Genomic DNA, 56070 nt, shown 5'->3' with positions numbered 1-56070 from the left:
ACCGACAAGACGAACGTGCACTCGATCGCCATCCAGGTCCCGCTGCACATGGTGCGCAAGGACGGCAAGAAGAAGGTCCGCGGCCGTGACGCCGGCGCCGTGATCGGCGTGTGGACGTCGGCCAGCCGTCGCCAGGTGCAGGTGCGCAAGGGCAAGGGCGACGACGACGTGTACGTCGGCCCGCAGACCCAGGTGTCCCGGCTGGGCAACCCGCTGTTCAACGAGGTCATCGTGCCGATGGCGCAGAAGGACCTGTGGAACAGCCTGCCGCCCAGCGAGGACAAGCGGTTCGCCGAGTTCGTCGCCACCCCGGAGCTCGGCGCGCTGCTGCCGGTGCTCTACCCGGGTGTCTTCGACAAGCTGGCCGCGCTGAACAAGGCCGGCGATCCGCGTGCCGACCTGCTCGCCATCCTGCTCACCGGCATCCCCGACGGGCTGATCGACGAGTTCCAGAACAACACCGGCGAGACCCAGGCCGACATGCTCCGCCTGAACACGGCCATCCCGCCGTCGAAGGAGGAGAACCCGTTCGGCCTCCTCGGCGCCGACCTGGCCGGTTTCCCGAACGGCCGGCGGATCGCCGACGACGTGGTCTCGATCTCGCTGCGCGCCATCGCCGGTGTGACGGTGCCGCTGGTCAACGCCGACTTCAAGCCGGACGACGCGGCCGCGCTGGTCGAGCAGGGACTGTCGATCAAGAACGTCAGCTCCGACCTGCTGAAGAAGTTCCCGTACCTGCCCACGCCGCTCGACGGGTTCAACAACCCGCCGGCCCCCGACGCCAAGAAGGAGTAGTCGCGTGTCGGTCGGAGCGCATCACCACCACACCCTGGCCCCCAGCGGTCAGGGCACGGTGGTGCTGAACATCGGCGCCGACATCGGCGCCATGGTCATCCACACGCCGGGCAGCCTGCACGGGCACGAGATCGAGGTGAGCCCGGTCGCCGACCCGGGCAGCCGGACGCACGCCGCGGTCCGCGCCCGGTACGTGCGCGGAGGGGTGCTGTGGAGTGTCGTCATCGACGGCCTGGCCGCGGGCCGGTACGCGATCTGGCAGGACCCGGTCACCGTGCTCGCCGAAGTCGATGTGACCGGGGGCGCCGTGACCGAGTATGAATGGCCCGTGCCCGTTGCTGCCTGAGAGTCACGACAGGACTACAGTCGGCGGATGGTGACGAGGGCTTCGAACCCGGACGCGGGAATCCCGGTTCGATCCTCGCTGCGCACCACCGACCTCGACGAGGCCGGGAGGTTCTGCCGGCGCCTGTTCTACGAGAGCGTGCGGGTCCGTCCCCTGGACGACACCCGCACGCTCGACTTCGTCGCCGAGGGACTGGGCCTGGGCGCGGTGACCATCGGCGAGCTCCGCTACGGCGCGGACGTCTTCGTCACCACGTCCGACCTCGAGGACGCCTACCACGTCCTCGCGCCGCTGACCGGCGCGGTCCAGTCCCGGCAGCTCGGACACGTGGTCGCCGCCGACGCGTCCCGCGCCGTGGTCCTCCAGCCGGTCGGCGACGTCGAGCTGCGCATGAGCGCCGACTGCCGGCTGCTCAGCGTCAAGGTCGACCGGGCCGCGCTGGAACGTGAGGTGGACGCCGCCCTGGACCGTCAGGTGTCGTCCCCGATGCCGCTGGCCGCCAGCTTCCCCACCGGCAGCGGGCGCGGGCGCAGCTGGGCCGGCCTGGTCCGCCAGCTGCTGGCCGACATGCGCGGCCACAACCCGCTCGTCAACCGGCCGCAGATCGCCAAGCAGTGGCGTGACCTGCTGATCAGCGGCCTGGCGCTGACGGTCGAGCACCCCTTCTCGCACGAGCCGGCGGCCCGGCGGCCGCGCACGGTGAAACGTGCCCTGGACGCGATGCACGCCCAGCCCGGCCGCTCCTTCACGGCCGGCGAACTGGCGGGGATCGCCGGGGTGGGGGTGCGCGTGCTGCAGGACGCGTTCAAGCAGCACATCGGGATGTCCCCGATGACGTACCTGCGCCGGCTGCGCCTCGACAGGGTCCATCAGGCGCTGACCCACGGCGACCCCTGGCGCACCAGCGTCGGGGATGTGGCGGCCCGGTTCGGGTTCACCCATCTCGGCCGTTTCGCGGGGGACTATCGGCGGCGCTTCGGCGAGACCCCCTCACAGACGCTGCGGGATCGCCGCTAGATCGTGCCTCCTCGCTGTCCTCGCCTTCCTCGCTCTCCTTGCGGGACACGTAACACAGTGGTTACGCTTTCGCGGTGGACGAGGTGGCGGCGGCGATCGCCGATCCGGTGCGGCGGGACATCCTGGTGATGCTGCGCGAGCAGCGGCTGACCGCCGGGGAGATCGCCGACCGGTTCACGATCAGCCGGCCCGCCGTCAGCCGCCACCTGCGGGTGCTCCGGGAGAGCGGCCTGGTCAGCGACGCGCTGGTCGGTCGTCAGCGCTTCTACTCGCTGGAGGCCGCCCGCTTCGCCGGCCTGGTGGCGTGGCTCGGGCAGTTCGCCCGCGCCGACCACTGGGAGCGTCGCCTCGACGCACTCGAGACCGAGGTCTACCGCACGCGCCGCGAGCGCCGCACGACCTCGCCGACCACCGATCAGTCAGTCGTCGATCACCAGGAGAAGACCGCATGACCAACCCACCCAACGGCGGGCTCTTCCCCACCGCAGACGGCCGCGACCTCATCGTCAGCCGCACGTTCCGCGCGCCCATCGAGGACGTGTGGGCCAGCCTGACCGAATCCGACCGCACCGCCCGCTGGTTCGGAGCGTGGGAAGGCGACCCCGCCCCAGGCCGGATGATCAAGCTCCAGATGGCCTACGAGGAACAGGCGCCGTGGTTCGACGTCCGGATCGACGCCTGCGACCCACCGCGCCGCCTGGCCCTGTCGACGACGGGGGAGGGGGACGGCGGCTGGAAACTCGAGCTGCGGCTGTCCAACGCCGGCGGCCGGACCGAGCTCCAGCTGGTGCACCACCTCGACAGCACCGACCAGGTCGGCGAGATGGGCCCCGGCTGGGAGTACTACCTGGACATGCTGGTGGCGTCGCGCGACGACCTGCCCAGCCCCAGCTTCGACGACTACTACCCGGCGATGAAGGCCTACTACGACTCACTGACGGAAGTCGGGCACTGACGCCGGAGCCGTCGACCGGCCGCGCCCTTCTCCCTCGAGGTCGATCTCGGCCAGGTCTGATCCCGGTTAGGCTTCGCGGCGATGAGGAAGCGACGGATCTTACTTATCGCCGCCGCGGTCGTCGTGGTGCTGGCGATCGGGTTGGCGGTGCGCCTGAATCTCCCCGGCGATGCGGCTCCGGGCCCGTGGATGGGCCGGCCGTTCCTGTCCATCGCCCATCAGGGTGGGGAGGATGAGGCGCCGTCCAGCACGATGTACGCGTTCCGGCGCGCGGTCGATGTCGGCGCCGACATGCTCGAGATGGATGTGCATGCGACCGCCGACGACGTGCTGGTGGTCATGCACGACGCGGAGGTCGACCGCACCACCGACGGCACCGGGCCGATCCGGGACAAGACGTTCGCCGAGGTGCAGAGGCTGGACGCGGCGTCGCACTCCGAGCTGCGAGGTGTGCGGACCGGGGATCGGCCGCCGCCGCCGGGATACACGGCCGACGACTTCCGGGTGCCGTCGCTGGAGGAAGTGCTGACCCGGTTCCCGCGGACCCCGTTCACCGTGGAGATCAAGGGCTCGTCGGACGACGACGGCGAGTCGTTCCTGCGGAACGCGCGGCTGCTCGCCGGGCTTCTGCATCGCCTGAACCGCACCCAGGACATCATCGTGGCCTCGTTCGAGGATGAGGCCATCGCCGAGTTCCACAGGCTGGCGCCGGCCGTCGGGGTGGCGCCGGGCTTCGGCGAGGTGCTGCGCTACCTGACCCTGCGCATGCGCCCGATCGAGGGGACGGTCGCGCTGCAGATCCCGGTCGGCTTCCAGGGCGTCAGGATCGCGACGCCGGGCTTCATAGCCAGGGCACACAGCGACGGGTACGCCGTGCACGTCTGGTTCAGCGGCAGCGGATCCGAGGACGAGGCGACCTACAACTCACTGATCGACGCCTGCGCCGACGGCCTGATGTCGTCGAAGCCGACCGTCCTGGAACGCGTCCTCGATCAGCGGCGGGTGGCCCGCCCCGGCACCCCGGGCACCGACCCTTGCCCGGCCGCCTCGGACTGACCGTTCAGCTGACACCCGGCGCTGCCGGCCCCTCATGGACGATCCTGCTCGGCTCGCAAGCGGCGGACTTTCTCTTCCGCGGAGCGGCGGGCGGCACGAAGCTGTCGCTCATATCTGAGGCGTGCGCCGGCTTCGAAGACTGTCGTTCGAATCGAAGTGGTGCTGCCCGCCTCGCACCGGGTGACGGCCGAGTTGACGAGAACGGGCAGCCGCCGGCCGTCAGCGCACATGATGTCGAAGGCGACCTCACGGACAACGCCTTTGGTCCTCAGCTCCATGCAGTAGTGCGTCTCGTGAAAGAACTGACCGGCGCGGCTGAGCAGGTCCCGGAATCGGCGTTTCCCGATCAGTGCGTCACGGGAATGGCCGGTGAGTTCGAGAAAGGTCCGGTTGACGTGTTCGATGGTGCCGTCGGGCAGGGTCGTCAACAGTCCGCACGGAGCGTCTTCGTAGTGATCGTCGGGCAACCGGCCGGGAGAGGCGGCAGAATCCGGCTGAGCCTGGACCGGGGGCTTCTCCTGCCCACCGCGACCGCTGCGAACAAGCGAGTCGTGTATCGCCATCCATTGTTCGACATGGTCCGGAGGTAGCGCGCTCGCAATCAAGAACGTTCGTGTGCTGGCCGCGCTCGGCAGATTGTCGCTCCGACCGGACGTCAGCATGTCGCTGAGCGTTGCCTTGGCCAGCGAAATGCCGCGGCACCCGGCCTCGCGTATGAAGGCTGCCTGAGAACCCGCCTCGGTCCATCGGAAGATCTGTCGCAGTGCCGACCGGAAATCCGCGACCGTGGCAACGCTGCGGCACTCCGGGGCCGGGCCACGAGTGCCGGGGTCCGAGCGCGGTGGTCTTGCCCCCCGATAGCCGATGACGTCGGCGACCTGACACCAGCGGCTCAGCCACCCGGCGATATCGGCTTCGGGCACTCCGCACCCGAGCAGGTAGGCGCAGGTGGCGTGCCACGTGGGGAAGGTCCGCCCACCGTGTGCGGCGGACAGCGTCGGTGGGCTGACATACCTGTCCCGGGCCATGGCCTGGAGGTTGGGGCTGCCCGCACGAACCCAGAGATCACGGAGGGAACGAGCGAAGTCGCTGACCGAAGCGGCGGCCCCGGGACGGACCGGTCTGGTGGCCATCGTCCTCAACCACGCGTGACGCGGCCGACCGCAGCGACGAGTCCTGCCACGCTGCACAGGGCGACCGTCGGGTCGGCGCCCCGGTCGACCAGCATCACCACGGTGATCAGGACGATTGTCAAGGGCAGGGATCGGTCATGGTACGGCGATCTGTGCCCGCAGGTTTCCTCGATCATTGCCACGGCGTCTCCCTTGAGAGCGTCTAGGTTTCGATACGGCTGATCCCCGTGCGACGGCGGAATCGTTCGCCGGTCGTGCGAGTGGAGCCCGTGGCAAGTTAACGAGAACGACGAGTACGTCCGCAACATCCCGGCCTTCAAGGTTGTTACGGGTTGACTGTCGATCATTCGGACGACTTTCGAACGGCGGCCCCGAGTTTCTCAGCGGCGGCCGGAAAGCCCTCGAATGTGCAGGTCGGCGGGATTCTTGTGCCGCCGGACGATCTTTGAACGCCCCACCGTTCACCGAAAGGATCCGGTGCGGTGCGGTGCGGAGCGTCCGGCCTCACCCGTCGGTGGCAGTTCGACTGCTCTCGCACGCCCGCAAACCGCAAACCGTTCGTTCAGCGTATGCGGCAAAGGGCCGTCGAAATCGACGAACAGCAACGAGTGCGCTGTCTCGGAAGTCGACGGCCCGGCACGCCCGGACGGGTTCGAAGGCGGGGCCTCGAACCACGAGGGCAGCGGCTAGAGCTCGACCTGCTGGCCCTTGCCGATGACGACCACGCCGTTGTCGGAGACGGTGTAGAACTTGCGGTCGCGGTCCAGGTCGACGCCGATCTGGGCGCCCTCGGGGACGATCACGTTCTTGTCCAGGATCGCGTTCTTGATGACCGCGCGGCGGCCCACCTGGACGCCCTCCATCAGGACCGAGCCCTCGACGTGCGCCCAGGAGTTGATCCTGACGTTCGGGGAGACGATCGAGCGGTCGACCAGGGAACCGGAGACCACCACGCCGGGGGAGATCATCGATTCGACGGCGCGACCCTGGCGGTCGTCGTACCCGTGAACGAATTTCGCCGGCGGCCACGAGCCGTAGTTGGTGTAGATCGGCCACTCGTGGTTGTAGAGGTTGAAGATCGGGAGGGTGGCGATCAGGTCCATGTGGGCTTCGTAGAACGAGTCCAGCGTCCCCACGTCGCGCCAGTAGCCGCGGTCGCGGTCGGTGCTGCCGGGGATGTCGTTGTCCCGGAAGTCGTAGACGTTCGCCTCGCCCTTCTCCACCAGCATCGGGATGATGTTGCCACCCATGTCGTGCTTGCTGTCGGGGTTCTGCGCGTCCCGCGTGACCGCCTCGCACAACGCCCGCGTGGTGAACACGTAGTTGCCCATCGACGCGAAGATCTCGTCCGGCGCGTCGGGCAGGCCGTCGACCTCGGCCGGCTTCTCCCGGAACGCCTTGATCCGCCGCGGGCTGGCCGGGTCGACGTCGATGACGCCGAACTGGTCGGACATCGATTTCGGCTGCCGGATGCCGGCCACGGTGACCGCCGCGCCGGACTGGATGTGCTGGTCGACCATCTGCTTCGGATCCATCCGATAGATGTGGTCGGCGCCGAAGACGATGACGTAGTCCGGGTTCTCGTCGTTGATCAGGTTGAGGCTCTGGTAGATGGCGTCGGCCGAGCCGGCGAACCAGCGCGGGCCGAGCCGCTGCTGGGCGGGCACGGGCGTGACGTAGTTGCCGAGCAGCGTCGACATCCGCCAGGTCTTGGAAATGTGCCGGTCGAGGGAGTGCGACTTGTACTGGGTCAGCACCACCATCTTGAGGAACCCGCCGTTGGCCAGGTTGGAGAGCACGAAGTCGATCATGCGGTAGATGCCGCCGAACGGGACGCCGGGCTTGGCCCGGTCCGTGGTGAGGGGCATCAGGCGCTTGCCTTCGCCACCTGCCAGAACGATCGCGAGCACCTTGACAGCCATGGTGGGAACGCTACTTTTTGCGCTGCGCGAGCGCCAGCCGAAGCGACTAAGTTGAGGTCGTGACCTCCCAGAATCTGCGAGTGGACCTGATCAGCCGCGAGTACCCGCCGGAGGTCTACGGCGGGGCCGGCGTCCACCTCGAATACCTGGCCCGGGACCTGCGGCCGCTGGCTGACGTGCGCGTGCACTGCTTCGGCGGCAAGCGGGACGAGCCCGGCGTGACCGCGTACCCGGAACCGGCCGAACTGGCCGGCGCCAACGCCGCGCTGCGCACCATGGGCGTCGACCTGGCCATCGCCGCCGGGTGCGAGGGCGCCGACGTCGTGCACAGCCACACCTGGTACGCCAACTTCGCCGGCCACACCGCTAAGCTCCTGCACGGCGTCCCGCACGTGGTCACCACGCACAGCCTCGAGCCGCTGCGCCCGTGGAAGGCGGAACAGCTCGGCGGCGGGTACGCGCTGTCCTCGTTCTGCGAGCGGGTGGCGATCGAGAACGCGGACGCCGTCATCGCGGTCTCGGCCGGCATGAAACGGGACGTCCTCACGGCGTACCCCTCGGTTGACGAATCGAAGATCCGGGTCGTCTACAACGGCATCGACACGGAGCTGTACCGCCCGGACCACGGCACCGACGTGATCGAGCGGCTGGGCATCGACCCGAGCCGGCCCAGCGTGGTGTTCGTCGGCCGGATCACCCGGCAGAAAGGCCTGCCCTACCTGCTGCGCGCCTGCCACGACCTGCCCGCCGAGACGCAGATCGTGCTGCTGGCCGGCGCGCCGGACACACCCGAGATCGCCGCCGAGGTGGAGGGCCTGGCCATCCAGCTGCGCAACGCACGCGACGAGCGGGGCGTGATCTGGGTGCAGGAGATGCTGCCCAAGCACGAGGTCATCCAGGTGCTCACGCACGCGACGGTGTTCGTCTGCCCGTCGATCTACGAGCCGATGGGCATCGTCAACCTGGAGGCGATGGCCTGCGAGACCGCGGTGGTGGCGACCGCGACCGGCGGCATCCCCGAGGTGGTGGCCGACGGCGAGACCGGCGTGCTGGTCCCGATCGATCAGGTCAGCGACGGCACGGGCACGCCGATCGACCCGGACCGTTTCGTGAACGACCTGGCCGCGGCGCTGACGGCGGTCATCGAGGACCCGGCCCGCGCCAAGGAGATGGGCCTGGCCGGGCGGCGGCGCGCGGTGGAGAAGTTCTCCTGGGCGACCATCGCCGAGGACACGATGGCGGTCTACCGCAGTTTGCTCTGACCAATGATGTCGTGCGCGACCGCCCGGCCACTGAGCCAGGCGGTCTGCACGCGCGGCTTGCCGAAGGCGTCGCCGCAGACGTAGAGGTCGCCCTGGCGGTGGAAGAGCTCGTCGCCGCCGGGCAGCGGTTGCGCGAAGGTCCAGCGGTGCACGCGCACGGATTCGGCGGGCGGCAGATCGAGGAGCTTGCGCACGGCCGTCTCCAGCTCACCCGCGGCCGCGAGCGGATCGCCCAGCCGTGGCCGCGCGAAGTCCCCGGTCGAGTGCGCGACCAGCACCGGCGCCCCGTCGCCGCGGCGGTCCCCGTCGTCACAGACGGTGGCCAGCACCGGGTGCTCGTTGACGAACATGCCGTGGAAGTCCGGCCAGACCCGCTCACGGAAGGTGAGCACGGCGGTTAGGACAGGAGACCATTCCTGGAGTACGCCCACAGCGGCGATCCGCTCGGCCTGCGGCGCCGGCATGGCCAGCACCACGGCATCGGCCTCGGGCAGCGCCCGCACCTCGTGCTCCAGGGTGACGTCCAGTTCCCGGGCGAGGTCCTCGGCGAGGCTGCGCAGCCCGCCCGGCGCCGACCAGCGCACCGGCCCGGTCGTGGTTTCCCGTCGGCCGGCCGTGTCGACACTGAACGTCTCGGTCCACGGGTGCGCGAGTCCCGCCACCCGCCAGCTGTCCAGCCGCCCCTGGAAGGAGGGGGCGTCCGCGGTGACGTAGGCGGCGCCGACGTCCGCGTACCGGTCATCGAATCTCTTGCTCGCCAACCTGCCGCCGACGACCCTGCCGCGCTCCACCACCTGGGCCGGAATCCCCGCGTCCACGAGCTCTCTCGCGCAGGCCAGACCCGCTATGCCCGCCCCCACAACGATCACCGTCACGTCCGGGACTCTACGGCCTCTTCGGGGCCGTTCGTCCCGGCAAGGCACACTGGGCCCCATGCGTCTGCGCCGACCGCCATTGAAGATCACCGCGATCGTCGTGGTTGCGGTGATCGCGATGGCCGCGATCGCGGTGGGTCTGATCAGAGCCGCCACGTACGACCCACCCTCGGCTCCGTTCGTCGAACCGGCCGCGGTCGGACCCGCCACCGGCGTCACCGGCCGTTGCGCCGGGGTGCCGGTGCAGGCGACCCGGGAGCTGCGCGGCATGTGGCTCACCACGGTGACGAACATCGACTGGCCCAGCCGGCCCGGCCTGCCCGAGGCGCAGGTGAAGAAGGAGTACCTGGACTGGCTGGCGCTGGCCCAGGCGCAGAACCACAACGCGATCTTCGTGCACGTCCGGCCCAGCGGCGACGCGTTCTGGCAGTCGGCGTACGCGCCCTGGTCCGAGTGGCTGACCGGCAGACGGGACGGCAAGAGCCCCGGCTGGGATCCGATGGCCTTCATGATCGACGAGGCGCACCAACGCAACCTGGAATTCCACGCCTGGTTCAACCCGTACCGCGGAACCCAGCCCGGCCCGAAGGGCCCCGGCGCCGACTTCGCCAAGCTGGCGCCCAACCACCCGCTCATCAAGCACCGCGAGTGGGCGCTCTCCTATCCCAGGGGCGAGCGGGCCCGCCTCTACTTCGACCCGGGGATCCCCGAGGCGCGGCGCTTCGTCGAGGACTCGATGCTGGAGGCGGTCAAGAAGTACGACGTCGACGGCGTCCACTTCGACGACTTCTTCTACCCGTACCCCGAGGCCGGCCAGGACTTCCCCGACAACGCCAGCTTCGCCAAGTACGGTGCCGGCCGCAGCCGGGCGGCCTGGCGGCGCGACAACGTGAACACCCTGGTCCGGGAGATGGACGAGCGGATCAAGCAGCTCAAGCCGTGGGTGAAGTTCGGCATCAGCCCGTTCGGCATCTGGCGCAACGCCCGCACCGACCCGCTGGGCTCCGACTCCAAGGGCCTGGAGAGCAACGACGAGATCTACGCCGACACGCGCACCTGGGTGCTCAAGGGCTGGGTCGACTACATCGTGCCGCAGCTGTACTGGGCGATCGGCTTCGACAAGGCCGCGTACGAGAAGATGCTGCCCTGGTGGTCGAAGCTGGTGAAGGGCACGGACGTGCAGCTCTACATCGGCCAGGGTGACTACCGCGTCGGCGAGAAGGGCCCGTGGAGCGACCCCGCCCAGATCGACCGGCAGCTGGCCCTCAACGACCGGTACGCCGTGCAGGGCAGCGTCCACTTCAGCGCGAAACAGCTCCGGGCGGACCGGCTGGGCTCGGTGTCCCGTTACCGGAAGGCCCACTACGCGACGCCGGCGCTCATCCCGCCGATGCGCCAGTTGCCCACCGACCCGCCGTCCGCGCCTCGGCTGGTGGCCGCCCGCAAGGCGCCGCCGGGTGGCTCGCTGGCCCTGGACTGGCAGCCCGGGGAGAAGAAGCCGGTGTCATGGGCCCTCTACCGTGTGGCCGGCGCCAACGCTCCGCTGGTGGCGACCGGCCGGTCGACGACACCGCCGGTCGCTCCCGGGCCGGGCACGTACTGCTTGAGTGGCTTCGACCGCTCGGGCAACGAGTCCCCGGTCAGCTCACCTCTGACGATCCGCCCTTAGCCCAGCCGATCGCGGGGGCGATGTGGTTGGTGATGGTCTCCAGGATGCGGGCGTTGTAGGCGACGCCGAGCTGGTTCGGGACCGTGAACAGGATGCTGTCGGCGGCCCGGACGGCCTCGTCGGCGGCCAGTTCCTCGGCGATGCGGTCGGGGGCGCCGACGTACGTGCGGCCGAAGCGTGACCGGACCCCCTCGAGCAGGCCGACCTGGTCGTCGTGGGCCTGGGCGCCGAAGTAGACCTCGTCGATCTCCTCGGTGATCGGCAGGACGCTGCGGGAGACCGACACCCGGGGCGTACGCGTGTGCCCGGCCTCCTGCCACGCCTGGCGGTAGAGGGCGATCTGCTCGGCCTGGAGCTGGTCGAAGGGCACCCCGGTGTCCTCGGTCAGCAGCGTGGAGCTCTGCAGGTTCATGCCCTGCGCGGCGGCCCACAAGCCGGTGGCACGGGTGCCCGAACCCCACCAGATGCGGTCGCGCAGACCCGGCGACTGCGGCTGGACGGCCAGGCCGCCGCTGACTCCGGTGCGGGCCGGGTCGGTGCGGGCCACCGCCGTCCCCGAGATCGCCTCCAGGAAGATCTCCGTCTTCGAGCGCGCCAGCTCGGCCGCGGTCGTGCCCTCCGGCGGGACGTAGCCGAACAGCTCGGCGCCGCGCAGCACCGTCTCGGGGGATCCGCGGCTCACCCCGAGCTGCAGACGGCCGCCGCTGATCAGGTCGGCGGCGGCGGCCTCCTCGGCCATGTAGAACGGGTTCTCGTACCGCATGTCGATCACGCCGGTGCCGATCTCGATCCGGCGGGTGCGGGCGCCGATCGCGGACAGCAGCGGAAACGGCGACGCCAGCTGGCGCTCGAAGTGGTGGACCCGCACGAACGCGCCGTCCACGCCGAGCTCGTCGGCCGCCTCGGCCAGCTCGATGGTCTGCAGCAGCGCGTCCGCGGCGCTGCGGGTCTCGGAGCCGGCCGCGTTGCGCCAGTGGCCGAAGGACAGGAAACCGATCTTCTTCACGTTTTCTGGGAACGCCGGCTCAGCCCGCGACCTTCCCGTCCGCCACCTCGAGATGCCGGGTGGTGTGGACCGCCTCGAGCATGCGCCGGTCGTGGGTGACCAGCAGGAGCGTGCCGGTGAACGACGACAGCGCCTGCTCCAGCTGCTCGATCGCGGCCAGGTCGAGGTGGTTCGTGGGTTCGTCGAGGACCAGCAGGTTGACACCGCGGGCCTGCAGCAGCGCCAGGGCGGCGCGGGTGCGTTCGCCGGGGGAGAGGGTGGCGGCCGGACGGCGGACGTGGTCGGCGCGCAGGCTGAACTTGGCGAGCAGCGTCCGGACGTCGGCGTCGTTGAACTCCGGCACCGCCGCGCCGAACGCCCTGGTCAGCGGCTCGTCACCGAGGAACAGGCCGCGCGCCTGATCGACCTCGCCGACCACCACGCCGGGGCCCAGGTGGGACTCGCCCGCGTCCAGGGGCAGGCGGCCGAGCAGGGCGGCCAGCAGGGTGGTCTTGCCGGAGCCGTTCGCGCCGGTGATCGCGACCCGGTCGGCCCAGTCGATCTGCAGCGTCACGGGGCCGAGCGTGAAGTCGCCGCGGCGCACCACCGCGTCGCGCATGCCCGCCACCACCGCGCCGGACCGCGGCGCCGCGGCGATCGTCATCCGCAGCTCCCACTCCTTGCGCGGTTCCTCGACCGTGTCCAGGCGCTCGATCATCTTCTCGGTCTGGCGCGCCTTGGCCGCCTGTTTCTCGCTGGTCTCACCCCGGTGGGCCTTCACGTGCTTGTCCGCGTCGGTGGCCTTGCGCCGCGCGTTGCGGACGCCCTTCTCCATCCAGGCCCGCTGCGTCCGGGCGCGTTCGAGCAGGTCTTCCTTCTTGTCCGAGTACTCCTCGAACTCCTCGCGGGCGTGCCGCCGGGCCCGCTCGCGCTCCTCCAGGTAGGCGCCGTAGCCACCGCCGAACAGCCGCACCTGCTGCTGCGCCAGGTCGAGCTCGAGCACCTCGGTGACCGTCCGGGCCAGGAACTCGCGGTCGTGGCTGACCAGGGCCACCCCGGCGCGCAGGCCGGTGACGAACTCCTCCAGGCGGCGCAGCCCGTCCAGGTCGAGGTCGTTGGTGGGCTCGTCGAGCAGCACCACGTCGTAGCGGCTGAGCAGCAGCGACGCCATGCCGGCCCGGGCCGCCTGACCGCCGGAGAGGGCCGTCATCGGGTGCTCGGTGGGCAGGGCCAGGCCCACCTCGGCCAGGACGGCCCCGGCACGCTCGTCCAGGTCGGCGCCGCCCAGGTCGAGCCAGCGCTCGAGCGCCGCGGCGTACGCGTCGTCCGACCCCGGTCGCCCGGCGGCGAGCGCCTCGGCGGACGCGTCCATCGCCTCCTGAGCGGGCCCCACGCCGGTCCGCCGCTGCAGGAAGTCGCTCAGCGTCTCACCGGCCCGCCGCTCCCGCTCCTGAGGCAGATAGCCGACCGTGGCGGTGGGCGGGCTCACCGTGACCGTGCCGCCGTCGGGCGGGACCAGGCCGGCCAGCGTCCGCAGCAGCGTGGTCTTGCCGGCGCCGTTGACGCCGACCAGGCCGATCACGTCACCGGGGGCGACGACCAGGTCGAGGTCGGCGAAGAGGGTCTTGTCGCCGTGCCCGGCGGCGAGGTTTCGGGCGATCATCGTGGCGCTCATGTCGGTGTCGATGTTAGTGAGCCGCGCGACCGAATTGCCTTGCCCGGGTCCTGAAACACGACCGCAGTACAGGTCGTTGTGCGCACCATCCCGGAGTAGCTTCGGTCGGGTGACAGACGCGCCAACTCCGATCACCCCCGAAACACCTACCGATCTTCCGCGCACCCTGGGCGAGCTGCGGGCCTCCGGCCACGAGTTCCGCACGGTCAAGGAGGAGCTGCGCGACAACCTGCTCCAGCGGCTGCGCTCCGGCGCGAAACGTTTCCCCGGCATCGTCGGCTACGACGACACGGTGCTCCCCGAGGTCGAGCGGGCGCTGCTGGCCGGGCACGACATGGTCCTGCTCGGCGAGCGCGGCCAGGGCAAGACTCGCCTGATCCGGGGCCTGATCGACCTGCTCGACGAGTGGACCCCGGTCATCGAGGGCTCCGAGCTGCGCGAACACCCGTACCTTCCGCTCACCCCCGGCTCCCGGCGGCTGCACGCCGAGATGGGCGACCTGCTGCCGGTGGGCTGGCTGCACCGCTCCGAGCGGTACGGCGAGAAGCTCGCCACCCCCGACACCAGCGTCGGCGACCTGATCGGCGACGTCGACCCGATCAAGGTGGCCGAGGGCCGTGCCCTGGGCGACCCGGAGACCATCCACTTCGGGCTGGTCCCGCGCACCAACCGCGGCATCTTCGCGGTCAACGAGCTGCCCGACCTGGCCGAGCGCATCCAGGTGTCGCTGCTCAACGTGCTGGAGGAGCGCGACATCCAGGTCCGCGGCTACCAGCTGCGGCTGCCGCTCGACCTGCTCCTGGTGGCCAGTGCCAACCCGGAGGACTACACCAACCGCGGCCGCATCATCACGCCGCTCAAGGACCGCTTCGGCGCCGAGATCCGCACCCACTACCCGCTCGAGGTGGAGCTGGAGACGCAGCTGATCCGGCAGGAGGCGGCGCTGGCCGCGTCCGTGCCGGAGCACCTGATCGAGACACTCGCCCGCTACACCCGCGGGGTCCGCGAGTCGCCGGCGGTGGACTCCCGCTCCGGCGTCTCCGCCCGGTTCGCGATCGCCGCGGCCGAGACGGTCGCCGCCAGCGCGCTGCGCCGGGCCGGCCTGCGTAACGAGAGCGAGGCGGTGGCCCGCGTCTGCGACACCGTGTCGGTCACGTCCACGCTGCGCGGCAAGGTCGAGTTCGACAGCGGCGAGGAGGGCCGGGAGACCGAGGTGCTCGCGCACCTGCTCCGGGTGGCCACCGCCGAGACCTTCCGGGCCCGGCTGGCCGGGCTCGACCTCTCCGGCTTCACCGACCTGGTGACCGAGGGCGCGATCATCGAGACCGGCGACCTGGTCTCGGCCGAGGAACTGCTGGCCCAGATCGGCACCGTGCCCGGCCTGGCCAAGGTCCTCGACCGCCTCGGGCTGGGCGACGCGCCCACCCCCGGGCAGGCCGCGTCCGGGGTCGAGTTCGTGCTCGAGGGCCTGCACCTGACCCGGCGGCTGGCGAAGGAGTTCACCGACGACGGCCGCACCCTCTACGGGAGCTAGCTCATGACGGGGAACAGATTCCGGTACGGGGCGTGGCGGGACGGGCCGGACCCCCTCGCCGCGCCGTACGACGTGCGCGGGGCCGTCGACGAGGTGGGCGAGCGGGTGCTGGCCGGCGAGAGCCTCCGCGACGCGCTGCGCGAGCTGTTGCGGCAGGGCCCGCGCGACGGCCGAGGGCTCGACGACCTGTACGCGCGGGCACGGCGGATGCGTCGCGACGCGCTGCGCCGGGGCAACCTGGACGGCGCGGTCACCCGGGCGCAGCAGCTGCTCGACCAGGCGCTCGCGGCCGAGCGGGAGGAACTGGCCCGGCGCGAGGACGACGACAACGCCCGGTTCGCCGAGGCGATGCTGGACAACCTGCCCCGGTCCACGGCGCAGGCGGTGCAGGAACTGTCCGAGTACCAGTGGGCCAGCGACGAGGCCCGGCAGTCGTACCAGCAGATCCTCGACGGGCTCCGGCGCGAGGTCGTCGAGCAGCGGTTCGCCGGGATGAAACAGGCTCTGCAGGGCAACGACCCGGCCGCCGAGGCCCGGATGTCGGCGATGCTCAACGACCTCAACGACCTGCTCGCCCGGCACAGCCGCGGCGAGGACACCGAGGACGCGTTCCAGCAGTTCATGGAGAGACACGGCGACTTCTTCCCGGAGCAGCCGGCGAACATGGACGAGCTGGTCGACTCGCTGGCCCGGCGGGCGGCGGCGGCCGAGCGGCTGATGCGTTCGCTCAGCCCGCAGCAGCGCGAGGAGCTAGCCCAGCTCATGGAGCAGGCGCTCGGCGACGGCCCGCTGCGCGGCCAGCTCGGCGAGCTGACCGACAACCTCCGCGCGCTGCGACCCGGCCTCAACTGGGGGCGCGGCGAGCGGATGCGGGGCGGCGAGGACCTGGGGTACGGCGACGCGACCGCCGCCCTCGGTGAGCTGGCCGACCTGGACGACCTGCTGGAGCAACTGGGCCAGCAGCATCCCGGCGCCACCCTCGACGACATCGACGTGCAGGCGGTGGAGCGGCAGCTCGGCCGGTCCGCCGCGGACGACGTGCGGCGGCTGCGTGAGCTCGAGCGTGAGCTGCGCCGGCAGGGCTGGGTGACCCGGGACGACGAGGGGCTGACGCTCTCGGCCAAGGCGCTGCGCCGGCTGGGCCGGACGGCGCTGGCCAAGGTCTTCTCCGACCTGACCGCCAAGCAGCGCGGCGAGCACGACCTGCGTGACGCCGGGGCGGCGGGCGACCTGACCGGGTCGTCGCGACGGTGGATCTTCGGCGACGAGCAGCCGCTCGACGTGGTGCGCACGATCGGCAACGCGGTGCGCCGGCGATCCTCCCGCGGGGGCACGGCCACGCTGCCGGTGCGGCTGCAGCCCGAGGACTTCGAGGTGGCGGAGACCGAGCGCCGGGCGTCGGCGGTGGTGGCGCTCTGCGTCGACCTGTCGTACTCGATGTTCGCCGACGGCCGCTGGGGCCCGATGAAACAGACGGCGCTGGCGTTGTCGCATCTGGTGGCGACCCAGTTCCCGCAGGACTCGCTGCAGATCATCGGCTTCGGGCGGTACGCGCAGACGCTGTCGCAGGCCGAGCTGGCCGGGATCGAGCCGGACATGGTGCAGGGCACCAACCTGCAGCACGCGCTCAAGCTGGCCAACCGGCACCTGCGGCGGCATCCCGGGTCGGAGCCGGTCGTGCTGGTGGTCACCGACGGCGAGCCGACCGCCCATCTGGACGACGACGGCGAGGCGTACTTCATGTGGCCGACGCTGCCCGAGACGGTGCAGGCCACGGTGCGGGAGGTCGACCAGCTGACCCGGTACGGCGCGACGCTGAACCTGTTCATGCTGGGCGAGGACGAGGGGCTGCGCCGTTTTGTGGACGCGGTCGCCAAGCGCAGCGGCGGGCGGGTGTTCAGCCCGGACGTCGAGGATCTGGGCCGGTACGTGGTGGACGACTATGTGCGGTCCCGCAGAGGGCGGCGATGATCGGTTGCGTAGGCCTGCGATCGTTGGCCCGTCGCGCGGGAGTCGGGGTTCATCGGTGAACTAGCCTCCTAGGAAGGCCATGGCTGAGGCGATTGCCTTCGATGCCGCTGGGGGCGGCGGACGGGCCATGCGCGGCAGGCTGGTTATAGTGGCTCGGCGAGTGACCGGTGCGGACATGATCCGGCCGGACCGGGCGGGGGCTCGGGTCCGGTGATGCCCGGTCCGGAGCGTTGGGGGAGAGGGAGTCGCGATGTCGCAGCAGCCTGCGCGCGCGCCCATCATCGCGTCGCGGCGCATCTGGACGGTTCCGAACGTCATCAGCTTCATCCGGCTGCTCGGCGTGCCGGTCTTCCTCTACCTGCTGCTCGGGCCGCACCACGACGTCGCCGCGGTGATCGTGCTCACGGCGGGCGGCACCACGGACTGGGTGGACGGGTGGGCGGCCCGCCGCCTCAACCAGGTCAGCCGGCTCGGTGAGCTGCTCGACCCGTTCGCCGACCGGCTCTACATCCTGGCCACCCTGATCGGCTTCACGTTGCGTGAGGTCGTGCCGTTGTGGCTGACCGTGGCGCTGCTGCTGCGCGAGGTGGTGCTCGGCGTCGGGCTGCTGGTGCTGCGCCGCTACGGGTACGGGCCGCCGGCCGTCCACTACGTCGGCAAGACCGGCACGTTCGTGCTGCTCGCGGCGTTCCCGATCGTGCTGCTGAGCCAGGCGCTGCCGGACTCCGAGTACTGGCTCGGGCCGACCGGATGGGGGCTCATGTGGTGGGCGCTCGCGCTCTACTGGGCGGCCGCCGTCTTCTACTGGGTCCAGACGATCTCCCTGGTCCGCGCCGAGCGCGCCGGCGGCGGCAGCGACGGTTCCGTGCCGTCCGGCCCGGCTACGCGGTCCGCACCGGCCACGGAGTCCGCCCCGGCCACGGCAGGGCTGCCCGCGGCAGACGCCGCCGGCTCCGCGGCGGCCAACAACGACGGCGCAGGGGCCAGACACGGCGTTGCGGCGGCCGGGAGTGAGGGCGCGGCGGCCGGGATCGATGGCGCTGGGATCGATGGCGCTGGGAGCGGTGGCGCGGCTGGGACCGGCGGCGAGGTTGTCGGGAACGGTGAGGGCGTGCCGGCCGGGGACGGCGACGGCGCGGCCGGGACCAAGGGCGCGCGGCCGGACGGGCCCGCGACGGTTGCCGGATGACGGCCGCCGGGGGCGGGGAACGGCGGACCTTCACGCCGGACTTTCTGACCGAGTTGTTCCGGAATCCACTCGACCCCGGCTATGCGGACGCCGCGGCGCGTAGGGCGAACGGCGAGGTGCCGTCGGAGGGCGCGCGCAAGACCTACCGCGTGATCATGGCGGTCACGCTGGTCGCGCTCGGTGTGCTGCTGGTGATGGCGTACCGGCAGACCGTCGAGGACGAGCCGGCCCGCACGCGAGCCCACGACACCCTGGTCAACCAGGTGCAGGACCGCCGCTCGGACACCGGTGAGCTGCAGGAACGGGCCGACTCGCTGCGTGCCGAGGTGGCCCAGCTGCGGGAGAAGGAGCTCGGCGGCGCGGCGGTCGCGCGGCTGCGTGACCTGGAGGCGGCGACGGGGCTGGCGCCGGTGCGGGGCAGCGGCGCCCGGGTGACGCTCGCCGACGGGCCGACCACGATCAACCCGGTGACCGGCGAGCGCCGGACCGAGGCGCAGGTCAAGGACTCCGACCTGCAGCTGGCGTCGAACGCGCTGTGGGCGGCGGGCGCGGAGGCCATCGCGATCAACGGGGAGCGGCTGACCGCGACGTCCACGATCCGGCAGGCGGGCGAGGCGATCCTGGTCGACTTCCGGCCGGTGACCTCGCCCTACGAGGTGGTCGCGCTCGGCCCGGACGATCTTGCCACCGACTTCCGTCAGGGCTATGCGGGGCGGTTCTTCCAGGAGCTGGTCAACCGGTACGGGATGTCCTTCGACTCGGCCGAGGTCGACGACGTCACGCTGGAGGCGGCCACCGAGCTCAAGCTGCGGGTGGCGAAACCGGCCACCCCGCCGCCCGCGCCCTCCGATCCTTCCTACCTGTCACCCTCCCCGTCGGAAGGCGGCCGATGATCGCCGTACTCGCCCTGATCGCCGGTGTCGTCCTCGGCATCGTGTTCCACCCGACCGTGCCTCCCGGCCTGCAGCCGTACCTGCCGATCGCGGTGGTGGCGGCGCTGGACGCGGTGTTCGGCGGGGTGCGCGCCCAGCTGGACGGGATCTTCGACGACAAGCAGTTCGTCGTGTCCTTCGTCTCGAACGTGCTGGTCGCCGGCCTGATCGTCTATCTCGGCGATCAGCTGGGCGTGGGTGGGCAGCTCTCCACCGGCGTGGTGGTGGTCCTGGGCGTCCGGATCTTCGGCAACGTGGCCGCCATCCGCCGGCACCTCTTCCGGGCCTAGGTGTCATGACCGAGCGCGACGACACCCCCGAAGCCAAGCCCGTGCCGGGTACGCCGGCCGGCGACATGCCGCTGGCCGGCCGGATGCCCGCCCTGCCCGGCGAGCAGCGCGCGTCGATCCGCCCGGATCCGTCCGCGACGCCGGACGGCACCCGGGAGCGGCCGGAAGGCGGCACCGGGGAGCGGCCGGAAGGCGGCACCGGGGAGTCACCTGCCGGGGGCGGAAAAGATGATCTTGCTAACAAGTCGACGGTCTCGCTGAAGCGGTCCGAGATCGTCCCGGACCCTGACCCGGACCTGGATCTGGACCCGGACCTGGAGTCCGACCCGGACAACGAGCCGACCAGGCCACTGCGCCGGCCGATGGTCGACAACGGCGGTCAGACCCAGCGCCTCGTGCCGCCCGCGGCGGCCGAGGACGAGCCGGCCGTCGTCACGCCGCCGGCCGTCGTCACGCCGCCGGCCGGGGACAAGACCGTTGAGCTCGGGGCGGACGCGGCGAAGGAGCGACCCGGCGACAAAGCGGAGGCCGCCCCGGCGACGGCGGGTGCCGAGCCGGTCGCGGACCAGGCCGGGCGGGACGTGGCCCTGTCACCTGAACCGGTGAACACCGTCGAACGCGCCGGCCACGCCGGGAACGGGGACGCTGTGCCCGTACCCGGAGAGGGAAGGACCACCGGGGAGCCGGAGCCGACCGGCAGCGCGGTGGTGACCAGGCTGCGGGGGAAGTTGACCTCGGGGTCGGCGTTGATCGCGGTGCTGCTGGCGCTGTTCGGGTTCACCCTGGTGGTCCAGCTGCGCAGCAACAACACCGATGAGGGGCTGGCGTCCGCGCGGCAGGAGGACCTGGTGCGGATCCTCTCCGACCTGGAGGCGCGGGACACCCGGCTGCAGGCCGAGATCGCCACGCTGGAGAACTCGCAGCGGCAGCTGACCTCGGGTGTGGCGGGGCGGCAGGCGGCGCTGGCCGAGGCGGACAAGCGCGCCGAGGAGCTCGGGCTGCTCGCGGGCACGCTGGCGGGGCGCGGGCCGGGGCTGCGGATCGAGATGGTCGGCGTGAAGGCCTCCGGCGTGCTGAACGCGGTGCAGGAGCTGCGCGGCGCCGGTGGTGAGGTCATGCAGATTCAGGGGAGCGGCGGGCAACCGGTGCGGATCGTGGCGTCCACCTTCTTCGTGGACGCGCAGGAGGGCGGCATCAGCGTCGACGGGGTGCGGGTGGCCGGGCCGTTCGTCCTGTTCGTGATCGGGCCGTCGGCGACGATGGAGACGGCGCTCAACATCCCGGGTGGGGTGGTCGCGTCCGTGGAGGGTGACGGCGGTAGCGTGAACGTCGAACGCCGCGAGGTGGTCGAGGTGACCGCCAAGCACAAGACGACGACCTTGCAGTACGCACGACCGGTCTCCTGACCGGGATCCTTTTCTGGTGTCACTACGGAGGAATGCGTGATTCCTGAGGACCTGCGCTATACGTCCGAGCACGAGTGGGTGGCCTCGGACGGCAGCGGGCCGGTGCGGGTGGGCATCACCCACTTCGCGCAGGACGCGCTGGGCGACATCGTCTATGTGCAGCTGCCCGACGAGGGCACCGAGGTCCAGGCCGGTGATTCGATCGGCGAGATCGAGTCGACCAAGAGCGTGTCCGAGCTCTACGCGCCGCTCGCCGGGACGATCGTGGCCCGCAACGCGACGCTGGCCGACGAGCCGGAGCTGATCAATGCGGAGCCGTACGCGGCGGGCTGGCTGGTGGAGATCGCCCCGGCCGATCCGGCATCGGTGGACGCGTTACTGGACGCGGCCGGATACCGCGCTCTGACCGAGAGCTGAGTCTCCCGCGCGTCCGGTTGTCCGTCGTTGCAGGGCTGACTAGGCTCGCGTGGCACGTGTAGAACTTGTTATCTCTTCGAAACCTATAGTCGTGCGTCCGGCGTCCCGGACAGCGGCAGGGGGAGCCGCGTCCCGGTCACCTCGTGTCGCCGCCGGGCGCGACCCGCGACAGATCCGTGAGGTGGTCCATGACGCGCCCAGACGACGAGTTTCCCCCACTCGACGTCACGTCCACGCTCAACCTCGGTGCGCTCGACGAGGTGCTCGATGGGCCCGAGACCGACGTGGTTCCGAGCCGGATGTCCGGTTCGCTGCCGCCCGGCATGGCCCTGCTGGTCGTGCGCCGGGGGCCGAACGCGGGAGCTCGCTTCCTGCTGGACCACGACGTGACGACCAGCGGACGGCACCCGGACAGTGACATCTTCCTGGACGACGTGACGGTCTCGCGCCGGCACGCCGAGTTCCACCGGGACCAGGGGACCTTCACGGTGCGTGACGTGGGGTCGTTGAACGGGACGTACGTGAACCGGGAACGAGTCGAGGCCGCGACGCTGAGCAACGGCGACGAGGTGCAGATCGGCAAGTTCCGTCTCGTGTTCATCGCCGGGCCCCGGCCGGAGGGCGAGGGCGGCCAGGCGTGAGCTCGGCGGGGGCAGCAGCGCGAGACCCGGGTGCGATGCGCCCGGGCCGGGATGTCGCGCTGATGAGTATCGGTGAGGTGCTCGCTCAGCTCCGCACCGAGTTCCCCGACACGACGATCTCCAAGCTGCGGTTCCTCGAGGCGGAAGGCCTCGTCGACCCGCAGCGCACGCCGTCCGGCTACCGGAAGTACTCGCAGGAGGACGTCAACCGGCTGCGGTTCGTGCTGACCGCGCAGCGGGATCAGTACCTTCCGCTGCGGGTGATCCGTGAGCAGCTGGACAACCAGGAGGAGCTGGAACCTCCGCAGCGGCCCGCTCTGGTCGCGGTCGGGGCTTCCGGTTCGACCCGTGCCTCCGATCCCGCGGATACCCGAGTCCCGCGGGCCGAGTTGATGGAGCGCACCGGGGTGAGCGATGAGACGCTCACCGAGCTGGAGCGTGCCGGGCTGGTGACGGCCCGGCCGCCCGGCTGGTACGACGGCGACCAGGTGGTGATCGTCGAGGCGGTGGCTGGGCTCGCCCGCCACGGGCTGGAACTGCGCCACCTGCGCGCTTTCCGGGCCGGCGCCGATCGTGAGGTGGGTCTCTTCACCCAGCTCCTGGCGCCGCTCGTCCGGCAGCACGACCCCGCCGCCCGGGCCAGGGCCGCGGAGACCGCTCGCGAGTTGCAGGCGCTCTCGCAGCGGCTGCACGCCGCCCTCGTGCGGGCCGGATTGCGGAACGAACTTGGGCGCTGAACCCGGGCGGGCAAGCGGGATGGCACGGACATCGTGCGTGTACCGTGCAGGAGTAGGGCAGCCGTGGAACATGAGCGGCGACGATGACATCGACACACGGAGGCGGCGGTGCGCGAGCTGAGCGTGGTCGGGGTTCGGGTGGAGCTGCCCAGCAACCAGCCGATCGTCCTGCTCAGGGAGGTCGACGGGGATCGGTACCTGCCGATCTGGATCGGCGCGGTGGAGGCGACCGCCATCGCGTACGAGCAGCAGGGCGTGAAACCGGCCCGGCCGTTGACCCATGATCTGTTGCGGGACATCCTCGCGGCCCTTCAGCAGCCGCTCAAGGCGGTGGAGATCACCGAGTTGAAGGACAACGTGTTCTACGCCGACCTGTTGATCGGCGACAGTCTGCGGGTGTCCGCGCGGCCGAGTGACTCGATCGCCCTGGCGTTGCGGGTGGGTGCGCCGATCCGGTGCGCCGACGAGGTGCTGACCGAGGCCGGCATCGTGATCCCGGACGAGCAGGAGGACGAGGTCGAGAAGTTCCGTGAGTTCCTCGACCAGGTGCGCCCGGAGGACTTCGCCGGATAATCCGGTATGTATCAGGGCAAAGGCCCCGGTCGTCCGTACGCGGCGTGTCGCGGTATTACCTCCCTGTTTCCCGCTCGGCTGAGATATAGGCTCAGGTGGTCTCGGTAAGCGGCAGCGGGGAGGTAGTCGCATGAACGATCAGCCTCTTGCGGGCGAAGTCGCATCGGTCGGCGAGGACGGTTCCGTCGGCTATCGAGGGGTGACCGCGTGCCACGCGGTCGGCATCAGCTACCGCCAGCTCGACTACTGGGCGCGGACCACGCTGGTGATCCCGAGCATCCGGGACGCGTCGGGCTCCGGCACGCAGCGCCTCTACTCGTTCCGTGACCTGGTGGTCCTCAAGGTGGTCAAGCGCCTGCTGGACGCCGGTGTCTCGTTGCAGAACATCCGGAAGGCGATCGAGACGCTGCGCTCGCGCGGCGTCGAGGACCTGGCCGGCATCACGCTGATCTCGGACGGGACCACGGTCTACGAGTGCCGCTCGCCGGAGGAGGTCGTCGACCTGCTGCAGGGCGGCCAGGGCGTGTTCGGCATCGCGATCGGCGGCGCCTTCAAGGAGATCCAGGGCTCGCTGACCAACCTGCCCGCCGAGCCGGCGCAGCCTCAGCCGGTGGGCACGGACGCGCCGGCCGAGCCGACCGAGGGCGACGAACTCGCAGCCCGGAGGGCACGCCGCCGGGCGGGTTAGCAAGTAGGGTCGCCGGGTGACGCACATCGCCGACAACCACGATGTCATCCAGGTTCGCGGGGCGCGGGAGAACAACCTGCGCGACGTCTCGCTCGACCTTCCGAAACGCCGCCTGACCGTCTTCACCGGGGTCTCCGGCTCCGGCAAGTCCTCGCTGGTCTTCGGCACGATCGCCGCCGAGTCGCAGCGGATGATCAACGAGACCTATTCGGCGTTCCTGCAGTCGTTCATGGGCAGCCCGAGCCGCCCCGACGTGGACGCGCTGCACAACCTGAGCGCCGCGATCGTCGTCGACCAGGAGCGGATGGGCGCCAACGCCCGCAGCACGCTCGGGACCGCGACGGACGCGTACACCCTGCTCCGCATCCTGTTCAGCCGGATCGGCGTGCCCAGCGCCGGCAGCGCGATGGCCTACTCGTTCAACGCCGAGGGCATGTGCCCGGCGTGCGAGGGCCTCGGCAAGGTGTCCAGCATCGACGTGGACGGCATGGTCGACCGGACCAGGTCGATCAACGAGGGCGCGATCACGGCGCCGAACTTCAGCGTCGACGGCTGGTATGTGAAGGGTTTCGCCGAGTCCGGCTTCTTCGACCCGGACAAGCCGCTGACCGACTTCACCGAGCAGGAGTGGCAGGACTTCCTGCACCGCCCGGCGACCAAGATCAAGGTCAACGGCATCAACACGTCGTACGAGGGCCTGGTCGTCAAGATCCAGCGGATGTACCTGTCCAAGGACCGGGAGGCCGCCCAGCCGCACATCAAGGCGTTCATCGACCGCATCGCGACGTTCGCGCAGTGCGGCGAGTGCAAGGGCAGCCGCCTCCGGCCGGACGTGCTGGAGTCGCGGATCGACGGCCGGAACATCGCCGAGTGCTCCGCGATGCAGGTCAGCGACCTGGCCACGTTCCTCGCCGAGATCCGTGAGCCGTCGGTCGGGCCGGTGCTGACGACGCTGCGGCACACACTGGACTCGCTGGTCGAGATCGGCCTCGGCTATCTGTCGCTGGACCGGGAGTCCGGCACGCTCTCCGGCGGCGAGGCGCAGCGCGTCAAAATGGTCCGGCATCTGGGATCCGCGCTGACCGATGTCACGTACGTCTTCGACGAGCCGACGATCGGCCTGCACCCGCACGACATCCGCCGGATGAACAACCTGCTGCAACGGTTGCGCGACAAGGGGAACACGGTCCTGGTCGTCGAGCACAAGCCGGAGACCATCGCGATCGCCGACCACGTCGTCGACCTCGGCCCGGGCGCGGGTCCGGCCGGGGGACAGATCCAATTCGAGGGTACGGTCGACGAGCTGCGCGCCTCGGACACGCTGACCGGCCGGCACCTCGACCATCGCGTCGCTCTGCGTCCGGCTTTCCGGGAGCCGACCGGGCAGCTCACGATCACCGGCGCGACGTTGCACAACCTCAAGGACGTCTCGGTCGACGTGCCGCTCGGCGTGCTGACCGTCGTCACCGGGGTGGCCGGGTCGGGCAAGAGCTCGCTGATCCACGGCTCACTGGCCAAGCGTGAGGGTGTCGTGGTGGTCGACCAGTCGGCGATCCGCGGGTCGCGGCGGAGCAACCCGGCCACGTACACCGGCCTGCTGGACCCGATCCGGGCCGCCTTCGCCAAGGCCAACGGGGTGAAGCCCGCCCTGTTCAGCGCCAACTCCGAGGGGGCCTGCCCGAACTGCAAGGGCATCGGCCTGGTCTACATGGACCTGGCGATGATGGCCGGTGTCGCGTCGGTGTGCGAGAAGTGCGAGGGCAAGCGGTTCACGCCGCAGGTCCTGGAGTACCGGCTGCGCGGCAGGAACATCTTCGAGGTGCTGAGCATGCCGGTGACCGAGGCGCGCGACTTCTTCACCGAGAAGGCCGCGCGGGCCGTGCTGGACCGGCTGTCCGATGTGGGTCTCGGCTACCTCAGCCTCGGCCAGCCGCTCACCACGCTGTCCGGCGGCGAGCGGCAACGCCTCAAACTCGCCATCCGGATGGCCGAGGCGGCCGCCACCTACATCCTCGACGAGCCGACCACCGGCCTGCACCTGGCCGACGTCGATCAGTTGCTGGCGCTGCTCGACCGGCTGGTCGACGCCGGCAACACGGTGATCGTCATCGAACATCACCAGGCGGTGATGGCGCACGCCGATTGGATCATCGACCTCGGTCCCGGCGCGGGTGCCGACGGCGGCCGGGTGGTCTTCACCGGAACACCGTCGGACCTGGTCAGCGTCTCGGAAACGCTCACTGCCAAGCACCTCCGGGAGTACGTCGGCAAGTGATGTCGCCCGACACGCGGGACGGAATGTGACTGCGGGTATCGACGTGTGCGATCCTTCCCCGGTCTTTTCCCACCCCCTTGGTCGGCCCGGAGGTCCCCGTGTCGTTCGTCTACTCCATCCTTGCGTTTCTGATCGGCCTCCTCGTCGGGTGGCTGGTCTGGGGGAGGCGTGGCGCGAGTGCCTCGGCACCTGTCACGCCAACGCCCGAACCCGCCTCACCCGCGCCCGTTCCTTCGCCCGTGGTGACCGAGCCGGCCACGCCCGCGGCGGACGACGCGGTCTCGCCGGTGGCGGTCGCGGTGACCGAGCCGGTCGTCGAGTCGTCGCCGAAGCCGCACCTCGCCGAGGACCCGGAGCCGGCCTCCGAGCCGCTCGCCGCCGGAGAGCCCGCGCCCGTTGCTGAGCCCGAGCCCGTTGCTGAGCCCGAGCCCGTTGCCGAGCCCGAGCCCGTTGCCGAGCGCGAGCCCGTTGCTGAGCCCGAGCCCGTTGCCGAGCGCGAGCCCGTTGCCGAGCGCGAGCCGGTCGCTGAGCCCGAGCCCGTTGCTGAGCCCATCGCTGAGCCTGAGCCGGTCGCCGAGCCCGTCGCCGCCGAGCCGGTTGTCGCCGAGCCCGAGATCGCCGCGCCGGTGGTCGAGGAGCCGGTTGTCGCGGTGCCCGCCCAGCGGGTCGGCCCGGTCGACGACCTCAAGCGCCTCGAGGGCATCGGCCCCAAGATGGCCGCCGCCCTGAACGCCGCCGGCATCACCACCTACGCCGACCTCGCGGTCGCCGACGACGCCACCCTGCGATCCGCGATGGCCGCCGCCAAGATGCGCCGCCCGTCCACCGCGGGCACCTGGCCGCGGCAGGCGCAGCTGCTCGCCGACGGCGACGTCGACGGCTTCAACGCTCTCGCCCGTACGCTCAAGGGCCGTTCCTGAGGTTGGCGGGATCTTCGAGTTGGATGTCCGAAAATCGCTCGGAGATGGACGGGTCCGGCTCCTAGATTCGACGCATGTCTGATCGACAACGGGCGGCGGCCCTGGCCGCCGCCGCGGTGACCGTCCTCTTCTGGGCCTCCGCGTTCGTCTCCATCCGCAGCGCCGGCAGCGCCTACTCACCGGGCGCGCTGGCGCTGGGCCGGTTGGGCACCGCGGCGTTGCTGCTGAGCGTGTTCGCGCTCGTCAGACGGGTCGGCTGGCCGGCGCGCGGGGCCTGGCCGGGCATCCTCATCTCGGGGCTGCTCTGGTTCGGCGGCTACATGGTGTTCCTGAACTGGGGCGAGCGCCTGGTCGACGCGGGCACCGCCGCGCTGGTGGTCAACCTGGGCCCGATCCTGATCGCGGTGCTCAGCACCCGGCTGCTGCGCGAGGCGACGCCCCGGTCGCTGTGGATCGGCATGGGTGTGTCGTTCGCCGGCACGGTGGTGGTCGGGCTGTCGATGTCCGGCGGCGGGAGTTCCTCGCTGCTCGGGGTGCTGCTGTGCCTGCTGGCGGCGATCACCTACGCGATCGGGGTGGTGGCACAGAAGCCGGCCCTGCGGCACGGCAGCGCCCTGCAGATCACCACCTACTCCACATTGGTCGCCACCGTCGCGTTGCTGCCGTTCGCCGGGCTGCTGATCACCGAGGTGGCCGACGCGCCGGTGTCCGCCACGCTGAACATGCTCTACCTGGGCGTCGGCCCGACCGCGATCGCGTTCACCACCTGGGCGTACGCGCTGGCACGCACCACCGCGGGCAAGCTCGGCGCGACCACGTACGTCGTGCCGGCTCTGGTCGTGTTCATGTCCTGGCTGTTCCTGGACGAGGTGCCGGGCTGGCTCACGCTGGCCGGCGGCGCCCTGTGCCTGGCAGGGGTGGCGGTGTCCCGCCGCCGCGACGCGGCGGCGCCGCCTAGCCCGGGGGCGGCGGCGCCTAGCCCGGGGGCGGCGGCGCCTAGCCCGGGGGCGGCGCCTAGCCCCGACGCGGCGTCAGGACACCGCCCGGAGGAGGCGTCGCCTCGCCCGGACGCGGCGTTGCCTGGTACTCCAACGGCACTTCGTGATCTATCCGGTGGCTAGCCTTCGCCGATGGGTGGGGGTCGGCGGGTTGTGGCTTGCGCTTTGCCGTGTCGGAGGGAGGCTCGGAGGGCCCGGGCGGCGTCGGCGACCGTGCTATTCGTGACCGCCCGCGGCCGGTCCGAGACGGATTGCCGAGATCAGGAAGAACACCCCACCGAGGACCGCGTATCCCGCGAGGTTGGTCAGCGACGCGTCGTCCCGGCCGGCCGAGGCGATGAAGGATGCGCCGGCCAGGACCGAGATGCCGCCGCTGAGGATCATCGGCCACTGCCCGCCGAGCCGGCGGCGTCGCAGGGCAACCACCAGTTGCACCGCCCCGGCCAGCACAGCCCACGCACCCCACACCCGTAACACCGCCGGAATGCCCGACGCTGCCGCGACAGCCAGCCCGACCGCCGCCAGCGCACTCAACACCATGTTCAGCACCAGCTCCCGGGTCCGCGACGACCGGGCGTCCACGACCGCCGCACCCACGTCGAACAGCGGATAGAGCACCAGCAGCACACCTGCGGCAACACTCAGGTCGGAACCGGTCAGGGCCAGCAAGCCGGCCCAGACGACAGCGAAGCCGAAGCGTACGAAATAGAGCCGGCGCAGCGCGGGTGCGGCACCCGACGTCCGGGTTGCTGCGGCGGGGGTCACGGGGTTCCCCGATCGGCCCGCTCGATCAGGCGGGTGACGGCGTCCGGATGGCTGACCATCGCGGCGTGCGAGGAGTTCACCTCAACGATGTGCGCACCGGCCCGTTCGGCCATGAAGCGCTCCAGGTCAGGGGCGAGAGCCCGGTCGCGGGACGACGGACGAAACATGTTTTCCTCCACGGAGAGAACGAGGTCGCGGGAGGAAGTCTGGATCTGCCCGGGCGGGGGCACGTACTTCGAACGAAGTAGTTTCGCCATCCGCGGCGCTCGAGGTGATCCGGTCTACATCATTCGATGTACACGGCCGCCGACCGGATGACCGATGATCAGGTCATGGTCACGGTGCGGAACCATCACGACGGGCTCGCGGCGCCCCTGTGGATCCGCCGCCCCGAGGTGGTGCACCAGGTCGCCTACTCCGCGGCCGGGCTGGTCCTCACCGGTCAGATCGTGGCCGTGATCGTGGGGGGATCGGGGTGGCCGACCGCCCTGTCCGTCCTGCTCGCCGGTGGCGGCATCGCCCTCTCGTGGTGGAGGCCGTGGGCGGGACTGGTCGTGACGAGCGCCGCGTCCTTCGCCGTCACCGCCGTGGGGCAGGACCCGCTGTCGGTGTGGATGATGGCCGTGTTCGTGTTGTTCTCGGTCACCTTCCGGGGCAGACAGCCGGTGGTCGCCACCGTCGTCGTGGCGGTGTTCTTCCTGGGCACGCTCATCACCTTCGGAGGCTTCCGCGGCGGCATGATCGTCGGGGCCGCCGCCCTGTTCTCGGCCATCGCGGGCGGGGCGACCGGGGTCGCCCTGAGCCTGCACCGGGACCACTGGTGGGCCTTGGAGGAACGGGCCGAGAACGCCATCGCCACCCGTGAGATCGAAGCCACCCGGCGGGTGACCGAAGAACGTCTGCGCATCGCGCGGGACCTGCACGACGTCATCGGCCACCAGGTCGCCATGCTGAGCATGCATCTCGGTGCGGCCGAGATCGGGCTGCCCGACGACGCCCCGTCGTCCCGGCGGGCCCTCGTCGCGGCGAGATCCTGCGCCCGTACCGTCGTCCTCGAGTCACAGCGGATCCTCGCGCTGCTGCGGCGCGGAGACGACAGTTCCGACGACGAGGCGCTCCGGCCGGCCCCGGCCCTCAGCGGTCTGCCCGGGCTCATCGCCTCGTTCGAGAGCATCGGTCTCGACGTCCGGCCCTCCATCGACCTGCCCGCCGGTTTCGTGGAGCCCGGCGTCGGGGTGACGGTCTACCGGGTCGTGCAGGAAGCACTGACGAATGCCTACCGGCACGGAGAGGGAACGACAACGGTGGACGTGCGCGAACACGACAGCAGGATCCACGTCACCGTGGAGAACAGCATCGGTGCGGCATCCCGCGGCAGCGGGCTCGGACTCGTCGGGATGCGCGAACGCGTCGAGGCCTCCCACGGCAGGCTGACCATCGGCAGCGACGGCGGGCGGTTCCGGGTCAGCGCGGAGTTCAGCCTGCGCGGAGACGTCGCCTGATGACCCGGATTCTGATCGTCGACGACCAGGACGACATCCGGGCCGGCATCCGGGCGATGCTCCAGCTCGACCCCGGCCTGGTGGTGGTGGCCGATCTCTCCGACGGCCTCCAGGTCCTCCCGTTCCTGCGTGATCATCCCGTCGACCTGGTGCTGATGGACATCCGCATGCCGGGCATCGACGGTGTCGAAGCCACCCGCCGGATCCGCCAGGAACACCCCGCCGAGAAGCTGCGGGTGATCGTGCTGACCACGTTCGACCAGGACGACATCGTCCTCGCCGCCCTGCGTGCGGGCGCCAACGGTTTCCTGAGCAAGATCGTGAGTCCGGCCGAACTCGTCGCCGGAATCACCGAGGTCGTCGGCGGTGGCGGCGCGCTGTCCGCCGCCGCGACAGCCGCCCTCATCGGCCACATGACCGACAGCCCGCCCCCGGCGATCGACAAGGAACTGCTGCGCCGCTTCGACGCCCTGACACCCCGGGAACGGGACGTGATCGTCCTCGTGGCCGGCGGCCTCAGCAATGACGAGATCGCGGCCCAGATGGTCGTGTCACCGTTCACGGTCAAGACGCACGCGGTACGGGCCATGACGAAGGTCGGCGCCCGTGACCGCGCCCAGCTGGTCTCGTTCACCTTCCGCGCCGGGCTTTACCCCTGAGACGATCGGCGAGGTCGTCAAGAAGCGGCGGAGGGATCGCCTCGTCCGAGACGACTCAGCAGCAGCGCCAGCGGTGGCCACGCCTCCCGTCCCCGCCGAGCCACCGCCCATGCCCGCAACAGCACCTCGGGACCGTTGAGCCGCACCAGCCGTACCCCGGCCTGCGGCGGCCGGTCGGCGGGCAGCAGGCCGACGCCCAGCCCGGCGACGATCAGGTCCTGCAGCAGGGCGAGGCTGTCGGCCTGATGCACGAACCGCGGCGTGAATCCGGCCACCGCGCCGATCATCCGCACCACGTCCTGCTCGCTGGGGTTGCGGGAGTTGACGATCCAGTCGCGGCCGGTCAGGTCGGCGCCGTCCGGGGTGTCGGCCGGCACGCCCAGCGACCACGGCACCGTGAACATCGGGTGGGCGACCAGCGAGGCGTCGAAGGTGGCCGGGGCGAGAGTGAAGTCGTACATCAGCGCCAGGTCGATGTCGTCGGCGGCGAGCAGGGCGAACTGTTCCACGGGCTCGTGTTCGAGGACGGAGACCCGTACCCGGGGATGGGTCTGGTGAAGATCGGCGATCAGCGGCAGCAGCGCGCGGCGGATGGCCGTGGCGAAGCCGGAGACCCGGACCGTCCCGGCCGGCTCGGCGCCCGGGTCGAGGTCGAGGCGGGCGGCGTCGACGGCGGCGAGGATGGCGACGCTGTGATCGGCCAGCCGACGGCCCGCCGGGGTGAGCCGGACGTTGCGGCCGACCGGCTCGATGAGCGTCGCGCCGACCTCGCCGGCCAGCGCGGCGATCTGCTGCGACACGGTGGAGGTGGTGATGTCCATCTCGTCGGCGACGGCACGCATCGACCCTCGTCGGGACAGTTCGAGCAGAATCCGCAGGCGGCGCGTGTCCACGCCGTCATTGTTCACGATTGCTGAACGGATTGTCCACGATCTTCACGTGGACGTGAACGATCGGGTTGGGTGAACTGGGTTCATGAAGAACAACGCCCGCAGCGGCACCATGCTGGCACTCGCGTCGATGACGCTGGTGCAGCTCGGCATCGCCGCGTCCGTCGGACTGATCGACCAGATCGGCGCGGAGGGGGCCGCCTGGCTGCGGCTCGCCTGGGCCGGCCTGCTGCTGCCGCTGCTGGTCCGCCCGAGGCTGCGCTCGATCCCGCGGCGGGTGCTGCTCAACGGCGTGGCGCTCGGGGTGGTCACCGCGGGCATCACGATGCTCTTCATGGCCGCCGTGGCCCGGCTGCCGCTGGGTACGGCGAGCGCGCTGGAGTTCCTCGGCCCGCTCGGCGTCGCCGTGGTGCGTGGCTCCGGCCGGGCCCGGCTGTGGGCGCTGCCGGCCGCCGCCGGGGTGCTGATGCTGACCGAGCCGTGGAACGGCGGCGCCGACCCGCTCGGGGTGGCGTTCGCCCTGGCCGCGGCGGTGTGCTGGGCGGCGTACATCGTCCTGACCCAGCGCGTCGGCGACGCGATGCCGGGCTTCACCGGCCTGGCCGTGTCGATGCCGGTCGCCGGCATCGTGGCGACGCTGGTCGCCGGCCCGTCGGTGATCGGCCACATGACGCCGCAGCTCGTGCTCGTCGGTCTGGCCCTGGCGCTGCTGCTGCCGGTGATCCCGTTCAGCCTCGAGCTGCTGGCGCTGCGCCGCCTCACCACGGCCGCGTTCGGCACCTTGATGGCGCTGGAGCCGGCGATCGCGCTGGTCATCGGCCTGGTCGTGCTCGGGCAGAGCCCGTCGGCAGTCGCGGTCGGGGGCATCGCGTTCGTCGTGCTCGCGGGCATCGGCGCCGAGCGCACCGGCAACCGCCACCCCGCCGCACCAGCCGCACCAGCCGGGTCGGCCGCACCAGCCGGGCCGGCCGCACCAGCCGGGCCGGCCGCACCAGCCGGGCCGGCCGCATCGGCCGCGCCCGCCGCATCGGCCGCGCCCGCCGCATCGGCCGCGCCCGCCGCATCGGCCGCGCCAGTCGCGCCCGCCGCGCCAGTCGAGCCCGCCCGGCCCGCTGAGATCGCCGCCGCCGCGACGGATCGTGAACGATCGAGTTTCCTGCCGGGCTGACTCGCGCGGGATGACATCATCCACGACTGTCCGCCAGACTCCCGATGTGCGCATGCTGATTCTCGGCGGTACCAAGTACCTCGGCCGCCACCTGACCGAGCACGCACTGCGAGCCGGCCACGACGTCACCCTGTTCAACCGGGGGCGTACGGGAACGGAGTTGTTTCCCGGTGTTCCCCGCCTGATCGGCGACCGGACAGCGGACGGTGACAAGGCCGGCCTGGCCGCGCTCGGCACCGGTACCTGGGACAGGGTTTTCGACTTCAGCGGCTTCCACCCGCGCCAGGTCGCCGCCACCGCCGGGCTGCTGGCGCCGCGCATCGGGCAGTACGTCTTCATGTCCTCAGTCGCGGTCTACCCCCGTTCGGACCGGGCGGGCCGGTCGGAGGACGCCCCGCTGCTGCCGCCGGCGGCGGACGACGGCGAGTACGGCAACCTGAAGGTCGCCTGCGAGCTCGCGGCCGAGGAGGCACTGCCCGGCCGCGCGACGTCCATCCGCGCGGGGTTGATCAACGGCCCCGGTGACCCGTTCGGCGCCTTCACCAGCTGGGCCCTCGCGATGGCCGGCGCCGGCGTGGTCCCGTGCGCGGCCCGGCCGTCCCAGCCCGTGCAGGTGACCGACGTCCGTGACCTGGCCGCCTTCCTGGTGCGGGCCGGGCCCGGCCCGTTCAACGTGATGCCACCGCCGATGACCTTCGCCGAGATGCTCGAGGCCTGCCGCCGGGCGGGCCGCGGGACGGCGACCGTCCGGTGGACGGAGGACGAGAACGTCGACGACCTCGGCGGGTTCATCGTGCAGCCCCGCGACGGTAGTGACGACGGCGTGTTCCAGCTCTCCGGCGAGCGCGCGCGACAGGCGGGCTACGTGTCCCGGCCGTTCACCGAGACCGCCCGGGACACGATCGAGTGGGCGGTGCGGACGAAGGCGACCTTCACCAACCCGCACTGACGTCAGGCGCCCGCGCTGTCCTGAGGGCGGCGGCCGGCCACGGCCAGCGACATCCCGGTGAGCACCATCCCGGCGAGGCCGGCCCAGAAACCCCAGCCGACGTCGGCGTTCAGCCCTTCGCTGTGGTACGCGACCAGCCGGTCCCGCCGCATCCGGCCCGCCGCGAAATCGGCGGTGGGTTGCGGGGAGATGTCGGTGATCCCCTCGACGATCGTGATGGACCGCGTCGGCGGCGACGGCGGCGGCCTGGTGTCGGCGCGCTGGTCGAGGGCGAGGAAGACGGCCAGCGTGACGCCGGCCAGCGCGGCGATCCACAACACCACCGGCGCCCGGTCCCGGAAGAGGCACCAGAGCAGCCCGAGAACGACCGACACCGCGGTGACGAGCAGGGCCTGGCTCCAGCGCGACGACACGAGCCAGGCGGATGCGGTGTACGTCTCGACGCGTTCGCCGCGGTCGTCGCCCACCTGCACCCGCAGGACCCACCAGGGCAGGAACCCGCTGGCCACCGTGAGCAGACCCAGACCCGCGACCACCGCCTCCCGCCAGGGGATGGGCATACCGGTACGGTAAGCCCGGAATGCCGGTCAGTCCGGCGGTTTCACCCTCCGGAGGGCGATCAGCCCGCCGATGACCGGGATCGCGGCGAGCAGGGTGGTGGCGGCCGAGCGGGTGAGCCGGTATGCGGCGCCGATCACGAGCAGGTAGGCGCAGCCGTGGATCGGGCCGATCAGGGATGCGACCCACGGCACGTGCACGGTCGCCAGGTTGGTCAGCAGCACGGCGAGGCTGAGCAGCTCGGCGAGCGCCGCCGCGCGCAGGATTCTCACGCGCCCGTGGTGGAGCCGGGGCGGACGATCATCAGCACCACGACGGTCGCCCACAGCAGGTTGAAGACGCCGGTGGGCATGCCGAGACCGGCCGTCGTCCCGCCCAGCACGCTCTTCTGGCGGGGGAGGATCACCAGGCCCAGCAGTACGGCCGCGACGAGCGTCAGCGCGATCGAGGTGAGCAGCCACGCGTCGCCGAGCACCCCGAGACTGCTCGCGGTGGCGAGGCCGAAGACGGGCACCGCCACGCCGATCGTCGCGTAGACCACACAGATCCGGTGCAGGAGGCGGAGGGCGGGGGCGTCCCCGCGGCGGGCCACGGCCGGGAACATGCTGGCTGCCACGGTCACCGGTCCGATGGCGATGATCGCGGCCAGCACGTGCAGGGAGAGAAGCACTTTCGTCACGGACCTCGAAGGTAGGCGGCCGCGGGACCGCGCAGAAGTGGCAAGATCGCCATATACCGACGGAATCTCGCCACGCTATTCTCGCCCCGTGTTTCCCGACGTGATTCTTCGGACGCCGCGACTGACGCTCCGGCCCGCCGACGCCGTGCTGTTCGAGCGGGTCGAGCTGCGGATCGCTCCCGGCGACACGGCGTCGCAACGGCTGGCCGCGAAGGCCGGGTTCGTCCGCGAGGGTGTCGCCCGCAATGCCGGATTCATCCACGGTGGACGTGTCGACCTGGTCATCCATTCGCTGGTCCGAGCCGACCTCGACCTCGGAGGCGCGGGTTAAGCTGTCCCCATGACCAGCCCCGTGGTGCATCTGGCGAGGCCGCACCGGCCCGTCGTGGTGGCCGGGAGCCTGCACGAGCTGACCGGTCCCGAGCACGGCCCGGTCGAGTTGCCGCTGCGCCTGTGGTGGGGTCCGCCGCGGCTGTTCGACCTGGACGACGGCGATGAGCTGCTCTGGATGTACGAGAACGTGCTGCGCGAGGCCGTCCGCGTCGAGGAGCTTCGCAGTCATCTGCACGGTCCGACGCTGGCCCGGGTGTGGTCGCGACTGAATCTCCCGCGTGGCGTGCGTGCCGCCTGGGAGGCCCGGCACCGCGCGCTCACCCGGTGACTCGCCCCGAAAGTCAACACTTCTTTTCGGAGGTGGCCCGGATCTCGCTGGGCGTCGCGGAGAAACACGGCTTCGTGCTCGGCGGCGGCGTCGCCTGGCTGGTCAACGGGCTGGTCCGGCGCCCCACCGAGGATGTGGACCTGTTCACCGACGCCGAGGACGGTGTGGCCGCGGCCGCCGACGAGGTGGCGGCGGCCCTGGTGGCGGCGGGGTTCGCGGTGGCCCGCGAGGCGCCCGATGAGATCTTCGACGGGATGGACGAGCACCTGCGCGAGTTTCTGGTCGCGGACGGTGACCGGGCGCTGCGGCTGACCCTGTGCCGGCTGGACCGCCGCAACGCGCCGGTGGTGATGGACATCGGCCCGGTGATGCACCTGGACGACCTGGTGGCGACGAAGGTGGCGGCGCTGGCCGGCCGGCGTGAGGTCCGCGACTACATCGACGTGGCGGCCGCGCTGGAGAGATATCCGCTGGACAGGGTGCTGGCGCTGGCCCGGGTGGCCGATCCGGCCCTGGACGACGAGGACCTCGCCGACGCCGGGCGTTACCTGGACCGGCTGGACGACAGCCGGTTCGCGGTCTACGGACTCGGTCCGGCCGACGTCGCCCGGCTGCGTCACATCCTCCGCGATTGGCCACGCTGAGTAATCAGACCCGTACCTTAGGGCTGCTACCGATTCGCACCACGTCACCGCCCGAGTCGCAACCGGCGCCGCGCAACCTTCTCTCATGCGTACCCGAATCGGCTCTTCCCTGGCAGTCCTTGCCGTCGCGGTGGGTCTCACCGCGGGCGTGGCCGGCCCGATCTACTCCGCCGCGGGCAAGCCGCCCGCGAAATCCCCCTCCGTCGCCGGCCGCATCATGGTCATCGTTCCGCCTCCCGCTCCCGTCAGATAACCGGTCCCCCGCGCCGGCCGGGTACGAGCGCTCGCACCCGGCCGGCGCGGTGTCAATAGACTGGCCACATCATGAATCTGACCGACCGCCTGCCCGGCACCCCCGATCCCGAGACCGTCCTCGACGCCTTCACCGGCTGGGTGACCGAGCAGGGCCTGACGCTCTACTCGCATCAGGAGGAGGCCCTCCTGGAGATCGCCACCGGGTCGAACGTCATCCTGAACACCCCGACCGGCTCCGGTAAGAGCCTGGTGGCCACCGGCGCGCACTTCGCCGCCCTGGCCGACAAGCGCACGACTTTCTACACGGCCCCGATCAAGGCGCTGGTGTCGGAGAAGTTCTTCGCCCTCTGCGCGGTCTTCGGCGCGCACAACGTCGGCATGCTCACCGGCGACGCCAGCGTGAACGCGGACGCGCCGATCATCTGCTGCACCGCCGAGATCCTGGCGAACCTGGCGCTGCGCGAGGGCGCGTCCGCCGACGTCGGGCAGGTGGTGATGGACGAGTTCCACTTCTACGCCGAGCCGGACCGGGGCTGGGCCTGGCAGGTGCCGATCATCGAGCTGCCCCAGGCGCAGTTCCTGCTGATGTCGGCCACCCTCGGCGACACCACCCGCTTCGTCGACGATCTCTCGCGGCGCACCGGCCGGTCGACCTCGGTGGTCGCCACGGCCGAGCGGCCGGTCCCGCTCCTTTTCTCGTACGCCATGACGCCGCTGCACGAGACGATCGAGGAACTCCTGAGCACCCGCCAGGCCCCGGTCTACATCGTGCACTTCACCCAGGCGTCCGCCCTGGAACGCGCGCAGGCCCTGATGAGCATCAACATGTGCACCCGGGCGGAGAAGGACGCGATCGCCGCGGCCATCGGCAGCTTCCGGTTCACCGCGGGCTTCGGGCGCACCCTGTCCCGCCTGGTCCGCCACGGCATCGGCGTGCACCACGCGGGCATGCTGCCCAAGTACCGCCGCCTGGTGGAGACCCTCGCGCAGGCGGGCCTGCTCAAGGTGATCTGCGGGACGGACACCCTCGGCGTCGGCATCAACGTCCCGATCCGCACGGTGCTGTTCACCGGCCTGTCCAAGTACGACGGTGTGAAGACCCGGCTGCTGAAGGCTCGCGAGTTCCACCAGATCGCCGGCCGGGCGGGCCGCGCCGGGTTCGACACGGTCGGCTCGGTCATCGTGCAGGCGCCGGAGCACGTGATCGACAACGAGCGCGCCGTCGCCAAGGCCGGCGACGATCCGAAGAAGCGGCGCAAGGTCGTACGCAAAAAGCCCCCGGAGGGCACCATCGGCTGGGGCCAGCCCACCTTCGACCGGCTGGTCGCCGCCGACCCCGAGCCGCTGACGTCGTCGTTCCAGGTGTCCCACGCGATGCTGCTGAACGTGCTGAGCCGTGGCGGCGACTCGTTCTCGGCCATGCGGCACCTGCTCACCCAGAACCACGAGGAGCCCGCCGCGCAGCGCCGCCACATCCGCCGCGCGGTGGGTATCACGCGTGCCCTGCTCGCCGGCGGCATCATCGAGAAGGCCGAGGGCACCTACCGCATCGTCGACGACCTGCAGATCGACTTCGCGCTCAACCAGGCCCTCTCACCGTTCGCGCTGGCCTGCCTGGAACTGCTCGACCGGGAGTCGCCGGACTATCCACTGGACGTGGTGTCGGTGATCGAGGCGACGCTGGAGGACCCGCGCCAGGTGCTGTCGGCGCAGCGGCAGAAGGCCCGCGGCGAGGCGGTCAACGCGATGAAGGCCGAGGGCATCGAGTACGAGGAGCGGATGACGCTGCTCGAGGACGTCACGCATCCCCGCCCGCTGCTCGAACTGCTCGAGGGGGCGTACGAGACGTACCGGCGCGGCCACCCGTGGGTGGAGGACTACGAGCTCAAGCCCAAGTCGGTGGTCCGTGACATGTACGAGCGCGCGATGACCTTCACCGAGTACGTGTCGTTCTACGGCCTGTCCCGCTCCGAGGGCCTGGTCCTGCGCTACCTGGCGGACGCGTTCCGGGCGCTGCGGCAGACCGTGCCGGAGGAGGCCCGCACCGAGGAGCTGACCGACCTGATCGAGTGGCTGGGCGAGCTGGTCCGCCAGGTCGACTCGAGCCTGCTCGACGAGTGGGAGCGGCTCAAGGACCCGGGCGCGGTCATCGAGGAGGCCCGGCTGGACGACAAGCCGCCCGCGGTCACCCGCAACACCCGGGCGTTCCGCGTGCTGGTGCGCAACGCGATGTTCCGCCGCGTGGAGCTGGCCGCGATGCGCCGCAGCGGCGAGCTCGGCGACCTGGACGCCGAGTCGGGCTGGACCGCCGACCGCTGGGCGGACGCCCTGGCCGACTATTTCGACGAGTACGACCGGATCGGCATCGGCCCCGACGCCCGCGGCCCGGCCCTGCTGCACATCGACGCCGGCCCGCAGGTGTGGCACGTCCGCCAGGTCTTCGACGACCCGGAGGAGGACCACGACTGGGGCATCGAGGCCACCATCGACCTCGAGGAGTCCGACGAGCTGGGCGCCGCGGCCATCACGGTCGTGGCGGTCGGCCCCCTGTCGGAGGCCGAGCGCTGATCGTCGCCCTGGCGGGGCGGGGATAGGCAGGGCGTGCCACCCGCCCGGCCGCGGCGGCAGGGTGGACGCATGACATTGCGAACACACGCGATCGGCGGTCGCGGCCTGGCCGCCTCCGTCGAGGGTCTCGGCACGATGGGCATGACCGCGATGTACGGCACCCCGGACGAGGACGAGGCGGTCCGCACCGTGCACCGGGCTCTCGAGCTGGGCGTCACGATGGTCGACACCGCCGACATGTACGGGCCGTTCAGCGGCGAGGAACTGCTCGGGCGGGCGCTGAAGGGCCGGCGCGACGACGTGATCGTCGCGACGAAGGGTGGCGGCCTCACTCTCGACGAGGCGGGGAAGTTCGTCGGCGGGCCCAACGGCCGCCCGGACTACCTGCGGTGGTGCGTGGAGGGCTCGCTGCGGCGGCTCGGCACGGACCACCTCGACCTGTACTACCTGCACCGCGTCGACCCGGGGGTGCCGGTGGCGGAGACCTTCGGCGCGCTCGCGGAACTGGTGACCGAGGGCAAGCTGCGCTATCTCGGGATCAGCGAGGCGTCCCCGGCGAGCATCCGGGCGGCACACGCGGCCGGGCCGCTGTCGGCGGTGCAGACCGAGTACTCGCTGTTCAGCCGCGCGGTCGAGGTCAACGGCGTTCTGGACACGGTGCGGGAGCTGGGCATCGGTTTCGTGGCGTACGCGCCGCTGGGCCGCGGCTTCCTCACCGGCACCGTACGGTCGGTGCGGGACCTGCCGGCCGACGACTTCCGGCGTTCCTCGCCGCGCTTCGCCGACGCGAACCTGGACCAGAATCTGGCGCTCCTCGACCGGCTCGTCGCGAAGGCGGACGCCCTCGGTGTGGCGGCCGGTCAGCTCGCCCTGGCCTGGGTGCTCGCCCAGGACGGCGTCACCGCCATCCCCGGCACCAAGCGGCGTACCTGGCTGGAGCAGAACGTCGCGGCCGCCGCGATCGAGCTCGACCCGGCGACGGTCGCCGACCTGAGCGCCGCGATCCCGGCCGGGGCGGCGGCCGGCGACCGTTACGCTCCGAACGCGATGGCTGCCATCCAGGAGTGAGCGAATGACCGTGGCCGACGAGCTGGGCGCGTTCCTGCGTGACCGGCGGGAGGCGCTGCGACCGGCCGACGTGGGTCTGACCCCCGGCGGCCGGCGCCGCACGCCTGGCCTGCGCCGGTCGGAGGTGGCCGCGCTCGCCCACGTGTCCGTCGAGTACTACGAGCGGCTGGAGCAGGCGCGCGGCGCGAACCCGTCGGAGAGGACCCTCGCCGCCCTGGCCCGCGCGCTGCGTCTGTCCGTCGACGAACGCGACTACCTCTACCGGCTGGCCGGCCACCCGCCGCCGGGCCGGCTGGCCGGCGGCGCGTACGTCGAACCGGCCATGATGTTCCTGCTCGACGCGCTCACCACGGTGCCGGCGCACGTGATCGACGACCTGGCGACCGTGCTGGCGCAGAACGAGCTGAGCAAGGCGCTGCTCGGGCCCTGGGCGCAGCGCGAGGGCCGGGAGGCCAACGTCGTCTGGCGGTGGTTCACCGATCCGTCGTCGCGGAGCGTCAACGTGCCCGCCGAGCACGAGGCGATCGGTCGCGGCTACGTCGCCGACCTGCGGCGGGCGTACGCCCAGCGCGGCGCCGACCGGGAAGTCGCCACGCTCGTCACCGACCTGCGCGCCGCCAGCGGAGAGTTCACCGATTTCTGGGAGTCCCACCAGGTCGCGGCGCTGACCTCGACCCGCAAGATCCTCGACCACCCGCGGGCCGGCCGCCTCGACGTCCAGTGCGACTACGTGCTGAGCACCGTCACCGGTCAGCGGCTGGTGATCTTCCGCCCGCAGCCCGGTTCGGCCACCGCCGAGGGCTTCGACTTCCTCCGCGTCCTCGGCGGCCAGGAGTTCTGAGCCTCACGCCCACCGCAGCACGTCGTCGCGGTGCAGCCGAGCTTGCCGCTCACGCCAGGAACCCGCGCCGTCAGGGTGCCCGATGTTCACGACCAGCAGCGTCGTGCAGCGCCCGTCCGGGAAGAATTCGCGGTCGAGGCCGTCCCGGTCGAACCCGCTCATCGGCCCGGCGTGCAGCCCGGCGGCCCGGATCGCGAGGATCAGGTAGCCGGCCTGCAGCGCCGCACTGAACCGCCCCAGCTCGAGCCGTTCCGCCTCGTCCGCCTCCAGATATTCCCTGAGCTGCGGCATGTGCGGCACGACGCGATCGGCGTGCCGGTGATAATCACGGTCCAGCGCCAGCACGGCGGTGACCGGCGCGCTCGCCGACTGCGCCCGGTTGCGCTCGGTGAGGTGAGGCAAGAGCCGATCAAACCCTTCCGCGGTACGCACGAAGAGCACCCGAAGTGGCTGAACGTTGAACATCGTCGGCGGCCACTTCGCGAGGTCCCAGATCTCGGTGAGCTGGTCGTCGCCCACCGGCGCCGCCGAGAACCGCTTGACGGTGTGCGCCTCGGTGAACAGCAGCCCGAGCGCCTCCGGATCTGCTCGTCTCACCAGGCGCTCCGTACGCCCGGAACCTGGTCGTCGAGCCAGCCCGTGACCGTCTCGACGTAGGTGGCCGGGTCGTGGCCGTGCATCGAGTGCGGCATCTCCGGGAACGCGCGACAGCTGAACGAGTTGCCGGTCGCCTCGACGAGCCGGCGTACCCGTCGTAGTTGAAGGTCGGTGATCGCACCGAGCAGGTTGCCGGTGTCCTGGTCGACGTGGTGAAAATGGTGCGTGAACAGGACCGGGACCTTGACCTGGCGCAGCATGGTCTCGTGGTCGCAGTTGACCGTGGCCCGCCCGGAGACGAACGCGTCACCCCACTCCGGGTCGTACTCCAGAAGGTCCTGCGGCGGGCCGGCCGGCGGCCCACCGGTGCCGGCCGGCGCCATCCGGCCCAGCGCGGCCAGCATCCAGCCCGGGACCTCACTGCCCATGGCCGCCCGCATGCCGGCGAAGTCGCCGATGCTCCACTGCGGCCCGAGCCATTTGTGCCACAGCCGGAACATCGGCGCGACCCCCTGCCGGATGGACGGCCCGACCGCCGGGTCGGCCTGCGAGGCGAACAGCGGCGCGTCCTCGTAGACCGCGGCCCGGATCTGCCCGGGCGCCGCGAACGCGGACAGCCAGGCCGCGATCACGCCGCCCGACGACAGCCCGCTGACCACGACCGGCCGTCCGACGACCCGGTCGATGAACCGGACCAGGTCGCCGCCGAAGATGTCCAGGCTGTAGCGGCCCGGTGTCCAGGTGGAGCGGCCCTGGCCGCGCAGATCCACCGCGTACACCCGGAATCGGTTTGCCAGCAGGCGCATCGCGGCCTCGTAGCCCCACCAGGACTCGGTCTGCGCCGGGATGAGGAGCATGGCCGGGCTGTCCGGATCACCGGCAACGGCGTAGTTCATCCGGATCTCGCCCAGGTCGGCGGTCTCCTCCGGAAAGCCGTGCGGCACATAGATCTCCGCGTGGTCGGCGGCCTCCAGGTACCTCATCGGACCGGCACCTCGACCAGGTCGGACGTCGCGTTCCAGAGCCGGCGGGCGAGCTGCAGGTCGAGGCCGGCCTTGCCCTGCCGACGCAGCGCCGGGAAGCCTCGGAGGCCGCCCGGACCGTCCGGACCGACATAGGAGTTGCCGGGAACGTCCTGGGTGGCCGCGTAGAGCAGGGACAGCGCCCCGCGCTCCGGGTCGTTGGTGAGGAACGTGAGCCGGTTGATGATGTTCGACCGGGAGTGGGCGGCCAGCGCGGTGCGGGCGATACCCGGGCTGGCGAGCACCGAGCGGACCCGGCTGCCCGCGGCGGTCAGGCGCCGCTGCAACTCGAGGGAGTGAAGGACGACGGCGAGCTTGGACGCCTCGTACGCGCTCATCCCGTTGTACCGGCGGGTCCGCCAGTCGAGGTCGTCGAGGTCGATCCGGCCCTGCCGGTGCAGCTGGCTGGTGACGTGCACGACGCGGTCGGTGATGTGGTCGAGCAGCAGGTTGGTGAGCAGGAACGGACCGGTGTAGTTGGTGGTGGTCTGCAGGTCCAGGCCGTCGGCGGTGCGGGTGGCGGGGATGTCCATCACGCCGGCGTTGTTGATCAGGACGTCGAGGTCGCCGGTCCAGGAGCCGGCGAAGTCGCGCACGGAGGTCAGGTCCGCCACGTCGAGCCGCCGGATCTCGAAGGCGCCGGGCAGGTCCGCGACGGCGCCGCGGGCCTTGCCGGTGTCCCGGACGCCCAGCACGACCCGGGCGCCGGCCCGGGCGAGCTCGCGGGCCGTGATCAGGCCGAGGCCCCGGCCCGCGCCGGTGATGACGACGGTGCGGCCGGTGAGGTCGGGAAGGTTGTGCGCTGTCCATCTGGTCATGGCAACCAGTCCACCGGCCGCGCCCGGACCGGGGAAGGACATGTCCAGCCACTGCATGGCAGGTCGTGGTCGAGCCGCGCCGGATGGCGAACGATAGGACCATGGACCGCTCGTTCGAACGCTCGTCCCTGGGTGCCTTCCTCCGCGCCCGCCGCGCCGCGTTGCAGCCGGATGACGTCGGGCTGCGCCGGGGCGTGCGCCGGCGCGCCCCCGGCCTGCGTCGCGAGGAGGTGGCGGAGCTGTGCACCATGTCGGCCGACTACTTCGCCCGCCTGGAGCGTGGCGACGGCCCGCAGCCGTCCGAGCAGATGGTGGCGGCCATCGCCCGCGGCCTGCGGCTGACACCGGACGAACGCGATCACCTGTTCCTGCTCGCCGGCTACCGCACCGCCCGCCGCGATCTGCGCGCCCGGCACGTGAGTCCCGGGCTGATGCGCGTCATGGACGGACTGGCCGGCACCACGGCGCAGGTGATGGGCCCGCTGGGCGAGACGCTGCTGCAGACGCCGTCGGCGGTGGCCCTGCTCGGCGAGCAGACCGGATACACCGGTAACGCCCGCAGCGCGACGTACCGCTGGTTCACCGATCCGGTCGCCCGCGAGCGGTACCTGGCCGACGACCACGCCACCAACAGCCGGACCAACGTCGCGTTGCTGCGGGCGGCCGTCGCCCGGGACGGGTCCGGCTCGCCCGCGGCGGACCTGGCCGGCCTGCTGCGGAGCACCAGCGAGGAGTTCGCCGCCCTGTGGGACCGCCACGAGGTGGGCCTGCGGTGGAGCGAGGACAAGCGCTTCGTCCACCCGCAGGTCGGCCGGCTCGACGTCTACTGCCAGCTGCTGCTCGAGCCGGACCAGGGCCAGTCGCTGCTCATCTTCACCGCCACCCCGGGCACCGAGAGCCACGAGAAGCTGGCCCTGCTCACGGTGCTGGGCACCGATCAGTTCGCCTGACCGCCGCTCAGGCGTACCCGGACGACCAGGTCGTGCAGCGCGTCCACCGCCGCCGGGCCGGGTTTGTCGGGCAGCCGGGACGCGTCCCGGGCCGCCTCCAGCTCAGCCCGCAGCCGCGGCACGTCGGCCGCCAGCGCCGTGCGCACGTCCGCCGGGAACGGCCCGTGCTCCGCCGCCCGTTTCGCCGCGATCAGCTCCGGCACGTACGCGGGGCCGTTCAGCGAGCGCAGGTCCGCGACCACCTCGCCGGTGTGCATCAGATGGATGCCGGTCAGCAGCACCCGCAGCAGGTAGAGCGCCGGCTTCAGCTCCCCGGTCCGCTCGAACAGCTTCTCCTGCGTGGCCGCGAAGCCCAGGTAGTGGTGTGCGTGATGCCGGGTGGTCAGCCCCGGCGCCAGCTCGACCAGCGCGGCGTGCACCGGCGTCGTCACGACCACCAGCGGGGACAGCAGCTGCTCCAGCACGTACCCGTTGCGGCTGTTCAGCAGGCGGGCGAACTTCAGCAGGTCGTGGCTGACCACGTCGAGTTCCACGCCGTCGCGGACGCCTGCGGACTGCAGCGTCTCGGGCCCGGTGCGCAGGCCGACCACCTCGGCCGCGGGCAGCACGTGCGCGGCCCGCAGGTCGAGGTCCGAGTCGACCGAGGCGAAGCCGTACAGGTGCGCGCCGCTCACGGTCGCGAAGACCAGCGGGTACGGCAGGTCGGCGGCGATCTGGCCGGCCCACTCCGGCACGTCGATGGTCACTGTCCCAGACCCCTTTCGCGTACGCCGCTGAGCACGTGATCGATCGTCTCGCGATCGGGGTGATCGGGCAGCCGAGTTTCTACGGTCCGGCCCTCCCGCGCAGCCGGGGGGTGGCCAGGCGGTCTCTCAGGAACGCGTGCCGGAACTGGTAGATGCCGCCGATCTGGCGGAGCACCGCACGCTGGTTGGCGTCCCGCAGGAAGGCCATGATGCTCCAGGGCAGCTGCTCCCTCATCGCGAAGTGGAGGCGGGCGAGCTGGAACCATCCCCAGGCGCTGCTGATCAGCCCGTAGGCGACTCCGACGATCAGACTCGTGGTCACCGCACCCGGCAGGGTGATCTGCAGAGCGGCGCTGAAGCCCAGGGTCGCCGGGACCGCCGGCTTCCACAGGGGCAGGTGACGCATCGCGAGGAGCGCTATCTGGATCACCGACCAGACGGATCCACCGGTGAGGATGGCCAGCATCGGGCCGGTGGCCAGCGCGCGCACGCAGTCCGACCGGAGCGCGGAGTCGGGGGATCCGGCCGGCGTCAGGCCGGCGTCGCCCTCGTGGAGGTAGGTGGTGAACTCCGCGACGATTCCGACCGGCAGGCCGAGCGAGAAGCCGAACATCAGACAGAACGACGTCAGTTCGCCGAGCGTGTTGGGGAGGTCGTCCGCCGCCCGCCGGTTGATGACCGCGAACGCCGAACCGATCGGCAGCGCGACGACCAGGCCGACCGCGAGGACCCGGCCGATGCGCACCAGGGCGGGCTGCTGACTGCTGCGCAGGATGCGCCCTCGTGTCGAGGCGCTGGGCGGCCGCATGCCGAAGATCGCACCGGCGGCCACGCCGAAGACGATGAACAGCAGGGCCATCGGCAGGCCGGTGACATAGAGGAAGGCACAGGCCACGCCGGACGCGAGGACACGTACGAGACGCTTGCCGAAGGGTGATGTCGCCGGTGCGGCCGACCGGCTCGCCCGCGAGACCAGCGGTGCGCGCAGGGCGATGATGAGAATCACGACGAAGACACCGCCGATGCCCGCGGCCTGGGAGGCGACGGTGGCGGCGAGGCCGGCGAACAGCCCGAAGCCGATCCCGGTCGCTGTCCGGACGCCTTCGGGCACGCCACGGACGAGTTCCCACCACGCGAGGTCGTGAGTGTCCGCGGACCGCATCGACACCGCGATGTTCCGCAGCCATCCCTCGGCGTTCCCGCTCCACCGGGATGGCGCGTGCGGCCCGCTCGGGCCATAGGCATCGGCCAGGAATCTGTCGAGCAGGATGCCGTGGATCGCGACCGCCGGCTGTCCCAGCAGCTCGTCCGGAGAAGCGTCGACCGGACCGGCGCCGCGATATCCGGCGCGTGCCATGGAGACCCACAGAGGCGCGGAAAGCGCGGCCGCCACCTGTCCGCCGTCCTCGTCGTCGCGGGCGAAGACGTCCTTCCAGCGGGCGGCGTCGGCCGGAGCGTCGGCGTACACGAGATAGTCCCGGACCGTCACGGGATCGAGCGGCGACAGCTCGATGACCGCCGCGCACGCCACGACGTGGTCGCGAAGCTCTTCGAGGGTGTCCTGATACTCGACGGTCCGGCTGGTGAGGACCAGCCTCCGTTCCTTCGGGAACATCGTGCAGATCGCGTCCAGCGCCCCGGCCCGCCGCCCCGGCTGCATCTCGTCCAGCCCGTCGAAGATCGGCAGGATCTGGTCCGAGGCGATAGTGCCGTGGAAGCCGTAGACCGTGCGGGCCTGATCGGCGATCCACTGCTGGAGCGTGTGTTCCTCGGGGTTCCAGGTGGACAGCGGGAGGAACAGCGGCACGGCGTGGCCGGACTCGCGGGATCGCAGCAGGCCGAGCGCCAGACGCAGCAGGAGAGCGGTCTTGCCGGCGCCGGGGTCGCCGAGAATCACCACGCGCCCGCACAGTCGCTCATCCGTGGCCAGCCGCCACAGGGCGTCGTCGTTGCCGGTGTCGATGACGCCGTCGAGGTCGAGGGGCGCGTCGACGCCGTCCTTGCGGACGTTGGCCCAGTGGTCGGCCGCCGGCGGCAGGACCGTCGTCCAGGCGCTGGGCAGCGGGTGCTGGCGGCTGGTCAGCGTCCGGTTCGCCGGGGACGGCTCCCAGACCTCCGTGATCGCCCGGGCGAAGGCGTCGAGCTCCTCATCGCTCGCTCTGCCCACGGTGGTCGTGGAGCGCGGGCCACGCCGCGCGGCGACCACGACGGTGGTCACCAGGGCGAGCACGCCGGCGATGGCGCCGACGACGCTGCCCAGCTGGTCCAGGCCGGTCAATCCCTCCGCCCGGGAGAAGTCGATCAACGGCCCCGCGACCAGGAGGACGAGCAGCCCGGACGCGACGATCCACAGCCATCGCCACCGCGGCCTCGGTGCCGTGCGGTTCTTGAACAACATCGACGAGAATCCTGCGGGAGGCGGCAGGGAGCGTCAATCACTCGACGGTGGGGTGGTCAGCCGGGTGCGAGACCCCTTTCACGTACGCCGATGAGCACCCGATCGATCGCTGGACGGTCCGGCTGATCGGGCAGCCGGGTCTCGGCGGCGGCCACCGCCAGGTCGGCGAGAAGTTCCGCCGCCCATGCCTCGAACGGCGACGAGCCGTCCTTGATCGCGAGCAGCCGGTCGCGCAGCGGTGTCACGTCGACCAGGATGTCGCCGGTCCGCAGGACGTGGGCGCCGGCCAGCAGCAGGCGGCACATGTGCATCGCCTGTTTGTGGTTGGTCACGCCGGTGCGGGCCCGGCGGGCCTCCACCCGGGCGAGCTGGTCGCGGGCGTAGTTGCCGTACGTCTCGGCGACCCGGCGGGACAGGAACGCCCGCCGCGCGTCCCGCAGGGCACGGCCGTCCTCGGTGATCGTCTCGATCAGCGGGGACCAGAGCACCTCGAGCACGGTCGGGTTGGCCTGCGCCGCGAGGGTGCAGAACCGTTCGATCTCCCAGGAGAACTCCTCGTCGCGCGGGCCGTCGAGGTGGGTGGGCGGCTTGTCCAGCCGCCAGAACAGCCGGGTGGGCGCGGCGAACACGCCCCGCCGGTCGTGGTCGGAGGCGGGGCCGTCCAGCCCGTACGCCCGGGATCCGACCACGACCGACAGGATCGTGTGCTCCGGAACGAACGAGGTCACAGGTCGAGGACCGTGGCGTCGATCGCGTCCAGTTCCTCCTTGGTCAGATCCGGCGAGGAAAGGGCGGCGACGTTGGTCTCCAACTGCGAGACGCTCGACGCGCCGATGATCAGGCTGGTCATCCGCGGGTCGCGCAGGGCCCAGGCGAGCGCCAGCTGGGCCAGCGACTGGCCGCGCTCCTTGGCGATGTCGTTGAGCGCGTGCAGCCGGCCCATCGTCTTCGCGTCCAGCGCGTCCTCGTTCAGGAAGACGCTGGTGCGTACCCGCGAGTCGTCGGGGATGCCCTGGAAGTAGCGGTCGGTGAGCAGGCCCTGCTGCAGCGGGCTGAACGCGATGCAGCCGGCGCCGGCGCTCTCCAGCGTGTCGAGCAGGTGGTCGCGTTCGATCCAGCGGTTCAGGATCGAGTACGACGGCTGGTGGATCAGCAGCGGCGTGCCCAGCTCGCGGAGGATCTCGGCGGCCCGGGCGGTCTGCTCGGCGGTGTAGTTGCTGACGCCGACGTACAGCGCCTTGCCGGCCCGCACCACCGCGTCGAGCGCGGCCATCGTCTCCTCCAGCGGCGTGTCCGGGTCGGGCCGGTGGTGGTAGAAGACGTCGACGTAGTCCAGGCCCATCCGGCGCAGCGACTGGTCCAGCGACGAGACCAGGTACTTGCGGGAGCCCCACTCGCCGTACGGGCCCTCCCACATGTGGTAGCCGGCCTTGGTGCTGACCACGATCTCGTCCCGGTACGCCCGCAGGTCGGTGGCGAGCAGCCGGCCGAAGTTGCTCTCGGCGCTGCCCGGCGGCGGCCCGTAGTTGTTGGCCAGGTCGAAGTGGGTCACGCCCAGGTCGAACGCGCGGCGCACAATGTCCCGCTGGGTCCCGAGCGGCCGGGTGTCGCCGAAGTTGTGCCAGAGGCCGAGCGAGATCGCGGGCAGCTGAAGGCCGCTGCGCCCGGCCCGGCGGTAGGTCATCGTCTGGTAGCGGTCGTCCGCCGCGGAGTAGGTCACACACCACACTCTAGGAGTGCGATCTTGAGTCCGGGCACTGGTAGTTTGGTCGGCAGCCGCGCGGGAGAGTTCGAGTTTCAGCGGCGCCGAAGGGGCAAATCCTCCCCGGAACCTCTCAGGCAAACGGACCGCGCGGGCAGGCGACTCTGAAGGACCCACGGTGTTGGAGACAACCGGTGGGTGCGACAGAGGGGGAGGGTCTGACTTGACGACCCCCTCCGCTGGAGTGCGCCTGATGACGACCTTTGCTAACCGGCACATCGGCCCCGACGCCGACGAGCAGGGCCAGATGCTCAAGGCGATCGGTTATTCGACGCTGGACGAGCTGATGGACGCCGCGATCCCCGAGGTGATCCGCTGGCACGGCACGCTCGACCTGCCCGCCGCCGCCTCCGAGGAGGAGGCGATCGCCGAGCTGCGCGAGATCGCCGGGCGCAACCAGGTCAGCACGCCGATGATCGGCCTCGGCTACTACGGCACCGTGACACCGGCGGTGATCCGCCGCAACGTGCTGGAGAACCCGTCCTGGTACACCGCGTACACGCCGTACCAGCCGGAGATCAGCCAGGGCCGCCTCGAGGCGCTGCTCAACTTCCAGACCATGGTCACCGACCTGACCGGGCTGACCACGGCCAACGCCTCGATGCTGGACGAGGGCACCGCGGTCGCCGAGGCGATGACCCTGGCCAAGCGAGGATCCAAGAGCAAATCCCAGGTGTACGCGGTGGACGCCGACACGTTCCCACAGACGCTGGCGGTCCTCCGTACGCGAGCGGAGCCTTTGGGTATTGAACTCCGCCTGGTGGATCTGGACGCCGGCGGTGACCTGCCGGACGAGTTCTTCGGGCTGCACCTGCAGTACCCGGGCGCGTCCGGCGCGATCCGCGACCACGCCGCGATCATCGAGCGCGCGCACGCCGCCGGCGCCCTGGTCACGGTCGCCGCCGACCTGCTCGCGCTGACCCTGCTGCGGTCGCCGGGCGAGATCGGCGCGGACATCGCGGCCGGCACCACCCAGCGCTTCGGGGTGCCGCTCGGCTTCGGCGGGCCGCACGCCGGCTATCTCGCGGTCCGGGCCGGGCTGGAGCGGTCGCTGCCCGGCCGGCTGGTCGGCGTGTCCAAGGACGCGGACGGCGCCCAGGCCTACCGGCTCGCCCTGCAGACCCGCGAGCAGCACATCCGCCGGGAGAAGGCGACCAGCAACATCTGCACCGCGCAGGTTCTGCTCGCGGTGATGGCCAGCATGTACGCGGTCTACCACGGCGCCGACGGCCTGCGGGCGATCGCCCGCCGTACCCATCAGAAGGCCCTCGCCCTCGCCGCCGGGCTCGCCGCGGCGGACGTGGCGCTGGTCAGCCCGCGGTTCTTCGACACCGTGACCGTGCGCGTGCCGGGGCGGGCCGGCGAGATCGTGGCCGCGGCCGCCGGGCAGGGCATCGACCTGCGCCTCGTGGACGCCGACACGGTGTCGATCGCCTGCGACGAGACGACCACCGACGTCATCGTCGAAACCGTTCTGGGCGTGTTCGGGGCGAGCGCCGGTGGCTCGTACCCGTCGGGGGTGACCGGCCTGGCCCGGACCAGCGACTTCCTCACCCACCCGGTGTTCTCCACCCACCACTCGGAGACCGGGATGCTGCGCTACCTGCGCCGCCTCTCCGACCGCGACTACGCGCTCGACCGCGGCATGATCCCGCTCGGCTCGTGCACGATGAAGCTCAACGCCACCACCGAGATGGAGCCGGTGAGCTGGCCCGAGTTCGCCAACATCCACCCGTACGCCCCGGCGAGCCGCACCGGCGGCTACGAGGCTCTGGTCGCCCAGCTCGAGGGCTGGCTGGCCGAGGTGACCGGCTACGACGCGGTGTCGGTGCAGCCCAACGCCGGTTCGCAGGGTGAGCTGGCCGGGTTGCTGGCCATCCGCGGCTACCACCGTTCGCGCGGCGACCTCGACCGTGACGTCTGCCTGATCCCGTCCAGCGCGCACGGCACCAACGCCGCCTCCGCGGTGATGGCCGGCATGCGCGTGGTCGTGGTGGCCTGCGACGACAACGGCAACGTGGACATCGCCGACCTGGAAGCCAAGATCGCCAAGCACGCCGACCGGCTCGCCGCGATCATGGTCACCTACCCGTCGACGCACGGTGTGTACGAGACGACGATCGCCGACCTGTGCGGCAAGGTGCACGACGCCGGCGGCCAGGTCTACGTCGACGGGGCCAACCTGAACGCGCTGGTCGGCTTCGCCCGGCCCGGCAAGTTCGGCGCCGACGTGTCGCACCTCAACCTGCACAAGACGTTCTGCATCCCGCACGGCGGCGGCGGTCCCGGCGTCGGCCCGGTCGCGGTGCGCGCCCACCTGGCCGACTTCCTGCCGGGCGACCCGCTCGAACCCGGCGACCACCACGCGGTGTCGGCGGCGGCGCACGGGTCGGCCGGCATCCTGCCGATCTCCTGGGCGTACCTGCGGATGATGGGCCCCGACGGCCTGGCCGCGGCGACGTCGGTCGCGGTGCTCGCCGCCAACTACGTCGCGGCCCGGCTCAAGGACCACTTCCCGGTTCTGTACGCGGGCAACGACGGTCTGGTGGCGCACGAGTGCATCCTCGACCTGCGCCCGATCACCAAGTCCACCGGCGTCTCGGTGGACGACGTGGCCAAGCGGCTCATCGACTACGGCTTCCACGCGCCGACCATGTCGTTCCCGGTGGCCGGCACGCTGATGGTGGAGCCGACCGAGAGCGAGGACCTGGCCGAGCTGGACCGGTTCTGCGACGCGATGATCGCGATCCGCGGCGAGATCGCGCAGGTGGCGGCGGGGGAGTGGCCGGACGGCGACAACCCGCTCGCGAACGCGCCGCACACGGCGTCGTCGGTGTCGGCCGATGAGTGGGAGCACGCGTACCCGCGGTCGGTGGCCGCGTACCCGGCGGGGGTCGACCGGCTGTCGAAGTACTGGGCGCCGGTCCGGCGCATCGACGGCGCGTACGGCGACCGCAATCTGGTCTGCTCGTGTCCGGCGCCGGAAGCCTTCGAGGACTGATCGTCCGGTGGGGCCGCGGCTCAACGATGGGTCGCGGCCCGTTCATCGCTACTATCTGTAGCGGTGGTGTTGCGCTTCTACCTACGCTGCGAGGGCGTGCTTACCTGGTCCGCGGTGCGGCTCGATGACCGTCCCGTCGGGCAGGATCTCACCCGTGTCCTCGAACGTGATGACGCCGTTGCAAAGCAGGCTCCAGCCCTGCTCGCGACAGGTCGCGACGATCCGGGCCGCTTCGCGGTCCATGGCGTCGGCGGTGGGGCAAGGGCTCGTGTGCTGGCACATCAGGGAATCTCCGATAGGGGCTGTGTGATGATTCACAACTGCGGTGACGAACGTTACCTCAATCCGAACGAGTCCGGATGGGGCGGGTGACGGCGTCCCGTTGCCAGAATCCTCGCTTCCGATGGTCCACGGTAGGGGCGCTGTCGACCACTTCCCGACACCTCCTTCACGTCTCATTCCCGCATCACCTGGCTCCTGCCAGGGCGGTAACCGTGTGTCATCGACCTTCCGTTGGTCGCTGGGTGACCCCGGCGACCCCGCAGAGCTTGTCGCCGACTTCCTCAGCACCAACGGACTGCCCGTGCGAAACCTCGGCCGAACGGCCACCCAAGTCCACCCGACCGGCGATGGCACTCTGTGCGGCGCTGCACTGTACGTATCCGCGGCCGCCGGTTCCGTGATGGCCGGCGGGGCCGTCGGATCGCCGACTCCGGCGCCCGTCCTCCCTGACGTGTACGCCGTTGTCCTGCACCATGGTTCATCCCGGCCGCAAGAGGCCACGCACTCCTCGTTCACGCCTGCTTCATTCACGCCCGCGCCCGGCTCTCCCGTTGCGCCGGGTCTGTCGCCCGGGCCGGGCTCTCCTGTCGCGCCGGGTTTCTCGCTCGGGCCCTGGGTCGACTCCTGGACCGTTGACGACCACGCTCGGGCCGTGTCGCTGGCCCGGGAGGCGATCGCGCGGGGCGACATCTACCAGGTCAACGTGGTCGGGCACGCGTCCGCGCCGTACACCGGCGACCCGCTCGACGCGCTGTCCCGGCTGGCCGGGCTGTCCGGCGCCCGCTACGGCGGGGTGCTGGCCGGCGACGGCTGGGCGATCGGCTGCGCGTCACCGGAGACCCTGGTCGAGGTCCGCGACGGCCGGGTGATCACGCGGCCGATCAAGGGCACCCGTCCCGCCACCGCCGAGGGCCGCCACGAGCTGCTCACCTCGCCCAAGGAACGCGCCGAGCACGTGATGATCGTCGACCTGGAACGCAACGACCTCGCCCGGCTGCCCGGCGCCGGCCCGGTGCGGGTCGACAAGCTTTTCGCCGTACGCGAATGGTCCGGTCTCTGGCAGGCCGAGTCGGTCGTCTCCGCGCCCCTCGACGGCGACGTGGACCTGGTGTCCCTGCTGCGGGCGGTGTGCCCCGGCGGTTCGGTGACCGGCGCGCCCAAGCTGGCCGCCCTGGACGAGATCGCCCGCCTCGAGCCGGTCGGTCGTGGCGCCTCGATGGGCGCGCTCGGCTGGATCGGCCCCGACCACCTGGACCTGGGCCTGACCATCCGGACGGCGGCGGCCGACGGCGAGCGGATACACCTGTGGGCCGGCGGCGGCATCACCTGGGACAGCGATCCCGAGGCCGAGGTGGCCGAGGCTGCGGCCAAAGCCGCACCGCTGCGCAGAACCCTGGGTAACGCCCGGATAGGCTTGCGAACATGACTGAGCCGCCTATGTCATGCCCTTCTGGCCCTCGCCTTCGGCGCCGTTGTCCGGTGCCGGTCGCTGCCGCTCGGTGCAGTCGGTCATGACTGAGCCGCTTATGTCATGCCCTTCTGGCCCTCGCCTTCGGCGCCGTTGTCCGGTGCCGGTCGCTGCCGCTCGGTGCAGTCGGTCATGACAGTGAGGCCGATCCGGATCTTCGGCGATCCGGTCCTGCGTACCGAATGCGACCCCGTCAAGGACTTCGACGCCGAGCTGCGCGAGCTGGTCCGCGACCTCGAGGACACCGTCCGCGAGCCCGGCCGGGCCGGTGTCGCCGCCCCGCAGATCGGCGTCAGCCTGCGCGTCTTCTCCTACAACGTCGACGACGTGATCGGCCACCTGGTCAACCCGGTGCTGAGCGACTTCGAGGGCGAGCAGGACGACGAGGAGGGCTGCCTCTCCGTACCCGGCCTGTACTTCCCCACCCACCGCTCGATGCGGGTGACCGCGACCGGCCAGGACCAGCACGGCGAACCGCTCGTCATCCACGGCGAGGGCTTCCTGGCCCGCGCCCTGCAACACGAGACCGACCACCTCAACGGCACCCTCTACCTCGACACCCTCAAGGGCGAGGTCCGCAAGCAGGCCCTGCGCGAGGTCCGCAAGGTCCGGCCCGCCAGGGGCCCGAGCTGACCCGTCGCCCTCCCGGCCGGTCCGACTCCTCGGGCCGGTTCGGCACCTCGGGCCGGTTCGGCACCTCGGGCCGGTTCGGCACCTCGGGCCGCTTCGACTCTTGGCGGGCCCGTGAACGCCACGCCGGTCCGCAGGTCGGCTACCTGGTGGCCGACCTGCTCGACCCGCCGGCCCAGCCGATAGCCGCCCCGCGGCCCGGTAGCCGACCCAGGAACCGACGGGGTAGCCGCCGCCCACTGCGCGCAGGCGGCCGCTGACTGACGGTGGACACCATCGTTCACAGTGGATTCCGGGATCGACTCTCGGAGGTGGCCGGTGGTGGTTCGACAGGCGTCGTACGGCGTCGTGGGTGTGCTCGTACTCGTGCTCGCGGGTTGCGGCAGTGGCCGTGACGAGGCCTCGGAGAAGGCGTGCGGCGACGCCACGGCGGTGCTCGGGAAGTACGACGAGATGAAGGACTCGGTCGTGGAGATCCGCGCGGTGCTGATCCAGTCCATCCAGAAGAAGCTGCGCGAGATCGCGGAACCGGCCACCGGCGAGGTCAAGACGTCCATCGTGGCCGTCGCCGACACCATCGGGCAGTCCGGCATCAGCTCCAGCGACGACTTCATCGCCCTGGGCCCGAAGTTCCTGGAACTCGAGCCGAAGCTCGCCACCGCCCGCAAGAACCTCGCCGACTCCTGCGCGTAGAAACCACCCCGCGCGGCCCGTGAGCAGCTGAGAGCCGGTTACTCCTCGGCGAGGATCTCGAGGACGTCGGGGCCGAACTTCTCCAGCTTGGCCTTGCCGACGCCGCTCACGGTGCCGAGCTGGTCGAGCGACGTCGGCCTGAGGGCCGCGATCGCGCGCAGCGTCGCGTCGTGGAAGATCACGTACGCGGGGAGCTGCTGCTCCTTGGCCACCTTGCCGCGCCAGGCGCGCAGGC

General features: G+C 71.2%; 58 protein-coding genes, 1 pseudogene and 1 riboswitch (2 of these 60 only partly in view). Of the genes and pseudogenes, 38 read left to right on the top strand and 21 right to left on the bottom strand.

Annotated features, from left to right (window positions below):
* The 6 genes from QSK31_RS26245 to QSK31_RS26220 form a co-directional block, all read left to right on the top strand.
* Nucleotides 1-795 carry the 3' portion of a DUF4331 domain-containing protein gene (locus QSK31_RS26245; protein WP_285686992.1) on the top strand. 618 nt of this gene lie to the left of the window's left edge, so 795 of the gene's 1413 nt are visible here — the last part of the coding sequence; its start codon lies beyond the left edge, outside the window; its stop codon occupies nt 793-795.
* Nucleotides 796-799: 4 nt separating this feature from the next.
* A complete protein-coding gene (locus tag QSK31_RS26240) occupies nt 800-1141 on the top strand; it encodes a phospholipase (protein WP_285686991.1) in 342 nt (113 codons plus the stop codon).
* Between the two features lie 27 nt (nt 1142-1168).
* Nucleotides 1169-2158 carry an AraC family transcriptional regulator gene (locus QSK31_RS26235; protein ID WP_285686990.1) on the top strand — a complete coding sequence of 330 codons (990 nt, stop codon included), beginning with the start codon at nt 1169-1171 and terminating at the stop codon, nt 2156-2158.
* Nucleotides 2159-2232: 74 nt separating this feature from the next.
* The gene (locus tag QSK31_RS26230; protein WP_285686989.1) at nt 2233-2610 is read left to right on the top strand and encodes a metalloregulator ArsR/SmtB family transcription factor; all 378 of its coding nucleotides are present in this window, start codon (nt 2233-2235) and stop codon (nt 2608-2610) included.
* Nucleotides 2607-3113: an SRPBCC family protein gene (locus QSK31_RS26225; RefSeq protein ID WP_285686988.1), complete on the top strand. Its 507-nt coding sequence runs from the start codon at nt 2607-2609 to the stop codon at nt 3111-3113. The genes QSK31_RS26230 and QSK31_RS26225 overlap by 4 nt, the downstream gene beginning before the upstream one ends.
* 81 nt (nt 3114-3194) lie before the next feature.
* A complete protein-coding gene (locus QSK31_RS26220) occupies nt 3195-4169 on the top strand; it encodes a glycerophosphodiester phosphodiesterase family protein (protein ID WP_285686987.1) in 975 nt (324 codons plus the stop codon).
* Between the two features lie 32 nt (nt 4170-4201).
* On the opposite strand, the gene QSK31_RS26215 is transcribed toward QSK31_RS26220, so the two are convergent.
* The 3 genes from QSK31_RS26215 to glgC form a co-directional block, all read right to left on the bottom strand.
* Entirely contained in the window at nt 4202-5197 is a 996-nt protein-coding gene (locus tag QSK31_RS26215) for a PAS domain-containing protein (RefSeq protein ID WP_285686986.1), read from the bottom strand.
* A gap of 110 nt (nt 5198-5307) precedes the next feature.
* Nucleotides 5308-5484, bottom strand: a complete 177-nt coding sequence (locus QSK31_RS26210) for a hypothetical protein (RefSeq protein ID WP_285686985.1) — start codon at nt 5482-5484, stop codon at nt 5308-5310.
* Nucleotides 5485-5988: 504 nt separating this feature from the next.
* Entirely contained in the window at nt 5989-7224 is a 1236-nt protein-coding gene (gene glgC / locus QSK31_RS26205; RefSeq protein WP_285686983.1) for a glucose-1-phosphate adenylyltransferase, read from the bottom strand.
* A 59-nt stretch (nt 7225-7283) separates the two neighbouring features.
* Here glgC and glgA point away from each other — a divergent pair, with 59 nt between their 5' ends.
* A complete protein-coding gene (gene glgA, locus QSK31_RS26200; protein WP_285686982.1) occupies nt 7284-8486 on the top strand; it encodes a glycogen synthase in 1203 nt (400 codons plus the stop codon).
* Here the strand turns inward: glgA and QSK31_RS26195 are convergent.
* Nucleotides 8468-9355 (bottom strand): NAD(P)/FAD-dependent oxidoreductase, encoded by an 888-nt coding sequence (locus QSK31_RS26195; RefSeq protein WP_285687015.1) that lies wholly within the window; start codon nt 9353-9355, stop codon nt 8468-8470. The two genes, glgA and QSK31_RS26195, sit on opposite strands and share 19 nt — an antisense overlap.
* A gap of 64 nt (nt 9356-9419) precedes the next feature.
* Here QSK31_RS26195 and QSK31_RS26190 point away from each other — a divergent pair, with 64 nt between their 5' ends.
* Entirely contained in the window at nt 9420-11030 is a 1611-nt protein-coding gene (locus QSK31_RS26190) for a glycoside hydrolase family 10-like protein (protein ID WP_285686981.1), read from the top strand.
* On the opposite strand, the gene QSK31_RS26185 is transcribed toward QSK31_RS26190, so the two are convergent.
* Both QSK31_RS26185 and QSK31_RS26180 read right to left on the bottom strand, forming a co-directional pair.
* Complete coding sequence (locus QSK31_RS26185; RefSeq protein ID WP_285686980.1) at nt 11002-12036, bottom strand: LLM class flavin-dependent oxidoreductase; 1035 nt, start codon at nt 12034-12036, stop codon at nt 11002-11004. The two genes, QSK31_RS26190 and QSK31_RS26185, sit on opposite strands and share 29 nt — an antisense overlap.
* Nucleotides 12037-12055: 19 nt before the next feature.
* A complete protein-coding gene (locus QSK31_RS26180) occupies nt 12056-13690 on the bottom strand; it encodes an ABC-F family ATP-binding cassette domain-containing protein (protein ID WP_285686979.1) in 1635 nt (544 codons plus the stop codon).
* Nucleotides 13691-13799: 109 nt separating this feature from the next.
* On the opposite strand from QSK31_RS26180, the gene QSK31_RS26175 reads away from it, so the two are divergent.
* The 14 genes and pseudogenes from QSK31_RS26175 (at nt 13800) to QSK31_RS26110 (ending at nt 28384) form a co-directional block, all read left to right on the top strand.
* A complete protein-coding gene (locus QSK31_RS26175; protein ID WP_285686978.1) occupies nt 13800-15224 on the top strand; it encodes a sigma 54-interacting transcriptional regulator in 1425 nt (474 codons plus the stop codon).
* A gap of 3 nt (nt 15225-15227) precedes the next feature.
* On the top strand, nt 15228-17195 hold the full coding sequence (locus tag QSK31_RS26170; RefSeq protein ID WP_285686977.1) for a vWA domain-containing protein: 1968 nt from the start codon (nt 15228-15230) through the stop codon (nt 17193-17195).
* A 250-nt stretch (nt 17196-17445) separates the two neighbouring features.
* Nucleotides 17446-18039 (top strand): annotated as a pseudogene (gene clsA, locus QSK31_RS26165) (cardiolipin synthase ClsA); the annotation flags it as partial.
* Nucleotides 18040-18380: 341 nt separating this feature from the next.
* The gene (locus tag QSK31_RS26160) at nt 18381-19277 is read left to right on the top strand and encodes a DUF881 domain-containing protein (RefSeq protein ID WP_285686976.1); all 897 of its coding nucleotides are present in this window, start codon (nt 18381-18383) and stop codon (nt 19275-19277) included.
* A complete protein-coding gene (locus QSK31_RS26155; protein WP_285686975.1) occupies nt 19274-19606 on the top strand; it encodes a small basic family protein in 333 nt (110 codons plus the stop codon). Before QSK31_RS26160 ends, QSK31_RS26155 begins: the two co-directional genes overlap by 4 nt.
* Before the next feature lie 581 nt (nt 19607-20187).
* Complete coding sequence (locus QSK31_RS26150; RefSeq protein ID WP_502873010.1) at nt 20188-21012, top strand: DUF881 domain-containing protein; 825 nt, start codon at nt 20188-20190, stop codon at nt 21010-21012.
* A 36-nt stretch (nt 21013-21048) separates the two neighbouring features.
* On the top strand, nt 21049-21429 hold the full coding sequence (gcvH, locus tag QSK31_RS26145) for a glycine cleavage system protein GcvH (protein WP_285686974.1): 381 nt from the start codon (nt 21049-21051) through the stop codon (nt 21427-21429).
* Nucleotides 21430-21617: 188 nt separating this feature from the next.
* Entirely contained in the window at nt 21618-22070 is a 453-nt protein-coding gene (gene odhI / locus QSK31_RS26140; RefSeq protein ID WP_285686973.1) for an oxoglutarate dehydrogenase inhibitor Odhl, read from the top strand.
* Between the two features lie 35 nt (nt 22071-22105).
* Nucleotides 22106-22807 (top strand): transcriptional regulator FtsR, encoded by a 702-nt coding sequence (ftsR, locus tag QSK31_RS26135; protein ID WP_502873009.1) that lies wholly within the window; start codon nt 22106-22108, stop codon nt 22805-22807.
* A 108-nt stretch (nt 22808-22915) separates the two neighbouring features.
* Nucleotides 22916-23380: a bifunctional nuclease family protein gene (locus QSK31_RS26130; protein ID WP_285686971.1), complete on the top strand. Its 465-nt coding sequence runs from the start codon at nt 22916-22918 to the stop codon at nt 23378-23380.
* Between the two features lie 130 nt (nt 23381-23510).
* Nucleotides 23511-24068: a MerR family transcriptional regulator gene (locus QSK31_RS26125; protein WP_285686970.1), complete on the top strand. Its 558-nt coding sequence runs from the start codon at nt 23511-23513 to the stop codon at nt 24066-24068.
* A 16-nt stretch (nt 24069-24084) separates the two neighbouring features.
* On the top strand, nt 24085-26343 hold the full coding sequence (locus tag QSK31_RS26120; protein ID WP_285686969.1) for an ATP-binding cassette domain-containing protein: 2259 nt from the start codon (nt 24085-24087) through the stop codon (nt 26341-26343).
* A 239-nt stretch (nt 26344-26582) separates the two neighbouring features.
* On the top strand, nt 26583-27263 hold the full coding sequence (locus QSK31_RS26115) for a helix-hairpin-helix domain-containing protein (RefSeq protein WP_285686968.1): 681 nt from the start codon (nt 26583-26585) through the stop codon (nt 27261-27263).
* A 74-nt stretch (nt 27264-27337) separates the two neighbouring features.
* The gene (locus tag QSK31_RS26110; RefSeq protein ID WP_285686967.1) at nt 27338-28384 is read left to right on the top strand and encodes a DMT family transporter; all 1047 of its coding nucleotides are present in this window, start codon (nt 27338-27340) and stop codon (nt 28382-28384) included.
* 93 nt (nt 28385-28477) lie between these two features.
* Here QSK31_RS26110 and QSK31_RS26105 read toward each other — a convergent pair whose 3' ends face one another.
* Both QSK31_RS26105 and QSK31_RS26100 read right to left on the bottom strand, forming a co-directional pair.
* Nucleotides 28478-29026: a hypothetical protein gene (locus tag QSK31_RS26105; protein ID WP_285686966.1), complete on the bottom strand. Its 549-nt coding sequence runs from the start codon at nt 29024-29026 to the stop codon at nt 28478-28480.
* The gene (locus QSK31_RS26100; protein ID WP_285686965.1) at nt 29023-29193 is read right to left on the bottom strand and encodes a hypothetical protein; all 171 of its coding nucleotides are present in this window, start codon (nt 29191-29193) and stop codon (nt 29023-29025) included. Before QSK31_RS26100 ends, QSK31_RS26105 begins: the two co-directional genes overlap by 4 nt.
* A 126-nt stretch (nt 29194-29319) precedes the next feature.
* Between QSK31_RS26100 and QSK31_RS26095 the strand changes: the two genes are divergently transcribed.
* Both QSK31_RS26095 and QSK31_RS26090 read left to right on the top strand, forming a co-directional pair.
* Entirely contained in the window at nt 29320-30528 is a 1209-nt protein-coding gene (locus QSK31_RS26095; RefSeq protein ID WP_285686964.1) for a sensor histidine kinase, read from the top strand.
* A complete protein-coding gene (locus tag QSK31_RS26090) occupies nt 30528-31187 on the top strand; it encodes a response regulator transcription factor (protein WP_285686963.1) in 660 nt (219 codons plus the stop codon). Before QSK31_RS26095 ends, QSK31_RS26090 begins: the two co-directional genes overlap by 1 nt.
* Before the next feature lie 17 nt (nt 31188-31204).
* Here the strand turns inward: QSK31_RS26090 and QSK31_RS26085 are convergent, their stop codons facing one another.
* Entirely contained in the window at nt 31205-32080 is an 876-nt protein-coding gene (locus QSK31_RS26085) for a LysR family transcriptional regulator (RefSeq protein ID WP_285686962.1), read from the bottom strand.
* Between the two features lie 82 nt (nt 32081-32162).
* Between QSK31_RS26085 and QSK31_RS26080 the strand changes: the two genes are divergently transcribed.
* The gene (locus tag QSK31_RS26080) at nt 32163-33245 is read left to right on the top strand and encodes an EamA family transporter (RefSeq protein WP_285686960.1); all 1083 of its coding nucleotides are present in this window, start codon (nt 32163-32165) and stop codon (nt 33243-33245) included.
* A gap of 46 nt (nt 33246-33291) precedes the next feature.
* Entirely contained in the window at nt 33292-34194 is a 903-nt protein-coding gene (locus tag QSK31_RS26075; protein WP_285686959.1) for a Rossmann-fold NAD(P)-binding domain-containing protein, read from the top strand.
* A gap of 2 nt (nt 34195-34196) precedes the next feature.
* Here QSK31_RS26075 and QSK31_RS26070 read toward each other — a convergent pair whose 3' ends face one another.
* From QSK31_RS26070 to QSK31_RS26060, 3 genes are read right to left on the bottom strand one after another with little or no spacing between them, the layout of a single operon-like run.
* Entirely contained in the window at nt 34197-34754 is a 558-nt protein-coding gene (locus tag QSK31_RS26070) for a hypothetical protein (RefSeq protein ID WP_285686958.1), read from the bottom strand.
* A 27-nt stretch (nt 34755-34781) separates the two neighbouring features.
* Nucleotides 34782-35024 carry a DUF3817 domain-containing protein gene (locus QSK31_RS26065; RefSeq protein ID WP_285686957.1) on the bottom strand — a complete coding sequence of 81 codons (243 nt, stop codon included), beginning with the start codon at nt 35022-35024 and terminating at the stop codon, nt 34782-34784.
* A complete protein-coding gene (locus QSK31_RS26060) occupies nt 35021-35431 on the bottom strand; it encodes a hypothetical protein (protein ID WP_285686956.1) in 411 nt (136 codons plus the stop codon). The genes QSK31_RS26065 and QSK31_RS26060 overlap by 4 nt, the downstream gene beginning before the upstream one ends.
* An 88-nt stretch (nt 35432-35519) precedes the next feature.
* Here QSK31_RS26060 and QSK31_RS26055 point away from each other — a divergent pair, with 88 nt between their 5' ends.
* From QSK31_RS26055 to QSK31_RS26025, 7 genes are all read left to right on the top strand, one after another.
* Nucleotides 35520-35762, top strand: coding sequence for a GNAT family N-acetyltransferase (locus tag QSK31_RS26055; protein ID WP_285686955.1), 243 nt, complete (start codon nt 35520-35522; stop codon nt 35760-35762).
* 9 nt (nt 35763-35771) lie between these two features.
* The gene (locus tag QSK31_RS26050; RefSeq protein ID WP_285686954.1) at nt 35772-36092 is read left to right on the top strand and encodes a hypothetical protein; all 321 of its coding nucleotides are present in this window, start codon (nt 35772-35774) and stop codon (nt 36090-36092) included.
* Entirely contained in the window at nt 36089-36736 is a 648-nt protein-coding gene (locus QSK31_RS26045; RefSeq protein ID WP_352244492.1) for a nucleotidyl transferase AbiEii/AbiGii toxin family protein, read from the top strand. The genes QSK31_RS26050 and QSK31_RS26045 overlap by 4 nt, the downstream gene beginning before the upstream one ends.
* Before the next feature lie 85 nt (nt 36737-36821).
* Complete coding sequence (locus QSK31_RS26040; RefSeq protein ID WP_285686952.1) at nt 36822-36989, top strand: hypothetical protein; 168 nt, start codon at nt 36822-36824, stop codon at nt 36987-36989.
* Between the two features lie 71 nt (nt 36990-37060).
* Complete coding sequence (locus QSK31_RS26035; protein WP_285686951.1) at nt 37061-39559, top strand: DEAD/DEAH box helicase; 2499 nt, start codon at nt 37061-37063, stop codon at nt 39557-39559.
* 69 nt (nt 39560-39628) lie between these two features.
* The gene (locus tag QSK31_RS26030) at nt 39629-40627 is read left to right on the top strand and encodes an aldo/keto reductase (RefSeq protein ID WP_285686950.1); all 999 of its coding nucleotides are present in this window, start codon (nt 39629-39631) and stop codon (nt 40625-40627) included.
* 4 nt (nt 40628-40631) lie between these two features.
* Nucleotides 40632-41468 carry a helix-turn-helix transcriptional regulator gene (locus tag QSK31_RS26025; protein ID WP_285686949.1) on the top strand — a complete coding sequence of 279 codons (837 nt, stop codon included), beginning with the start codon at nt 40632-40634 and terminating at the stop codon, nt 41466-41468.
* A gap of 3 nt (nt 41469-41471) precedes the next feature.
* On the opposite strand, the gene QSK31_RS26020 is transcribed toward QSK31_RS26025, so the two are convergent.
* The 3 genes from QSK31_RS26020 to QSK31_RS26010 are packed head-to-tail and all read right to left on the bottom strand — an operon-like array spanning nt 41472 to nt 43905.
* Nucleotides 41472-42065, bottom strand: coding sequence for a malonic semialdehyde reductase (locus QSK31_RS26020; RefSeq protein ID WP_285686948.1), 594 nt, complete (start codon nt 42063-42065; stop codon nt 41472-41474).
* On the bottom strand, nt 42062-43048 hold the full coding sequence (locus tag QSK31_RS26015; RefSeq protein WP_285686947.1) for an alpha/beta fold hydrolase: 987 nt from the start codon (nt 43046-43048) through the stop codon (nt 42062-42064). Before QSK31_RS26015 ends, QSK31_RS26020 begins: the two co-directional genes overlap by 4 nt.
* On the bottom strand, nt 43045-43905 hold the full coding sequence (locus QSK31_RS26010) for an SDR family NAD(P)-dependent oxidoreductase (protein WP_285686946.1): 861 nt from the start codon (nt 43903-43905) through the stop codon (nt 43045-43047). The genes QSK31_RS26015 and QSK31_RS26010 overlap by 4 nt, the downstream gene beginning before the upstream one ends.
* A 101-nt stretch (nt 43906-44006) precedes the next feature.
* Here QSK31_RS26010 and QSK31_RS26005 point away from each other — a divergent pair, with 101 nt between their 5' ends.
* Nucleotides 44007-44855, top strand: coding sequence for a helix-turn-helix transcriptional regulator (locus tag QSK31_RS26005; RefSeq protein WP_285686945.1), 849 nt, complete (start codon nt 44007-44009; stop codon nt 44853-44855).
* On the opposite strand, the gene QSK31_RS26000 is transcribed toward QSK31_RS26005, so the two are convergent.
* From QSK31_RS26000 to mgrA, 4 genes are all read right to left on the bottom strand, one after another.
* The gene (locus QSK31_RS26000) at nt 44843-45601 is read right to left on the bottom strand and encodes a nucleotidyltransferase domain-containing protein (RefSeq protein WP_285686943.1); all 759 of its coding nucleotides are present in this window, start codon (nt 45599-45601) and stop codon (nt 44843-44845) included. The genes QSK31_RS26005 and QSK31_RS26000 overlap by 13 nt on opposite strands.
* Nucleotides 45602-45680: 79 nt before the next feature.
* On the bottom strand, nt 45681-47999 hold the full coding sequence (locus QSK31_RS25995) for an NACHT domain-containing protein (protein WP_285686942.1): 2319 nt from the start codon (nt 47997-47999) through the stop codon (nt 45681-45683).
* 56 nt (nt 48000-48055) lie between these two features.
* On the bottom strand, nt 48056-48727 hold the full coding sequence (locus QSK31_RS25990; protein ID WP_285686941.1) for a nucleotidyltransferase domain-containing protein: 672 nt from the start codon (nt 48725-48727) through the stop codon (nt 48056-48058).
* Nucleotides 48724-49683: an L-glyceraldehyde 3-phosphate reductase gene (gene mgrA / locus QSK31_RS25985; protein WP_502873008.1), complete on the bottom strand. Its 960-nt coding sequence runs from the start codon at nt 49681-49683 to the stop codon at nt 48724-48726. The genes QSK31_RS25990 and mgrA overlap by 4 nt, the downstream gene beginning before the upstream one ends.
* Nucleotides 49684-49770: 87 nt before the next feature.
* Nucleotides 49771-49860: riboswitch (glycine riboswitch) on the top strand.
* A gap of 94 nt (nt 49861-49954) precedes the next feature.
* Between mgrA and gcvP the strand changes: the two genes are divergently transcribed.
* Nucleotides 49955-52762 carry an aminomethyl-transferring glycine dehydrogenase gene (gene gcvP, locus QSK31_RS25980; protein WP_285686939.1) on the top strand — a complete coding sequence of 936 codons (2808 nt, stop codon included), beginning with the start codon at nt 49955-49957 and terminating at the stop codon, nt 52760-52762.
* Nucleotides 52763-52843: 81 nt separating this feature from the next.
* On the opposite strand, the gene QSK31_RS25975 is transcribed toward gcvP, so the two are convergent.
* Complete coding sequence (locus QSK31_RS25975; RefSeq protein WP_285686938.1) at nt 52844-53044, bottom strand: DUF5999 family protein; 201 nt, start codon at nt 53042-53044, stop codon at nt 52844-52846.
* 121 nt (nt 53045-53165) lie between these two features.
* Here QSK31_RS25975 and QSK31_RS25970 point away from each other — a divergent pair, with 121 nt between their 5' ends.
* The 3 genes from QSK31_RS25970 to QSK31_RS25960 all read left to right on the top strand — a co-directional run bounded on the left by QSK31_RS25970 (nt 53166) and on the right by QSK31_RS25960 (nt 55835).
* Nucleotides 53166-54470 carry a chorismate-binding protein gene (locus QSK31_RS25970; protein ID WP_285686936.1) on the top strand — a complete coding sequence of 435 codons (1305 nt, stop codon included), beginning with the start codon at nt 53166-53168 and terminating at the stop codon, nt 54468-54470.
* Between the two features lie 174 nt (nt 54471-54644).
* Complete coding sequence (gene def, locus QSK31_RS25965) at nt 54645-55145, top strand: peptide deformylase (protein WP_285686935.1); 501 nt, start codon at nt 54645-54647, stop codon at nt 55143-55145.
* 315 nt (nt 55146-55460) lie between these two features.
* A complete protein-coding gene (locus tag QSK31_RS25960; protein WP_285686934.1) occupies nt 55461-55835 on the top strand; it encodes a hypothetical protein in 375 nt (124 codons plus the stop codon).
* 38 nt (nt 55836-55873) lie between these two features.
* Here the strand turns inward: QSK31_RS25960 and recQ are convergent, their stop codons facing one another.
* On the bottom strand, nt 55874-56070 hold the end of the coding sequence (gene recQ / locus QSK31_RS25955; protein WP_285686933.1) for a DNA helicase RecQ. 1627 nt of this gene lie beyond the right edge of the window; the window shows 197 of its 1824 coding nt (coding positions 1628-1824); its start codon lies beyond the right edge, outside the window; its stop codon occupies nt 55874-55876.

The sequence above is a fragment of the Actinoplanes sp. NBRC 103695 genome (genome assembly GCF_030269485.1).
Taxonomy (GTDB): domain Bacteria; phylum Actinomycetota; class Actinomycetes; order Mycobacteriales; family Micromonosporaceae; genus Actinoplanes.
This window is presented reverse-complemented; position numbering and strand designations above follow the sequence as displayed.

Bases quoted from the DNA above. Each gene is read 5' to 3' on its own strand.
- QSK31_RS26110 (WP_285686967.1), top strand. From the start codon at position 27,338: ATGTCTGATCGACAACGGGCGGCGGCCCTGGCCGCCGCCGCGGTGACC.
- QSK31_RS26070 (WP_285686958.1), bottom strand. From the start codon at position 34,754: ATGCCCATCCCCTGGCGGGAGGCGGTGGTCGCGGGTCTGGGTCTGCTC.
- QSK31_RS26180 (WP_285686979.1), bottom strand. From the start codon at position 13,690: ATGAGCGCCACGATGATCGCCCGAAACCTCGCCGCCGGGCACGGCGAC.
- mgrA (WP_502873008.1), bottom strand. From the start codon at position 49,683: ATGACCTACCGCCGGGCCGGGCGCAGCGGCCTTCAGCTGCCCGCGATC.
- QSK31_RS26025 (WP_285686949.1), top strand. From the start codon at position 40,632: ATGACCGTGGCCGACGAGCTGGGCGCGTTCCTGCGTGACCGGCGGGAG.
- QSK31_RS26190 (WP_285686981.1), top strand. From the start codon at position 9,420: ATGCGTCTGCGCCGACCGCCATTGAAGATCACCGCGATCGTCGTGGTT.
- QSK31_RS26010 (WP_285686946.1), bottom strand. From the start codon at position 43,905: ATGACCAGATGGACAGCGCACAACCTTCCCGACCTCACCGGCCGCACC.
- QSK31_RS26080 (WP_285686960.1), top strand. From the start codon at position 32,163: ATGAAGAACAACGCCCGCAGCGGCACCATGCTGGCACTCGCGTCGATG.
- QSK31_RS26090 (WP_285686963.1), top strand. From the start codon at position 30,528: ATGACCCGGATTCTGATCGTCGACGACCAGGACGACATCCGGGCCGGC.
- QSK31_RS26005 (WP_285686945.1), top strand. From the start codon at position 44,007: ATGGACCGCTCGTTCGAACGCTCGTCCCTGGGTGCCTTCCTCCGCGCC.
- QSK31_RS26220 (WP_285686987.1), top strand. From the start codon at position 3,195: ATGAGGAAGCGACGGATCTTACTTATCGCCGCCGCGGTCGTCGTGGTG.
- QSK31_RS25995 (WP_285686942.1), bottom strand. From the start codon at position 47,999: ATGTTGTTCAAGAACCGCACGGCACCGAGGCCGCGGTGGCGATGGCTG.
- QSK31_RS26225 (WP_285686988.1), top strand. From the start codon at position 2,607: ATGACCAACCCACCCAACGGCGGGCTCTTCCCCACCGCAGACGGCCGC.
- QSK31_RS25970 (WP_285686936.1), top strand. From the start codon at position 53,166: ATGGTCCACGGTAGGGGCGCTGTCGACCACTTCCCGACACCTCCTTCA.
- QSK31_RS26050 (WP_285686954.1), top strand. From the start codon at position 35,772: ATGACCAGCCCCGTGGTGCATCTGGCGAGGCCGCACCGGCCCGTCGTG.
- QSK31_RS26170 (WP_285686977.1), top strand. From the start codon at position 15,228: ATGACGGGGAACAGATTCCGGTACGGGGCGTGGCGGGACGGGCCGGAC.
- def (WP_285686935.1), top strand. From the start codon at position 54,645: ATGACAGTGAGGCCGATCCGGATCTTCGGCGATCCGGTCCTGCGTACC.
- gcvP (WP_285686939.1), top strand. From the start codon at position 49,955: ATGACGACCTTTGCTAACCGGCACATCGGCCCCGACGCCGACGAGCAG.
- QSK31_RS26015 (WP_285686947.1), bottom strand. From the start codon at position 43,048: ATGAGGTACCTGGAGGCCGCCGACCACGCGGAGATCTATGTGCCGCAC.
- QSK31_RS26040 (WP_285686952.1), top strand. From the start codon at position 36,822: ATGCGTACCCGAATCGGCTCTTCCCTGGCAGTCCTTGCCGTCGCGGTG.
- QSK31_RS26215 (WP_285686986.1), bottom strand. From the start codon at position 5,197: ATGGCCCGGGACAGGTATGTCAGCCCACCGACGCTGTCCGCCGCACAC.
- glgC (WP_285686983.1), bottom strand. From the start codon at position 7,224: ATGGCTGTCAAGGTGCTCGCGATCGTTCTGGCAGGTGGCGAAGGCAAG.
- QSK31_RS26030 (WP_285686950.1), top strand. From the start codon at position 39,629: ATGACATTGCGAACACACGCGATCGGCGGTCGCGGCCTGGCCGCCTCC.
- odhI (WP_285686973.1), top strand. From the start codon at position 21,618: ATGACGCGCCCAGACGACGAGTTTCCCCCACTCGACGTCACGTCCACG.
- QSK31_RS25975 (WP_285686938.1), bottom strand. From the start codon at position 53,044: ATGTGCCAGCACACGAGCCCTTGCCCCACCGCCGACGCCATGGACCGC.
- QSK31_RS26125 (WP_285686970.1), top strand. From the start codon at position 23,511: ATGAACGATCAGCCTCTTGCGGGCGAAGTCGCATCGGTCGGCGAGGAC.
- QSK31_RS26095 (WP_285686964.1), top strand. From the start codon at position 29,320: ATGTACACGGCCGCCGACCGGATGACCGATGATCAGGTCATGGTCACG.
- QSK31_RS26155 (WP_285686975.1), top strand. From the start codon at position 19,274: ATGATCGCCGTACTCGCCCTGATCGCCGGTGTCGTCCTCGGCATCGTG.
- QSK31_RS26100 (WP_285686965.1), bottom strand. From the start codon at position 29,193: ATGTTTCGTCCGTCGTCCCGCGACCGGGCTCTCGCCCCTGACCTGGAG.
- QSK31_RS26035 (WP_285686951.1), top strand. From the start codon at position 37,061: ATGAATCTGACCGACCGCCTGCCCGGCACCCCCGATCCCGAGACCGTC.
- ftsR (WP_502873009.1), top strand. From the start codon at position 22,106: ATGCGCCCGGGCCGGGATGTCGCGCTGATGAGTATCGGTGAGGTGCTC.
- QSK31_RS26160 (WP_285686976.1), top strand. From the start codon at position 18,381: ATGACGGCCGCCGGGGGCGGGGAACGGCGGACCTTCACGCCGGACTTT.
- QSK31_RS26235 (WP_285686990.1), top strand. From the start codon at position 1,169: ATGGTGACGAGGGCTTCGAACCCGGACGCGGGAATCCCGGTTCGATCC.